Below are 56535 nucleotides of genomic sequence, written 5' to 3'. Positions count from 1 at the left end.
CTGGGTGTGTGCTGGGTGGGTGCTGGGTGTCCGGGCCGACCGGCTCGCGGCCCGGGGTCTGTGGCGGTCAGGCCTGACGGCTCGTGCGCGCCGTCAGGCGCGCAGCCAGACCGCGGTGTCGGGGGCGAGGCGCGTCGGTGGCTCCGACGCGTCCGCCCCGTGCGGGGTGCCGCTGTGGAGGAGGACCTCCGCGTCCGCGGGCAGCGGCACGTCCTCGGTCCCGAGGTTGACGACGCACGTGACCGCGCGGTCGTCGTCGCCGCGGGTGTCCTCGCGGACGAACGCGAGCACGTCGTCTCCGAGCGCGACCCCATCGAGGGAGTCGAGCCAGCGGAACGCCTCGCCGTGCAGCGCGGGCTCCGCGCGCCGCGTCGCGAGCACGCGGCGGTAGAGCGCGAGCATCGACGTCTCGTCGTCGGCCTGCGCCTCGACGGACACCTCGCCCCAGCCCGCGGGCTGGGGCAGCCAGGGCTGCGCGCCGCCGTCGGGCCCGAACCCGTTGCTCGTGCCGCCGCGCGTCCACGGGAGGGGGACGCGGCAGCCGTCGCGACCGGGGTCGACGCCCTCGGAGCGGAAGTGCATGGGGTCCTGGATCGCGTCGAGCGGCAGGTCCTCGACCTCGGGCAGGCCGAGCTCGTCGCCCTGGTAGAGGTAGAGCGACCCCGGCAGCGCCGCCGAGAGCAGCGCCGCGGCGCGGGCCCGACGGCGGCCCGTCTCCAGGTCCGTCGGCGTGCCGAAGCGCTTGGTCGCGAACGCGAACGAGCTGTCCTCGCGCCCGTACCGCGTCACGGGACGCGTCACGTCGTGGTTCGAGAGCACCCACGTCGCGGGCGCCGCGACCGGGGCGTGCGCGTCGAGCGTCGTCTGGACCGACTCGCGCAGCGCCTTCGCGTCCCACGGGCGCGCCATGAAGTCGAAGTTGAACGCCGTGTGCATCTCGTCCGGGCGCAGGTACTGGGCGAACCGGGCACGGTCCGCGAGCCACACCTCGCCCACGAGCACGCGGGGCTCCTCGTAGGAGTCCGCGACGGCGCGCCAGCCGCGGTAGATGTCGTGGAGCTCGTCGCGGTCGACGTGCGGGTGCTCGCCCGGGCCGGGGTGGGCCGGGACCTCGGGCAGCGCCGGGTCCTTGACGAGCTGGGCCGCCGAGTCGATGCGGATGCCCGCGGCGCCGCGGTCGAACCAGAACCGCAGGATGTCCTCGTGCTCCCGACGCACGTCGGGGTGGTTCCAGTTGAGGTCCGGCTGCTCGGGCGCGAACACGTGCAGGTACCACTCGCCGGGCGTGCCGTCGGGGTTCGTCGTGCGCGTCCACGTGCTGCCCTGGAACTCGGAGACCCAGCGCGTCGGGATCTCGGAGCCGTCGTCGCCCTTGCCCGGGTGGAACCAGAAGCGCTCGCGCTCGGGCGACCCGGGGCCGGCCGCGAGGGCCGCCTTGAACCACTCGTGCTCGGACGAGACGTGGTTGGGGACGACGTCGATGATCGTGCGGATCCCGAGCTCGCGGGCCTCCGCGATGAGGCGCTCCGCCTCGGCCAGCGTGCCGAACTGCGGGTCGATCGCGCGGTAGTCCGCGACGTCGTAGCCGCCGTCCGCGAGCGGGGACACGTACCAGGGGGTGAACCAGATCGCGTCGACCCCGAGGTCGCGGAGATAGGTGAGGTGCTGGCGCACGCCCGCGAGGTCGCCCGTGCCGTCGCCGTTGCCGTCCGCGAAGCTGCGCACGTACACCTGGTAGATCACGGCGCTGCGCCACCAGTCGGGCGACGCCGCCGCCGGCTCCCGCACCGCCTGCGCGAGGGTCGCGTCGGGGGTGGGTTCGCCGTCGGCGACTCGGGGGTGATCGTTGCTCACCGCGTCCTCTTCCGTGAGTTCGTGGGCTGCACGTGCCGGGGCCGTGTCTCGCCTGCTGCTGCGCACTGCGTTCGTTCCGACCGGGTGGGGCGCCCGGGACGGCCGTCGTGCACCGGGTGCCGACCGCGCCGTCGTGGAAGACTGTAACTAGACGACAGGATGCGCGCAAGAACCTGACAGCGCCGTTATCGAAACGCTATCTCTCGACGTCGGGAGACCTACGCCACCTTGCGCCCGACGGACCCCGACCGCGCCGAGCCCGGGGATGTCGGCGGGCTCGACCCCCGCCGTGCCGACGACCCCGGGTTCGGCGACCGCGGGAGGGCACGACGACGAGGGCCCCGGTCCGGCGCGCGCGAGCGGCCGGGCCGGGGCCCTGGAGGAGCGGAGTGCGGGCTAGGAGGCGGTGGCCTCGCGCCCGGCGGTGTGCGCCGCCGCGGTCGAGCCGCGCACGACGAGCTCGGGCTCGAACAGGAGCTCGTCGCGCGAGACGTCGGCGCCCGCGATCATGCTCGCGAGCAGGTCGACCGCGGCCCGGCCCATGGGCTCGATGGGCTGGCGGACCGTGGTCAGCGCCGGGTCGGTGGAGTTCATGAGGTTCGAGTCGTCGTAGCCGACGACGGAGACGTCCGTCGGGACGTCGAGACCCGCGCGCCGCACCGCGCGGACGGCGCCCAGGGCGAGCGGGTCGCTCGCGCACACGATCGCCGTCGCGCCGGCCTCGAGCAGCCGGTTCGCGGCGGCCTGCCCGCTCTCGAGCGAGTACTGGCTGTGCACGACGAGCGACGGGTCGAGCACGTGCCCCTGCCGCTCGGCGAACGCCTGCGCCGCGGCGAGCTTGCGCTCGGACGGCACGTGGTCCGCCGGCCCGAGCAGCAGGCCGACCTTCTCGTGGCCGAGCGAGAGCACGTGGCCGAGCGCCTGGTTCATCGCGACGAGGTCGTCGCACGAGACGCGCGGGAAGTCGAGGTCCTCGATCGAGGCGTTCATGAGCACGACCGGCAGCCCGAGCTTCTCGAGGCGGCGGAAGTGCGCGTGGTCGGCCAGGCGCTCGGCGTAGAAGCCGCCCGCGAAGATCACGCCGGACACGTGCTGACCCAGGAGGAGGTCGATGTACTCGGCCTCCGTGACGCCTCCGGCGGTCCGTGTGCACAGCACCGGGGTGAAGCCCTGCTGCGCGAGCGCGCCGCCGATGACCTCGGCGAACGCCGGGAAGATCGGGTTGACGAGCTCGGGGAGCACGAGCCCGACGAGGCGACCGCGCTCGCCGCGCAGCTTGGTGGGCCGCTCGTAGCCGAGCACGTCGAGCGCGGTGAGCACCGCGTCGCGCGTCGCCTGCGACACCCCCGGCTTCCCGTTGAGCACGCGGCTCACCGTGGCCTCGCTGACACCGACCTTGGTGGCGACCTCCGCCAGACGTCTCGACATGCCGCCGACTATACGCCGCGCTGCAAGCCGCTTGCGTGATTCCGAGGCGCCCGAACGCATGCTTGCGTCAAGGAGGATCGCGCATGTCCGCGCCCGCGGCACGGTTCTGCCGAACACGACATGAGGGTCGTTCTGGCGCTCATACCGACCGCCATGTCGTTCTCGGCGCGGGCCGGAGCGGGTTCGAGGCGGGGAGGGGATAGCCCGGCTCGGGTGGGGGTGGGGAGTCGGCGGCGGTAGCGGCTAGGCTCGTTCGGTGTCCTTCCAAAAGGTGCCCGCGCCCCATCCCGCGTCCACGACGGACCCGTTCGGGATCGTCCCTGCTCCTGCGGCGCTGACGCCCGGCGGGGGCACGACCGCCGTCGTCGACGGGGCGCGGGTCGTGGCCGACCCGGCGCTGCGTGCCGCCGCGCGCTGGTGGCGCCGCGTGACCGAGGACGCCTTCGGCCTCGACCTCGTGCCGGCCGGCGCCTCGGAACCCCGCACCACGGTGACGTTCGCGCTCGACGGCGACCTCCCGGCGTCGGGCTACCGCCTCACGGTGGACGCCACCGGCGCCCGCGTGGACGCCGGCGACCTCGACGGCGCGCACGCCGCCGCGCAGACGCTCCGTCAGCTCGCCGGCCCGGCCGCGTTCCGCCGCGCCCCGGCCGACGCCTCCGCCACCCCGACGCTGGTCCTCCCGCACGTCACGATCACGGACCACCCCCGGTTCCCGTGGCGCGGCGTGCTGCTCGACGTCGCGCGCCACTTCCTGCCCACGGCCGACGTGCTGCGCTTCGTCGACCTCGCGGCGGCGCACCGGCTCAACGTGCTGCAGCTCCACCTCACGGACGACCAAGGCTGGCGCATGGAGATCGCGCGCTACCCCCGGCTCACCGAGGTCGGGGCGTGGCGGCGTGAGTCGGGCGTCGGCACGTGGCGCGCCGGAGTCTTCGACGGCCGCCCCCACGGCGGCTTCTACACGCAGGACGACCTGCGCGAGATCGTCGCGTACGCGCGCGAGCGCGGGGTGACGGTCGTGCCGGAGATCGACGCGCCGGGTCACGTCGAGGCCGCCGTGGCGGCGTACCCCGAGCTCGGCACGCGCAAGCAGCCGCACGAGGTGCGTACGACGTGGGGCGTGAGCACCGAGGTGCTCGACCCGTCCGAGGAGTCGCTGACGTTCTTCCGGCACGTGCTCGACGAGGTGCTCGACGTGTTCGACGCGCCGTTCGTGGCGATCGGCGGCGACGAGGTGCCGACGACGCTGTGGCGCGAGAACCCGGCGATCGTGGCGCGCGCGGAGGCGCTCGGGCTCGACGACGTCGGCGGGCTGCACGGCTGGTTCCTCGCCCGGCTCGCGGAGCACGTCGCGTCGCGCGGGCGCCGCGCGGTCGTGTGGGACGAGGCGTTCGGCCCCGCGCTCCCGCGCGACGTGGTCGTGACGTCGTGGCGCGGCTGGGCCGTCGGGGCGGACGCGCTCGCCGCCGGGCACGACGTCGTCATGGCGCCGGAGCAGGTCGTCTACCTCGACCACCGCGGCGGCGACGCCCCGGACGAGCCGGTCCCCGTCGGGTTCCTCAGCACGGTCGACGACGTGTACGCGTTCGAGCCGCTGCCGGCGGGGCTCACGGGCACGGACACCGACCCGGGCACGGGCACGGGCGGGCCCGGTGCGGGCCGCACCGGCGCGCTCCTCGGCGGCCAGGCGGAGCTGTGGTCCGAGCACCTCGACTCCGCGCGCCGCGTCGACTACGCCGCGTTCCCGCGCCTCGCGGCGTTCGCGGAGGTCATGTGGTCGCCCGAGGCCGACCGCTCCCCCGGTTCGCCCGCGTCGCGCGCGTTCCGCGAGCGCCTGGTGACGCACCACCTGCCGCGCCTCGACGCGTACGGGGTCGAGTACCGGCCGCTCGACGGCCCGCACCCCTGGCAGACCCGGCCCGGCGTCGCAGGCTGGCCGCGGGACCGCGCGGCCGAGCTCGCCGCGGGCGGCCTGCGCGGCGTGGGCGGCTGGGTCGAGGGGCGCGACGAGGACGAGGGCGGCCCCGCATGAGCGCGCTCGTGGTCCGTGGCGCCCGGCTCGTCGGGCCCGACGGCGGTGCCTCCTCTCCCGTGGACGTGACGGTCCGCGGGGGCCGGGTCGAGAGCGTCGACCCCGCGGCAGGGACCGGAGCGCTGCCCGACGACGTGGCGTTGGTCGAGGCCGACGGGCGTCTGCTGCTGCCGGGGTTCGTGGACGCGCACGTGCACGGCGAGGCCGCGGTGCTCGACGAGGACGTGCAGCTCGCGATGCTGCGCCAGGGGGTGACGAGCGTCGTCGTCGGGCAGGACGGCGTGTCCTACGCGCCCTCGCCCACCCCGGGTGAGCAGCGCACCGCGGGCGACGAGACGGCGTCGGGCCTGCACGACGCGGCGACCTGGGCGAGCGGGTACTTCGCCGCGATCAACGGCGAGCACCCCACGTTCCGCGGCGGGTCGGTCGCAGACCTGCTCGCGACCTACGACCGCACGACGCGCGTGAACGTCGGCTACCTCGCCCCGCACGGCACGATCCGGTACGCGGTCCTGGGCGCGGCGGCCCGCACCGCGACGCCCGCCGAGACCGACCGCATGCGCGCGCTGCTCACCGCCGCGCTCGACGACGGCGCCCTCGGCATGTCGACCGGCCTGGAGTACGTCCCGGCGACGTACGCCGACGAGGCCGAGCTCGTCGCCCTCACGAGCATCCTCGCGGCGCGCGGGGTCCCCCACGTGTCGCACATGCGCGGCTACGAGGACAAGGCCGGCCCCGCGTTCGCCGAGCTCGTGCGCGTCGCGCGCGCGTCGGGCGTCGCGACGCACGTCTCGCACTACCACGGCCCGGCCGCGGAGCTGCTGGGCTACGTCGACGACGCCCACGCCCAGGGCCTGGACGTCACGTTCGACTCCTACCCGTACCTGCGCGGCTGCTCGATCCTGTCGATGGTGTCCCTTCCGACCTGGCTGCCCATCGCGGACGTCGACGCGACCGTGGCCGCGCTGACCGACCCGGCCGTCCTCGACCGCCTGCACCGCGAGCACTTCCCCACCCTGGCCGACCTGTGGCCCCGGGTGACGATGGCCGCGGTCCCCACCGGGGCATCGGCAGGCGCACCGGCCGGCGAGCCCGCCGACGACCTCTCCTGGGCGGAGGGCATGACCCTGCCCGACGTCGCCGCCCGCCTGACCCTGACGCCCGCCCAGGCCGCGGTGCACCTGCTCGTCGCGACGCGCCTGCGCGCCTCGTGCGTGTTCGCCCAGCCCCCGACCAACTCGCCCGAGTCCGTGCGCGCCCTGCTGCGCCACCGCGCGCACGTCGGCGGGTCCGACGCGATCTACGCGCCCGTCGGAGGTGGTGGCCGGCCGCACCCGCGCGGGTGGGGCGCCTTCGCGCGCTTCCTCGCCGAGCACGTGCGTACGCTCGGGGACTGGACGTGGCACGACGCCGTCACGCACCTGTCGACGCGACCCGCCGCGCGGTTCGCGCTCGCCGGGCGCGGCGTGGTCGCGCCGGGCGCGGTCGCGGACCTCGCGCTCGTCGACCCCGACCGGGTGCGCGACGAGGCGACGTACGAGGACCCGCGCCGCCCGGCGTCCGGCGTCGCCGACGTGCTCGTGGCGGGCGTGCCCGTCCTGCGCGACGGCTCGCTCACCGACGCCTTCCCGGGCCGACCGCTGCGCCCGGGCGCGCCGGCGACGTGAGCCGCGAGCCGTCCAGCACGAGAGCCCCACTCCCGAGGAGGACCACATGACCGGCACGACGGACGACGTCGCGCGTCCCGCACCCGACCGACCCTGGGCGGGCGACGTCGTCGGGCCCCGGACCAAGGGGTTGCGGCTCGGCGCCTCGGCGACCGTCGCGGACGTGCTCGCGGGCTCGCCGCGCCTCACGGACGCCGCGTTCTCCTGGCCGCTGCTCGCGCTCGACGACGCGACGCTCGACCACAACGTCGGCGTCGTGGCGCGCGTGTGCGCGGAGCGCGGCGTCGAGCACGCGCCGCACGTGAAGACCACCATGTCGCGCGCCCTCTACGCGCGGCAGGCTGCCGCGGGCGCGTGGGGCGCGACCGTCGCGACACCGGCGCAGCTCCGGACGGTGCGCGACTGGGGCGTGCCGCGCGTGCTGCTCGCGAACGAGCTGCTCGACCCGCGGGAGATCGCGGGGCTGCGCGACGACCTGTCGAGCGTCGTCGACGGGGCCCCCGACGAGGTGTGGCTGTGCGTGGACTCGCCGCACGGCGTCGACCTGCTCGCGCGCGGTCTCGCCGACGCGCCTGCCGCGGTCCGGGCGCGCCTCGGCGTGCTCGTCGAGCTCGGCGTCCCGGGCGGGCGCACGGGCGTGCGCAGCACCGCCGCGGCGCTCGACCTCGCGCGCGCGGTCCGCGCGTCCGGCCTGCGGCTGCTCGGCGTCACGGGGTACGAGGGCTCGGTCGCGGGCGGCACGACCGACGACGAGCTCGCCGCCGTCGCCGCGTGGTGCGACGGCCTGCGCGACCTCGGCGCCGCGTTCCTCCGCGAGGGCCTCGCGGGCGTCGACGAGCCGCTCGTGCTGTCCGCGGGCGGCAGCTCGTTCCTCGACGTCGTGCTGGCCGAGCTGCCCGGACCCGTCGCGGCCGGCGACGGAGTCGAGGCCGAGGTCCGCGTCGTCGTGCGCTCGGGTGCGTACGTCACGCACGACCACGGCTTCTACTCGCGCACCGACCCGTGGAGCCGCATCCCCGGCGCGGAGCCGCTCCGGGGCGCCGCGACGGTCTGGGGCCAGGTGCTGTCCGTCCCGGAGCCGGGCCTCGCGATCTGCGGCATCGGGCGCCGCGACGTGTCGTTCGACATCGACCTGCCCGTCGCGCTCTGGCTGCGCTCGCAGTCCGACGACGGCTGGCTGCCCGCGCGCGAGCTCGCCGGGACGCGCGTCACCGCGCTCAACGACCAGCACCTCTACCTCGCCCTCGACGCGGGTGCCGGCCAGGTCACCGGTCCCGCGACCGCCCAGGTGCGCCCGGGCGACGTCGTCGGCTTCGGCATCTCCCACCCCTGCACGACGTTCGACCGCTGGCGCGTCGCCGCCGTCGTGCGCGGCGACGAGGTCGTGGACCTCGCGACCATCGATCTCTGACCATCGCCCGTGACCACCTCCACCCCGCGACCCCGTAGAACCGAGAGGACACCATGACCAGCGAGAAGACCGCGATCTCGACCCCCGACGCCCCGGCCCCCGCGCACACGTTCCACCAGGGCGTGCGCAAGGGCCCGTTCGTCCAGGTCTCGGGCCAGGGCCCCGTCGACCCCGCGACGAACGAGTACCTCTACCCGGGTGACGTCGCCGCGCAGACCACGCGCACGCTCGAGAACGTGCGGGCGATCGTCGAGGCGTCCGGCGCGACGTTCGACGACGTCGTCATGCTGCGCGTCTACCTCACCAAGCGCGAGGACTTCCCGATCATGAACGACGCGTACGGCGCGTTCGTCGCGCAGCACACCACGAACGGCGTGCTCCCCAGCCGCACCACGGTGTTCACGGGCCTGCCGCGCGAGGAGATGCTCGTCGAGATCGACGCCTTCGCCATCACCGACTGATCCCGCCCCGCGCTGTGGGCGTGAGACGGGCCCGGTTCTCGGTCGAGAACCGGGCCCGTCTCACGCCCACGGCCGGTCGGCGGGTCAGAGCAGGTGCGCGAGCAGGATGCGCAGGCCGAGCAGCACGAGAACGGCGCCGCCCGCGACCGTCGCCCAGCGGCCCAGGCGCTCGCCCGCACGCGCGCCGAGGCGCACCCCGAGGCCGGACAGCACGAGCGTCACGACGCCCACGAGCGCGACGGCGGGAAGGATCGGGACGCCGAGCACCGCGAACGTGACGCCCGACGCCGCGGCATCGATCGAGGTCGCGATCGCCAGCGGGAGCAGCACTCGGTAGGCCACCCGGGGTCGCCGGGTGGCGGGCGGCGCGAGCGTCGCGACGGCCGCCGGCGCGCCAGACGCACCGCCGTCCGCGGCCGCGGCCTGGTCCCCCGCCGGTCCCTCCACATGCTCGACGGCGTGCTCGGCCTCGTCCTGGAGGCCCTCCTTGACCATGTGCGCGCCCACGAACGCGAGCATCCCGCAGGCGATCCACGGCGCGACGCCGGAGACGGCGTCGGCGAACCACGTGGACAGCGCCCAGCCCGCGAGCGGCATGAGGGCCTGGAAGAGGCCGAAGAGGACCGCGACGCGCGCGGTCTCCCGCCACGTCGGGCGCCGCATCCGGGTGCCCTGCGCGAGCGCCACGGCGAACGCGTCCGCCGCGAGCGCGACGGCGACCACCACGAGCTCGAGAATTCCCACGGGAAAGCAGCCTAGAAAGCGCCGAAGGAATGCGTCCAGGGGCGTCGTGGTGACGCTGGTCTCGGCATTTCCGGACGTGGTTCCCGGCATTCCTGGACACGCTTTCCCGCATTCCTGGATACGGACGTCCGCAACCTCGGGTGCGGGCGTCCGCGGCACCGGCCGCGCCCGCGTGGGAGGCGACGCGTAGCGTGCGCGGCGGAGGTGACGATGCTCGCGACGATCGCCGTGGAGGGGTACCGCTCCCTGCGCAGCCTCGTGCTGCCGCTCGACCGGCTCACGGTCGTGACCGGGGCCAACGGGACCGGGAAGTCGAGCCTGTACCGCGCGCTGCGCCTGCTCGCGGAGTGCGCTCTCGGGGGCGCGGTGGGGGCGGTCGCACGCGAGGGCGGGCTGCGCTCGACCCTGTGGGCCGGGCCGGAGCAGGGCGGCAGCCGCGCGCTGCGCGACGGCGGACCGGTGCAGGGCACCCGGCGGACCGCGCCCGTCGCGCTGCGGCTGGGGTTCGCGGGCGCGGCCCCGGGCGACCTCGGCTACGCCGTCGACCTCGGGCTGCCGCAGCACCCCGGCTCGGCGTTCGGACTCGACCCCGAGATCAAGGTCGAGACGATCTGGTCCGGACCGGCCCCGCGACCCGCGACGCTCCAGGTCGAGCGGCGCGGGCCCGCCGTCCGCGTGCGGGACGACGCCGGGCGCTGGGTCTCCTCCCCCGCCCGGCTCCGGTCGTTCGACAGCGTGCTCACCGAGCTCGTCGACCCGGTGGGCGCGCCGGAGGTCGTCGCGGTGCGGGAGACCCTGCGCTCGTGGCGGTTCTACGACCAGCTCCGCACCGACGCCGGCGCCCCGGCGCGCGCGCCGCAGGTCGGCACCCGCACGCCCGTCCTCGCGCACGACGGCGCGGACCTCGCCGCCGCCCTCGAGACCGTGCGCGACCTCGGCCGCGGCGACGAGCTCGACGACGCCGTCGCGCGCGCGTTCCCCGGCAGCCGCCTCGCGGTCCAGGCCGACGACGGACGGTTCGAGCTCGCCCTCCACCAGCACGGCCTGCTGCGACCGCTCACCGGCGCCGAGCTCAGCGACGGCACGCTGCGGTACCTGTTCCTCGTGGCCGCGCTGCTCTCGCCGCGCCCGCCCGCGCTCCTCGTGCTCAACGAGCCCGAGACGAGCCTGCACCCCGACCTGCTGCCCGCGCTCGGCGCGCTCGTGCACGCCGCGGCCCGGGAGACGCAGGTCGTCGTGGTGACCCACGCGGCGCCGCTCGTCGCAGCGCTGCGGGACGCGACGGCGTCGGGAGCGGCCGACCTGCCGGGTCCCGACGACCTCCTCGAGGTCGAGCTCGTCCGCTCGCCGTTCGGCGAGACGACCGTCGCCGGGCGTGAGGGCCTGCTCGACCAGCCGCCCTGGACCTGGCCCCGGCGGTGACACCGGCGGCGCGGGCGTCCGGGCTCGAGCCCGCCTCGGGGGCGGTCAGCGCCGCGAGGCGACGTGGAGGCTCGTGACCGTCGCGGCGAGGTCGGTCAGCCGGGAAGCAGTCCGGTCGAGGAGCTCGTCGAGCTCGATGGGGCCGGGAGCGATGCTGAACGCGGCGGCGATGCCGGCGTCGCGCGCCTGGTGCGCCGGCAGCAGGACGCGCCCCGCGAGCACGACGACCGGCGGACGGTGCGGCGCCTCGGCGGCGAGCGCGCCCATCGCGTCGGCGACCTTCCCGTTGACCGACTGCGAGTCGAACGACCCCTCGCCCGTGACGACCAGGTCCGCGCGACGGATCGCGTCCGGCAGCCCGACGGCCTCGGCGACGAGGCGTGCGCCGGGCTCCAGCTCGGCTCCGAGGACGCCGACCATCGCCGCGGGCACGCCGCCCGCGGCCCCGGCGCCCGCGAGCTCGGACACGTCGAACCCGGCCTCCTCGGCGAGCACGCCCGCCCAGCGGCGCAGCGCGTCGTCGAGGAACGCCACGTCGGCCTCCTGGGCACCCTTCTGCGGGCCGAACACGTGGGCGGCGCCCCGCTCGCCGTGCAGGGGGTTGGTCACGTCGACCGCGAGGCGCCAGCGCACGTCGCGGGCGCGCGGGTGCAGCCCGGACAGGTCCAGGCGCGCGACGCGCGCGAGCCCCTCCCCGCCGTCGGGCACCTGCGCGCCGGTGGCGTCCAGGAGCCGCGCGCCGAGACCGGTGAGGATCCCCGAGCCGCCGTCGGTCGAGGCCGACCCGCCGAGGCACACGATCACCTCCTCCACGCCCGCGTCGAGCACGGCCGCGGCCGCCGCGCCGGTGCCGAGGGTGTGCGCGTGCAGGGGCTGGAGCGCGACGTCGCTCACCTGCGGCAGACCGCTCGCCTCCGCGAGCTCTACGACGCCCAGGCGCCCGTCGGCCGAGACCCCGTACCGCGCGGTGCGCGGGCGCCCGATCGCGTCGACCGTCGCGACCTCGCGCGCCGGCACGCCCCACACCGCGAGGAGCGCCTCGAGCGTCCCCTCGCCGCCGTCGGCCATGGGGAGCTCGACGACCTCGGCGTCGGGGACGACGCTGCGGATCCCGGCGGCGACGGCGTGCGCGACGTCCGCGGCGCTCAGGCTGCCCTTGAACGAGTCGGGCGCGACGACGACGCGCAGCGGGCCGTCGGGGCGCGGCTGGGCGGGACCGGTCGGGGTGGTGCTCGGCGTTGAGGACACGCTCGCATCCTAGGCAGCCGGACCCGTCCTGGTCCGCCCGGGAACGGACGGACCGGACGTGTTCCCCGCCACAGCGGTCAGGGTCGCCGCCCGTCCGCCCGGGGGTCCACCGCGTCCGGGATCGTGGACTGCGCCGCGCGCAGCCGCTCGAGGAGCGCGCCGAGCGTCGCGAGCTCGTCGTCGTCGAGCGCCCCGCCCACGTAGGTCGCGATGGCCCGGGCGTGCGCGCGGCCGGTCGCTCGCTGGAGGTCCCGACCCGCCGGGGTGAGCCGGACGAGCGTGCCGCGTGCGTCGTCGGGCGCGGACGTCCGCTCGACGAGGCCGCGCGTCGCCAGCCGGTCCACCATGCGGCTCAGCGAGGGCTGGCTGAGCAGGATGTAGACGTTGAGGTCGCGCAGGCGCATGCCCTCGTCGGGGCCCTTGGTGAGCGAGAAGAGCACGTCGTACTCGCGCAGGGTCAGGCCGTCCCAGACGGGGTCCGACTGGAGCCGGCGCATGATGGTCACCTGCGCCCGGAAGAGCGACTCCCACGTCTCGACCGCGAGGCGCGGGCTCGCGTGGCCGGGTGCGGTCACGGGCCCGTCGTCGCGGTAGCCCTGCTCGGCCATGACACCCCCGGACGGCTCGATCGATGCGTTCGCATCGACCTTATCGGCTGAGCGACGGGATCAGCGGCCGAGCCGGCGCTCGCGCTGGGAGTACGCGCGCAGCGCGCGCAGGTAGTCGACGCGCCGGAAGTCGGGCCAGTAGGCCTCGCAGAAGTAGAACTCGGAGTGCGCGCTCTGCCAGAGCAGGAACCCGCCGAGGCGCTGCTCGCCCGACGTGCGGATGACGAGCTCCGGGTCCGGCTGGCCCTTGGTGTACAGGTGCTCCTCGATGTGCTCGACGTCGAGGTTCTCCGCGAGGTCCTGGAGCCGCGCGCCGGCGGCCGCCTGCTCGCGGAGGTAGGACCGCACCGCGTCGGCGATCTCGTGCCGGCCGCCGTACCCGATGGCCACGTTCACCTGGAGCCCGTCCACGGAGGCCGTGCGCTGCTGCGCCTCGCGCAGCGCGGCCGTGAGGCGCTCGGGGAGCAGGTCGAGCCGGCCCATGACCCGCAGGCGCCAGCGGCCCGAGTCGGCGAGGTCGCGCACCGCGTCCTCGATGATGTCGAGCAGCGCGGAGAGCTCCTCCTGCGAGCGCGAGAGGTTGTCGGTCGAGAGCATCCACAGCGTGACGACCTCGACGCCCTGGTCCTCGCTCCAGCCGAGGAACTCCGCGATCTTGTCCGCACCGCGGCGGTGGCCGGTCGCCGTCGACTCACCGAACGAACGCGCCCAGCGCCGGTTGCCGTCGAGGATGACGCCCACGTGGCGCGGCACGCTCTCGTGCGAGAGGGTCGCGGCGAGGCGACGCTCGTAGAGTCCGTAGACAGGGCGGGGCAGGCGCACGACGGTTCCTCGACGGTGGAAGGACGGGGTGTCGCCCGGCGGGCTGGTCCTTTTCGGGACGAGCGGGCCGAACCCGCACACGCTACCGCTCCGCATCGCTCGGACGGCAGGGCGGCGGCGGCCGCCCACGCCCCTGCCCAGGATCTTCACACCGCGGCGCCGTCCGCGGTCATCTACCTACGCTGCCGTAACCTACGATGGCGTAGGTTGACCGGGACGGCACCGCACGCCGGCCCCGTCAGACCGAGCACGACCCTGACCGCGCCCGATCCGGCCCGACCCCGAGGAGACGCCGTGGACCGACCGACCGACCGCGACCGCACCCCGAGCGCACCCGACGCGGGCGCCCTGGAGAGCGTCCGCGAGAGCGTGGGCGACGCCGTCGAGAAGGTCGCCGAGGCGGTCAAGCCCCGCCTGCGCGGGTGGATCCACGCCGGGACGTTCCCCTTCGTCCTCGTCGCGAGCATCGTCCTCGTCGTCGTCGCGCCGCCGGTCGCGGGCAAGGTGTCGTGCGCGATCTTCGGGCTCAGCGCGTGCCTGCTCTTCGGCACGAGCGCGGTCTACCACCGCGGCACGTGGTCGCCGCGCGTCGCCGGGGTCCTCCGCCGCGCCGACCACTCCAACATCTTCCTCATCATCGCCGGCACCTACACGCCCCTCGCGGTGCTCCTGCTCCCCCAGCGGACCGCGACGATCCTCCTCGCGATCGTGTGGGGCGGAGCCGTCCTCGGCCTCCTCGCCCGGATCCTGTGGCTCGACGCCCCGCGCTGGGTCTACGTGCCCATCTACGTAGCGCTCGGCTGGGTCGCCGTCGGCTACATGCCGCAGTTCTGGACCACGACGAACGGGCCGGCGATCGTCTGGCTCGTCGCCGCGGGCGGCCTCGCCTACACGCTCGGCGCCGTCGTCTACGGCATCAAGAAGCCGAACCCCAGCCCCCGCTGGTTCGGCTTCCACGAGATCTTCCACGTGCTCACCGTCGTCGGCTTCACGTGCCACTACGTCGCGATCATGCTGGCGGCGGTCGCGGCGCGCTGAGCGCGCCGCGGGCTCAGTCCCGAGGGACGACGGCGTAGCGGCGGTTGGCGAGCGACGGGTTGCGCTCGCGCACGCTCGCCAGGGCCGCGGGATCGAGGTCGGCGCTGCGCAGCTCGGCGCCCTCGCCGAGCTCGAGACCCACCTGGCCGTCCGGGCCCACGAGGACCGAGCGGCCGGTCACGCCCTTGCCCGCCTGGCCGACCGCGAGCACGACGGCGGTGTTCTCGATCGCCCGCGCCCGGGCGAGGGTGCGCCACTGGTCCGCCTTGAGGTCGCCCGCCGCCCACGCCGCGGGCACGACCAGCACGTCCGCACCGGCGTCGACGAGCCGCCGCGCACTCTCGGGGAACCGCAGGTCGTAGCACGTCATGACGCCGAAGGACAGGTCACCGAGGCGCAGGACCAGCGGGGGCGCCGCCGGGTCGCCGGCGTCGAGCCGGTCCGACTCGCGGTGCCCGAACGCGTCGTAGAGGTGGACCTTGCGGTACGTGCCCACGAGCTCGCCGGACGCGTCGACGGCGACCACGACGTTGACCGCACGTCCGGCTGCGCTGCCGGGCACGAGGGTGCCCGCGATCGCGGCGACCCCGTGCTCGCGCGCGAGCCGGCACAGGGTCGTCACGAACGGCCCGTCGAGCGGCTCGGCGTGCTCGACGCCCGTACCTCGCGGGTCGAATCCGGCCGCGTACTCGGGGAGCACGAGCAGGTCCGCGCGCACGCGCGCCGCCTCCCGGAACGCGGCGCCGACCGTGACGAGGTTGGCCGCGTGGTCGGCCGACACCTCGAGCTGGCCGATGGTGACCCGCGCCCCGGTGGCCACGGTCAGCCCTGCCGCGCGGGACCGCCGCCGGGCGCCCCGCCGGGCGCGCCGCCGTCGGGTGCCCTGTCGTCGCCCGTCGCGCCGCTGGGGGACTCTCCGTCGGAGGTCGCGCCACCGTCGCCGTCGCCCGGCTCCAACGGTCCGTCCGCGCCGATGCCCTGCACCTCGGCGTTGTGCCGCATGCGCCGGAGCTGGCGGGACAGCGCGAAGAAGAGGCCGACGGTCGCGAGGGCCACCGCGAAGATCGCGAGGAAGCCGACGAGGCCCGGCGACACGTCGTTCGGGTCGAGGTCCTCGCGCAGGGGGTCGTCCGAGGGGCTCGGCGTCGCGGTCTCGGCCACGACGTCGGCCGCCCAGCCCGGGCCGCCCGCACCGGTCGCCGCCAGGGAGTCCACGAGGGACGTCGTCGTGGTCACGAGGCCGCCCCCTCGCTCGCGACGAGCTCGCGGACGCCCGCGAAGAGGTCGTCCTCGGGCAGCTGCGTGGGGACGCGCGACTCGGCGAGCTCGAACTCCTCGAACGGCCACACGTCGACCTCGAGGTCGCGCGGGATCGCGAAGAAGAAGCCGTCGGGGTCGATCTGCGAGGCGTGCGCGATGAGCGCCGCGTCGCGCTGCGCGTAGTAGCGCGCGACGTGCACACGCGTCGTGACCTCGCGCTCGGGGATCTCCCGCGCGGACCGCGACTCGACCCAGTCGCCGAACGGCGACTCCAGGCCGGCACCCTGCATCGCCTCGTGCAGCGTGCGGATGCGGTTCATCGAGAAGTCGTGGTTGTAGTACAGCTTGAGCGGCGCCCACGGGGCCGCGCCGCCCTCGCGGCGGTAGCGGTCGGGGTCGCCCGCGGCGTGGAACGCCTCGAACGCGACGCGGTGGCACATGACGTGGTCGGGGTGGGGGTAGCCACCCGACGGGTCGTACGTCGTCACGACGTGGGGCCGGAACTCGCGCACGAGCTCGACGAGCGGCGCGGCCGCCTCCTCGAGCGGGACCAGGCCGAACGAGCCCTCCGGCAGCGGGGGCAGCGGGTCGCCCTCCGGGAGCCCCGAGTCGACGAACCCGAGCCACTGCTGGCGGACCCCGAGCGCGCGCGCCGCGGACGCCATCTCGACACGGCGCAGGGCGCGCATGCCCTCGATGCCGTCGGGCCCCTCGCCGAAGCTCGGGTTGAGGATGTCGCCGCGCTCACCGCCCGTGCACGTCGCGACGAGCACGTCGACGCCCTCGGCCGCGTAGCGGGCGGCCGTCGCGGCGCCCTTGCTCGACTCGTCGTCGGGGTGGGCGTGCACGGCCAGCAGACGGAGCGTCTCCGGCTGCTCGCGGTGGGTGGTCGATCCGGCCGCGGGTTCGGCCACTGGTCCTCCCGGGTACGTCGTACGTCTCCTCGCACGGCCGGACCTGTCGTGGGTGCACGACGAGCGCCCGGGCTCTGCGAAGATGGGTCGAGGACATGATCCCCCACCGCGCCCACACCTGACGAACCGCCGGGACCACCGGCAGGACGCCGGGCCTGCGACCGGACGCGGCGGCACCGACCACGGGACCGCACCATGACGAACGAGACCACCGCCCCGCAACCGAGCCCGGGTGCCCCCCTGCGACCGCCGGCGGGCCGCTACGGTCCCGAGCCGACCGAGCGGCGCCGACGCCTGGCCGTCGTCGGGATCGTGCTCGTCGCGATCGTCGGGCTCGCGATCACGCTCGTCATCGGGCTGCGGTACGCGAACGAGCCGGTGCGGTTCAAGGACTTCGGCTACACCGTCGTGAGCCCGGAGCGCGTCGACGTGACGTTCGAGGTCTACATGGACCCGGGGACGACGGCGACGTGCACGCTCGACGCCCTCGCCGAGAGCTTCGCCCAGGTCGGGACGGTCGACGTGACGGTCGGCCCGGTCGAGGTCACGGAGTCCCGGTACACGGTGAGCGTGGCGACCTCCGAGCTCGCCACGACGGGCATCGTCCAGTCCTGCCGCGTCGCCCCGTGACGGACCCCGGGGTGTCGGCCCCGCGCGCAGACTGACCTGCGGCGTCGCTGTCGGAGCCCTGTGCTTTGCTATCCTGAGGGATTCCCGCACCCGATCGTGTGGAGCCCGAGACTGCGTGCTGGTGACAGGCACGCGTCCTCCGGGCACCCCGGCGACCAGCGGGAGACCAGTCCTACGCGCTGCCACCCGGCCAGCGTCACCGACCCGGGCAGGCAGGCGCACCGCGAACGCACGCGCCCCGGCTGCCCGTACCCGTACGGCCGTGCGACCGACCCGGCCGTCGACCATGGAAAGGAAGGAGCGAACCGTGACCGACACCACCGTCACCTGGCTGACCCAGGAGGCGTACGACAGGCTGCAGGCCGAGCTCGCCCACCTGTCCGGCGAGGGCCGTACCGAGATCGCGGAGCGCATCGCCGCCGCGCGCGACGAGGGCGACCTCAAGGAGAACGGCGGCTACCACGCCGCGCGTGAGGAGCAGGCCAAGAACGAGGCCCGCATCCGCGAGCTCACCGAGAAGCTGCGCAACGTGCAGGTCGGGACCCCGCCGGACGACGGCATGGTCGAGGCCGGCATGGTCGTCACCGCGGTCGTCGCGGGCGACGAGATGACGTTCCTCCTCGGCTCGCGCGAGATCGCCGGCACGACCGACCTCGACGTGTACTCGCCGACGTCGCCGCTCGGTGCCGCGATCGACGGCAAGACCGTCGGTGACGAGACGAGCTACACCGCGCCCAACGGCAACGAGATCGCCGTGAAGATCGTCGCCGCGAAGCCCTTCGAGGGCTGACGCGCCACCCGCGGACGCTCCGACGGCCCGGCCCCTCTGCGGAGGTGCCGGGCCGTCGTCGTCAGAGGCCGGGCGACCCGCCGTCGCTGCGCTCGACGCGGTAGCCCTCGGAGCGCAGGTGCGCGACGAGCTCGTCGCAGTGCTCCGGCCCCTTGGTCTCCACCTGCATGCGCACCCACGCCTCGCCGATCGCGAGGCCCACGTCGGTGCGGTCGTGGTCGATGTGCATGATGTTGCCGCGCTTGGTCGCGATGACCTCGAGCATGCGCGCGAGGGCGCCGGGGCGGTCGTCGAGCAGCACCTGGAGCTGGATGTACCGGCCGGCCGCCGCGAGGCCGTGCCGCACGACCCGCAGCAGCACGAGCGGGTCGATGTTCCCCCCGGACAGGACGACGACGACCGGTCCCTCGACCGGGTCCGCCGCGCCCGCGTCGACCGCGGCCGTCCCGGACAGGAGCGCGGCGACGCCGGTGGCCCCCGCGGGCTCGACGAGCAGCTTGGCGCGCTCGGCGACCATGAGCAGCGACCGGGAGATCTCCTCCTCGGTCACCGTGCGGACCTCGACGCCGTGCTGGGCCAGGATCCCGAACGGCACGTGCCCGGGCGTCCCGACCGCGATGCCGTCGGCCATCGTCGCGGCGAGCCGCGCCGTCGTCGGCTCCCCCGCGGCGAGCGAGCCGGGGTAGGCGGCGGCGCGCTCCGCCTGCACGCCGATCACGCGTACGTGCGGCGCCGTCTGTGCGAACGCCCCGGCGAGTCCCGCGACGAGCCCGCCGCCGCCGAGCGGCGCGATCACGGTCCGGACGTCCGGCACCTGCTCGAGGATCTCCAGCGCGATCGTCGCCTGACCGGCGACGACGTCGGGGTGGTCGAACGGGTGGATGAACACGGCGCCCGTACGGTCGGCCTCGGCGCGGGCGGCGGCGAGGGTCTCGTCCACGTCCGCGCCGACGAGCCGGACCTCGGCGCCGTACTGGCGCGTCGCCGCGACCTTGGGCAGCGCGGCGTCGACCGGCATGTACACGACGGCCCGGATGCCGAGCAGACCGGCCGCGAACGCGACGCCCTGCGCGTGGTTGCCGGCGCTCGCCGCGACGACGCCGCGGGCCTTCTCGTCGTCGCTCAGGCGCGCCATGCGCACGTACGCGCCGCGCACCTTGAACGACCCCGCGCGCTGGAGGTTCTCGCACTTGAGCAGCACCCGGACGCCCGCGGCCTCGCTGATGGCGCGCGTCGTCTGGACCGGGGTGCGGTACGCGACGCCGTCGAGCAGGCGCGCGGCGTCGCGGACGTCGTCGAGCGTGACCGACAGCGGTCCTGACGTCACCGCGTCTCCCCGGGCGCGTCCTCCACGGGGCCGGCGTCCTGCGGGTCGACGACGGCGGAGTCCTCCCCGGCGCCCGCCCGGGACCGACGGCGCGCGCCCACGTCCTCGAGGTCCGCCTCCGCGCGCGCGATGACCGGGGGCTGCGGACTCCCCCGCACCACGACGCGGTCGTCCGTCCCGAGCTCGGGGAACTTGTCGTGCCCGTGCAGGTAGAGGACGACGGTGTTGAGGACCGCGGCGATCGGGACGGCGAACAGCGCGCCGACGATGCCCGCGGCGAAGCTGCCCGCCGCGACGACGAGCAGCACGGCGACCGGGTGCAGCGACACGGCGTGGCCCATGAGGAACGGCTGGAGGATGTGGCCCTCGATCTGCTGGACGAGCAGCACGATGCCGAGCATGACCAGTGCCTGGACCCAGCCCTGCGCGACGAGCACGACGAGCACCGCGATGGACCCGGTGACGATGGCACCGACGATCGGGATGAACGACCCGACGAACACGAGGATGCCCAGCGGCAGCGCGAGCGACGGGACGAAGAACGCGGCACCGATCCCGATGCCGACGGCGTCGACCGCCGCCACGAGGATCTGCGTGCGCGTGTACGCGGCGAGCGTGACGATGCCGCGGCGACCCGCCTGGTGGACGTTGTCGCGGGCACGCAGGGGAAGCAGCCCGACCACCCAGGACCAGATCGTGCGCCCGTCGAGCAGGAAGAAGAACGTGCAGAACAGCGCGATGAGGGCGCCCGCGACCACGTGGCCGATCGTCGTGGCCGCGCCGAGCGCACCGGAGACGATCGAGTCCTGGTTCTCCGAGACCGCGGTCCCGGCCTGGTCGAGCCAGTGCGAGATCGTCGTCGAGTCCAGGCCGAGCGGGCCGTCGGCGAGCCACTGCGTGAACTGCTCGAAGCCCTCGACCGCCTGGTCGCGCAGGTCCTGGAAGCCGCTGACGATCTGCTGCCCCGCGATCGCCACGAGCCCCGCGACGACGACGATGAGCGCGATGAGCGCCGCACCGGACGCGAGGCCGCGGGACATGCGCAGATGACGGCGGAAGAAGCGCTGGACCGGCGTGAGCAGCACGGTGAGCAGGAGCGCCACCGCGATGGGGACGACGATCACCTTGAGCTGCGTGACGAGCCACAGGCCCGCCGCGATCGTCAGGCCGATGAGCAGGAGCCGCCACGACCAGGCGGCGGCCGAGCGCACCGAGTCGGGCACCGCCGCCGCGCCGGGTCGCCCGGGAGGAAGCGGGTCGGGGGTCCTGTGCTGGTCGGCCTGCGCGCTCACAGCGCAACACTAGGCGAGCGGCCCGCCCCGCGCGCCGACGAGCGCCCGCGACGCGCCCGGGTGTGCGCAGGATCTCCCCACGGCGCGGCGAGCGCCCGGGGCTAGGCCAGCGCCTGCGTGAGGTCCGCGACGAGGTCCTCGACGTCCTCGATGCCCACGGAGAGGCGGACGAGGTCGTCGGGGACCTCGAGCGCCGTCCCGGCGACGGAGCCGTGCGTCATGCGGCCCGGGTGCTCGATGAGCGACTCGACTCCGCCGAGCGACTCCGCGAGCGCGAAGACCTGGGTCCGGGCGCACACGTCGAGCGCCTTCGCCTCGCTGCCCGCACGGAACGACACCATGCCGCCGAACCCGCTCATCTGCCGCGCCGCGAGCTCGTGCCCGGGGTGCGAGGCGAGGCCGGGGTAGATCACCTCGGTGACCGCGGGGTGGGCGGCGAGGAAGTCGGCGACGGCCGCGGCGTTCGCCTGGTGGCGGTCCATGCGCACCGCGAGGGTCTTGAGACCGCGCAGCGTGAGCCACGCGTCGAACGGCCCGGCGATGGCGCCCGACGCGTTCTGGTGGAACCCGACCGCGCCGGCGACGTCGGTCCCGCCCGCGGGCGACGCGAGCCCGCCCGGGAGCTGCGCGCCCGACGCCACGACGAGCGCTCCTCCGACGACGTCGCTGTGCCCCCCGACGTACTTGGTCGTCGAGTGCACGACGACGTCCGCGCCCAGCGCGAGCGGCTGCTGGAGGTACGGGGTCGCGAAGGTGTTGTCGACGACGAGCAGCGCGCCGGCGTCGTGCGCGACGCCCGCGAGCGCCGCGATGTCGGAGACCCCGAGCAGCGGGTTGGTCGGTGTCTCGACCCACACGACACGCGTCTCGGGGCGCACCGCGGCCCTGACGGCCTCGACGTCCGTGAGGTCGACGGGCGTGTGCTCCACGCCCCACGGCCCGAACACCCGGGCGATGAGCCGGTACGTGCCGCCGTACGCGTCGTCGGGCACGATCACGTGGTCCCCGGGACGCACGACGGCGCGCAGCAGCGTGTCCTCGGCGGCGAGCCCGGAGGCGAACGCGAACCCGCGCGCGGCGGGCGAGCCGTCCGCCGTCGGGCGCAGGCCGCCGGACTCCGCCGCCGCGAGCGCCTCCTCGAGCGCGGTGCGCGTGGGGTTCGCGGAGCGCGAGTACTCGTAGCCGCCGCGCAGTCCTCCGACGCCGTCCTGCTTGTACGTCGAGACCTGGTGGATCGGCGGCACGACGGCGCCGGTCGTCGCGTCCGGGTCCTGGCCCGCGTGGATCGCACGCGTGGAGAAGCCGGTGGTGGTCCAGTCGGGGTGCTCGCTCGAGGTGGTCACCTGGCCAGCCTACGGCGCACCGCCTGCTCGGCCGCGGTGGCGACGGGCGTCGTCGCGCGGGACGGTGGGTGGGGCGGCGCGCGTCGCCCGGCGCGGAGGGAGCACGCATGGAGATCGACCTCGGCGGGCGCAGGGCGCTCGTCACCGGCTCGGCGCAGGGCATCGGCCTCGCGATCGCCCGCGCCCTCGCGGGGTGCGGGGCGGCGGTCGTCGTCAACGGGCGCTCGGAGGAGACGTCGCAGCGGGCTGCCGACGACGTCCGCGAGCACGTGCCCGGGGCCGACGTGCTCGGTGTGGCGGCCGACCTCGCGACCGACGAGGGCACGGCGGCGGTGCTCGACGCCGTGCCACACGTCGACGTCCTGGTGAACAACCTCGGGATCTTCTCGAGCGAGGACCCGCTCGCGATCGACGACGCCACGTGGCGCCGCTACTTCGAGGTGAACGTCCTCGCGGGCGTGCGGCTCACGCGCGCCTACCTGCCGGGGATGGTCGAGCGCGGCTGGGGCCGGGTGCAGTTCGTCGGGAGCGACTCGGCGGTCGTGATCCCGGCCGAGATGATCCACTACGGCGTGAGCAAGACGGCGCTGCTCGGCGTCTCGCGCGGGTTCGCCAAGGCGGCGGCGGGCACGGGCGTCACGGTGAACAGCGTGCTCGCGGGCCCCACGCACACGGGCGGGGTCGAGGCGTTCGCGCGCGAGCTCGTCGGCGACGACCTGCCGTGGGACGAGGCGCAGCGCGTGTTCATGCGCGAGCACCGCCCGCAGTCGCTGCTCCAGCGCCTCATCGAGCCGGAGGAGATCGCGCACCTGGTCGCCTACCTCGCGTCGCCGCTCGCGTCGGCGACGACGGGTGCGGCCGTGCGCGTCGACGGCGGCTACATCGACTCGATCGTCCCGTGAGAGGCTCGTGCCGTGCGCCCGCCCGGCTCGCGGCGGGCCGGCGTCGGCCCGGAACACCCGCCGCCCCCGCGGCGTTCTACCCCGTGCCAGGACGATGCGTCGTGGGCCAGCGCCCCGGTCGTCCGGGTACTTCAGGAGGTAAGCGATGAACTCGATCTTCGACGCGATCTTCGGCTCGTCCGGCAAGACGACGATGATCGCCCCCGAGGACGCGCTGCCCGGGCGCCAGTCGCCCGTGCTGCAGACCCCGCGTCCCCACACCGTGCTCGGCACGTCGATCACCGGTCCGTGGCCCGAGGGCACGCGCGTGCTCTACCTCGCGATGGGCTGCTTCTGGGGCGCCGAGGAGATCTTCTGGCAGGTCCCCGGGGTGGTGAGCACCGCCGTCGGGTACATGGGCGGCACGACGCCGAACCCCACCTACGAGGAGGCGTGCACCGCGCGCACCGGCCACACCGAGACGGCGCTCGTCGCGTACGACCCCACGAAGGTCTCCGAGGAGGAGCTGCTCAAGATCTTCTGGGAGCGCCACGACCCGACGCAGGGCTACCGCCAGGGCAACGACGTCGGCACCCAGTACCGGTCCGCCGTCTACTGGACGACGCCGGAGCAGGAGCAGGCGGTCCGCGACACCGCGGCGCGCTACTCGGCGGTGCTCGAGGCCAAGGGCTACGACCCCGTGACGACCGAGATGCGCCCCGCGGCCGAGGCCGGCCCGTTCTACTACGCCGAGGACTACCACCAGCAGTACCTCGACAAGAACCCGAACGGCTACCGCTGCCACGCGACCACGGGAGTCCCCTTCCCGAGCGCCGCGTAGCACCTGCCGAGAGAAGAGGAGCGGCCCCCGATCCCCGCGGATCGGGGGCCGCTCCTCGTCCCTCGCCCGCGCGACGGCCCCGGCGCCCCGTCCCGCCGGGGTGCGTGCCGCACCGGGCCCGACGCACCATGGGGCCCATGACGATCCCCACCCTCAGCGCCCAGGACGGCACGACGATCCCCGCGATCGGCTTCGGCACCTACCGCCTCAACGGCGAGGAGGGCGCGGAGACGGTCGCGCGCGCGATCGACGCGGGCTACCGGCTGATCGACTCGGCGTTCAGCTACGAGAACGAGGGTGCCGTGGGTGCGGCCGTCCGCCGTGCGGACGTCCCTCGCGACGACGTGATCGTCACGTCCAAGCTCCCCGGTCGCCACCAGGCCCACGACGACGCGGTCCGCACCGTCGAGGAGTCGCTCCTGCGCACCGGTCTCGACCGCATCGACCTGTACCTGATCCACTGGCCGAACCCGCGCGTCGGGCGGTACGTCGAGGCGTACGAGGCGCTCGTCGAGTGCCGCGAGCGCGGGCTGGTCCGCCACGTGGGCGTCTCGAACTTCCTGCCCGAGCACCTCGACGCGGTGATCGCCGCGACGGGCGTGACCCCGGTCGTGAACCAGGTCGAGCTGCACCCGTACTTCCCGCAGGCGGCGCAACGTGCCGCCGACGCCGAGCGCGGGATCCTCACCGAGGCGTGGAGCCCGATCGGCCGCGCGAGCGACCTCCTGCGCGACCCCGCCGTCACGGCGGTGGCCGCGGCGCACGGCGTCTCCCCCGTCCAGGCGATCCTGCGCTGGCACGTGCAGCTCGGCGTCGTGCCGCTGCCCAAGGCGTCGACGCCCGAGCGCCAGCGCGAGAACCTCGACGTCTTCTCGTTCGAGCTCACGACCCACGAGATGAACGCCCTCACGGGCCTCGGGCGTCCGGACGGACGCACGAACGACCAGGACCCCGCGGTGTACGAGGAGCTCTGACGGGCTCAGGCCCGCATCCCGAGCAGCACCCGGGTGACGCGCGTGCGCCGTACCAGCAGGTCGTAGACCGCGAGCAGCGCGCCGAGCGAGGCCACGACGATCACCACGTACTTCGCCGGGGCGGGAAGCTCCCACCCCACGACCGGGTACGCGACCGCGACCACGACCGGCTGGTGCAGCACGTACAGCGGCAGCACCGCCGCCCCGAGGTAGGCCCAGGCCCGACCCCGCCACGGACGGATCGCGACGGTGGCTCCCCGGGCGGTGCTCGTCGCGCCCAGTGCCACCTCGGCCGCAGGAGCGGCGGCCGCCGTGCGCCGGCGCGCGCCCCACCGGTCCAGGAGCCCGAGCAGCCCGACCACCCAGCACCACCCCGCGACGCCGTAGAGGAACCGGAACACGACCGCACCGGCCTCGCGACCCGTGAACGCGTCGACCTCGCCGGCGGGTCCGAGGAACAGCACCATGCCCACCGCGAACGCGCCCAGCCCGACCAGCCCGGCGAGGGCCGCATCCCGGCGCACCGCCGACCGGAACCGCGCGTCGGACGCCAGCACGAAGCCGCCGAGGAAGAACAGCAGGTACCCCCAGCGGCTCCACGCGGCGAAGCCCTCCTCGAGCTCGTGCGCCGCGCACACGACGCCGACGACCACCGCGGGCGCGAGCACCGCGCCCCGCGCCCCCACCGCCCGGGCGAGCCGCCCGCGCGCCCGGCGCGCGACGTCGTCGGGCACGAGGCGCACGAGCGCGGCGAGCACGAGCGCCCAGGTGAGCAGCAGCACGAGGAACCACAGGTGCCCCGTCTCGAAGTGCTCGCCGTCGAGGACGAACGGGACGTCCCCGGGCTGGAACCGCACGTCGAAGAACCGCAGCCAGAACGCGAGGTACGAGCCGGTCCACGTGCCCTCGGCGCGGGCGCGCAGGAACTGCGGGACGGGTAGGAGCAGGACGAGGGCGACGAGCAGCGGGACGCCGATGCGGAGCAGCCGCTCCCGGACGAACCCGCCGGGTCCGCGCGACCGGAGCGAGTGCCACGCGCCGATCCCTGCGATCGCGAACAGCAGCGGCATCGCGCACACCACGACGGGCGCGACGACGAACGTCGTCAGCTCGGTCGTCTCGGCGTTCTTCACGTAGAAGTCGTCGCGCGCGTCGAACACGAGCGCGGCGTGGAACAGCACGAGCCCCACGACGACGAGGGCGCGCACCGCGTCGAGCTCGCCGCGCCGGTCCGGCTGCCGCTCAGGCCCTCGCTCCACGCCTCGCATCATGGCACCGTGGGCGGGTGACGTCACCGGCCCTCGCTCCCCTGCCCGACGCCGCCCGACCGCCCTGGGCGGTCGGCTCGCCGCTGCGGCTGCTCGCCGCGGTGCTCGTCTCCGGCTCGGCGGTGCTCCTGTTCGCGGTGCACGTGCGCCCGCTCGGGTACGTGCCGCTCGTGCTCGGCGTGGCGCTGGGGCTCGCCGTGGACCGCCGCCTCGGGCGCGACCTCGCGCTCGTCGCGACCGGCATGGTGATCATCTCGACGATCTCGCTCGAGGCGGACCTGTCGGACGCCGGGATGGTGCGCTTCGCCGTCGTGCTGTCCCTCGCCGTGCTCGTGCCGTGGGCCCTCTCGCGGTTCGTCTTCCGCGAGGACGTCATCCGGTTCCCCGTCGCCACCGGGCGGCGCTGGACCCGGGGACAGGTCGTGTACCTCGTCGTGGTCGTCGTCGCGGGGTACCTGATCCTGCCGTTCTACTTCATCGGGTCGGGCGCGTACCTCAACTGGCCGGAGATCACGGGCGGACAGGAGATCGCGCGCCTGTTCGTGGGCGTCAACGCGGTGGGCATCTGGGACGAGCTGTTCTTCGTGTGCGTCGTGTTCGCGCTGTACCGCGAGCACTTCGGGCTGTGGACGGCGAACCTGCTCCAGGCGGCGGTGTTCGTGTCGTTCCTGTGGGAGCTCGGGTACCGCGAGTGGGGGCCGCTCCTCACCGTCCCGTTCGCCCTGGTCCAGGGCTGGATCTTCTCGTGGAGCAAGTCGCTCACGTACGTCGTCGCGGTGCACCTGCTGTTCGACGTCGTGGTGTTCGCCGTGCTCGTGCACGCCCACCACCCGGAGCTGTTCGACGTCTTCGTCACCGCGCCGCGCTGACCACCCCCCGGGGGGCCGTGCCGGTACGGTGCCCGCATGACCGGACGAAGAACCGGCCCCCGCCCCGGCCTCGTTCCCCTGGTGCTCGCGGTCGCGTGCCTGCTGGGCGTGGTGTGGCTGTGGGTGCTCCCGGGCTTCCGTGTCCAGGCCGCGACGCCGTTCGGAGAGACGGCCCGCGTCGAGCTCGACGCGGGCGACCACACCGTCTACGCCGACACGGGCGCCGCCTGGAGCGAGGTCCCGTGCGAGGGCACCGGACCCGACGGGGAGGACGTCGGGCTCCGCGTCTCGATGTCGCAGCAGGACCTCCTCGTCCCCCGGCACTGGCGCGCGCAGTCCTCGTTCACGAGCGACGCGGGCACGGTCACCCTCACGTGCCGGTCGGAGGGCACGGCGGCGGGCGGCACGTTCGCCGTCGGGCCGTCGGTCGACCTGCTGCAGGCCGCGCTCGGCACCGTGCTGCTCGCCGCCGCGGTGATCCTGGGGATCGTGGGGATCGCCCGCGCCCGACGCCGTCGCTGAGGCCCGTCAGGCGGGCCGCGCCAGCAGGACGCGGCGGACGCCGTCCACGCGGCACGCCGCGGTGACCGCGACCGTCGCCGGTCCGGCGAGGACCGTCACCGCCGCGACGACCACGGCGACGCCGACCGCCGCGCCCGCGACGACGTCGTGCGGGAAGTGCACGCCCTCGGCGACCCGCGCCGTGGCGACCGCGACGGCGAGCGCCACGGGCAGCACGACCCACACCGCGATCTCGCGCAGCGGCGACCGGTAGGCGTGCCGGGCGGGCACCGCCCCGGGGACGCGCACGGCGGGCGCCCCGGCCAGGACGACCGCCGTCGCGAGGGCGAAGGCGATGGCGGTGTGGTTGCTGGGGAACGACCAGTCCCCGGCAGCGGGGCAGTGCGCGACCTCGACGAGCTCCCAGCACCCCCGCGGCTGGCGGACCAGGGACTTCACGGCCTCGCTCGCCGCGTAGGCCGCGACGGCGCCCACCCCGGCGACCAACGTCGTCGCGACGGCAGACGCGCCCGCGCGCCGCGACCGCCACGCGACGACCGCGCACAACCCGAGGAGCACGAGCACCCCGCCCTCCGCGACGAGCCCGGACCCCGGGAGCTCGGCGGTCCGCGCCGTGATCGCGAGGTAGAGCGCCTCGCTCGGACCGCGCAGCAGGCGTGCGACCAGCACGACGAGCGCCGCCCCGACCAGCCACGACACCGCGACGAGCACCTGGCCCGCGGCCTGGGACGACGCGCCCGCGGGCTCCTCCGGCAGCGGGCGCGGGGCCGCGCCGGGCATCGCGCCGGGCGAGGTGCCGAGGGACGCGTCGGAGCGGTCGAGCAGGGTCGAGGGACGGGACGAATCGGGCGGAGTCATCGCACGAGGGTAAGGCGGGTGAACGGCAGGTGAACATCCGCCCCACGGGGGATGTCCGCCGCCGGGCCTCCCCCCGGGGCCGGACCTACCGCGCGTCGGGGGTGTCGTCGGCCGGGACGTAGAACGCGGTCGTGGCGGCGACGCGTGCGGCGACGTCGTCCGCGCCCAAGCCGTCCGCCTCCGCGAGCGCCGCTCCCCACGCCTCGCTGCTCGCGACGTTGAACGCGCGCAGCTCGGGGCTCGCGAGGACCTCCTCGGGGTCGAGCGGCCCGGCGCCGCCGAGGTGCAGCCCGAGGCCCAGCAGCGCTCCGTCCCAGCCGACGCCGACGGCGCCCGGGCCGTACACGTCCCACATCTCCGGCGGCACGACGGCGGTGTGCTCGAGCGTGAGGGTCGTGCCGCCGTCGGGCGCGGGCGCGAGGCGGAGCTCGACGACCGACGAGTCCTCCGGCGTCGGCGGGCCCATGACCCAGGTGAGCCGGAGGAGGGTCGGCGCGTCGCACGCGCGGATCTCGCCGCCCGCGTTCCCCTCGACCTGGTACGTGCCGCCGACCCGGAACTCGCCCGTGACCGGGAGGAACCAGCGCGGGATGCGCTCGGGGTCGGTGACGGCGTCCCACACGTCCTCGACGTCGGCAGGGTAGGTCCGCTCGATGGTGAGCACGCGGGCCTCGCCCGCGGGGAGCACCCCCGTCCCGACGGAGCGCCGCGCGGCCTCGAGCTCGGCGATGAAGTCCTTCATGCTGTCCTCCTGGTGGTGTCGGTCGGGCGTCCGGCGCCCTCGTCGGCGGCCGCGGCACGGCGCCGCTCGCGGGCGCCGCGAGCGAGCTCGGTGCCGAGCGCGTCGAGCCGCTGCTCCCAGAACCGGCGCAGGCCCGCCGCCCAGTCCTCGACCTCGTCGAGCGCCGCGGGGTCGAGCGCGTAGACGCGCCGGGTCCCCTCGGGCCGCACGGTCGCGAAGCCGCTCGTCCGCAGCACCTTGAGGTGCTGGGACACGGCCGGCTGGCTGATCCCGAACTCCTCGCCCACGAGCGCGGCGAGCTCCCCCGCCGGACGCTCGCCCCGGGCGAGATGCTCGAGGATCCGCCGCCGCACCGGGTCGCCGAGGACGTCGAACGCTTCCATGACCACCATGTTTCACGTATCGCTTATATAAGTCAAGACCTATCGAGAGGCCTCGCCAGGACGCGCTGCGGGCCGGCGCCCCCGCCGAGGTAGGCGCCACGGTCCGTCAGGCCCGCGCGCGCGTAGGCGCGGCGTCCCGCGGCGTTGCGCTCGTTGACCGTGAGGACCAGCGCGGCGTACGGGGCGGCCCGACGGCGCACGCGCGCCAGCTCCACGACCGCTCCCGGGAGCAGCGACGTCACGCGCGTGCCGACCCCTGCACCCTGCGACGCGACGTCGACGAGGAAGCCGCGGAAGAGCACCACGTCGTCCGCTCCGACGCCGCCGAGCAACGCCACGACCTCCGCGGGCGCGCCGCCCGGGTGCAGCACCCCGAGCGCGACGACGTCGCCCGACGCCCCGCGCGCGACCAGGAGGTGCCGGTCGGGGTCGGCCCGGGCCGCGTCCACCACGTCGGTGGCGGGCGGGACGAACGCGTCCTGGCCGGGGCCGAGCCGCAGCGCGAGCGCCGCCGCGAGGAGGACGTCGCGCTCGTCGGCGGGCACGGCGTCGAGCAGCAAGAGCTCGAGCGAGCCGTCACCTCTGGGCCGCGACGGCAGCCGGTCCGTCGTCGCGCGAGCCCCGGACCGGGCCGTCACCGCCGCTTCCCGCCGCGCCCGCGGGAGCCGCGGCCCTTCTGGACCCCGCCACGCCCCTGCTTCGCTCCGCCGGAGCGCCCACCGGCTGCTCCCCCGCGCCCGGACCCGCCGCGTCCACCCTGTCCTCCGGCGCCGCCGCGCCCGCTCTGCGCGCGGGGCGTCGCGGCCTCCTCGGGCACGGACCCGGCGCGTCGGCCGCGCGAGCTGTTGACCGTGCGGCCCCGCACGATGCCGACCATCTCCTCGACCAGCTCGTCGTCGCGGTCGGTCACCCACGCGAGCGCCACCGGGGCGGTCGGCGCGTCGTCGAGGCGCCGGTACGTCACGTCCTTGCGGTGGTGCAGGCGCGCGAGCGACTGCGGCACGACCGCCACCCCGACGTTCGCCGCGACGAGCACGACGGCGTCGCCCGTCGTCGCCGGACGCTCGACGGCCGGCCGGCCCGGGGGCTCCGGGGCGTCGTCCGCGGCGCCGGGCTCGCCCGCCCACGGCACGACGTCGTCGAGCGGCCGCAGCAGCACGTCGTCGGCGAGGTCCGCGCCCGCGACCGGCTCCTCGGGCTCGAGCGCGGCGAGCAGGTGGTCGCGGGAGACGAGCACGACCGGCGCCTCCTCGTAGAGCCGGATCGCGCTGAGCACGTCGCGGTCGACCGGCAGGCGGAGGATCGCGGCGTCCGCCTCGTCGTCGCGCAGGGCACGCTCGGCGTCGTCCGCCGCGACGGCCACGAGGTCGAGCGGCACGTCGGCGAGGCGCTCGCGCCACGTGCGCACCCACTTCGCCGGTGTCGCGCCCGGCACGTACGCGAGCCGGAACCGCCGCACCCCGCCGTCGTCGGGGGTCGCGCCGTTCGTCACCTCGGGGGCCGTGCCCGCGTCGTCGTCCACCCGACCAGCCTAGGCGCGCCGCCGGAGGCCGACCGGCCGACTACCCTGGAGCCCATGACCCCCAAGCAGTCCGCGCAGACCATGAAGCCCGCCACCGCGGCGAAGAAGCTCGGGGTGTACCTGCCCGCCACGCCGCCGGAGTTCCAGGAGGGCACGATCACGCGGGCCCAGCTCGAGGAGCTCGAGAAGAACCCGCCGGAGTGGCTCGCGGACCTGCGCCGCAACGGCCCCCACCCGCGCCCCGTCGTCGCGGGTCGCCTGGGCGTCTCGATCTCCGGCCTCACCCGCGGCGGCCTCACCGAGCCGCTCACGACGGAGGAGATCGACGCGCTGCGCCAGGACCCGCCCGCGTGGCTCGCGACCGAGCGCGAGGTGCAGAAGAAGGTCCGCGCCGAGGAGGAGCGGCTCGCCGCCGCGCGCGCCAAGAAGGGCTGAGTCTCAGCCCTCGGGCGGCGCCTCGCCGCCGGCCCCTGACCGGGCGGCGGCCCGGTCGGTGTGCCCGAGCGCCAGGTCCGGGGCGACGGCGTCGCGCACGCGCCGCTTGAGGTCCGGGATCTCGGGGAACCCGCCGTCGGTCTTGCGGTCCCACAGGAGCACGGGCCCGTCGCCGGCGTCGAGCGTGACGCGGAAGACGCCGTCCGTCCCCGGCACCAGGGCGACCTCGCCGAGCCGCGTGCGGAACGTCTGGAGCAGCTCCTGGGCGACCCACGCCCCTCGCAGGAGCCACCGGCACTGCGTGCAGTACTCGACCGCCACGCGCGCCGTCCCGCGCGGCGGGTCGGAGGGCGCGGGGGTCTCGGGGCCGGGCAGCCCGGCGTCGTCCGTCATGGCGCTCAGCCTACGGTCGGGCACGTCGTCTCAGGTGCCCCGCTCCGCGGGCAGCCGCCCGCTCGCGACGGCCGCCTCGAGCGCGGCGAAGTCCTGCTCGACGACGTCCGCGTACGCGCACGACCAGCGCGCGATCGCGTCGTCGAACGCATCGGAGCGGCCGAGGTACCCGTGGGCCACGCGGGTGCCGGGCGACTGGCTGTGCGCGCGCGCGAGCACGCGCCCGCAGAGCTCGCCGTACCGCACGAACTGCGCCGCGGAGAGCCGGTCGAGCTCGACCGACCCCTTCATGTCGCGGAACTGCCGCCAGAAGAAGTCGACGCGGGGCCTCCCCGTGCGGTCCGGAGCCTCGACCGTGGTCCAGCCGAGGAACGGGTCCGACTGCGCCTGGAGGATCCGCTGGGCGGCGACGACTCGTCGTCCCTGGGCGGGCACGCTCCCGACCGGCACCAGACCCGAGGGGAGCGCGTCGACCATCCCGCCGTAGGTCGCCAGCACGGACCTCGTCGCCTCCTTCACCTGGAGCACGAGCGGTTCCCCCGCGGGCCCCTCGAGCAGCACGATGTAGCAGCGGGTGCCCACGCTGCCGACACCCACCACGCGCAGCACGAAGTCGACGACCGTGAACTGGCTCAGCAGCAGCCGCGCGTCCGCGCGCAGCGGCTCGCGGTACGCCTCGAACAGGGTCGTGAGCTCGTCCAGGCTCGCCGTGTCCACGTGCTGCGTGACGGGCGGCTGGTCGACGATCCGGGTCCGCCCGTCGGCGGACAGCGCCGTGATCTTCTGGACCACCTGCTCCGACGTGCGACGGCGGGCCTTCTTCAGGGTGCGCTTCAGCTCCAGCCGCCCCTCCTTGAGCAGGAGCGGCTCGATGAGCTCCGCGTCGACCTGGAAGGCGTACCGGTCCAACGCGCTGCGGTCGTACGCGGCGCCGAGCGCCTCCCGGTAGCCCCGCGCCGCGCTGCGCGCGGCCTCACGGCACTGCTCCTCCGACATGCCCTTGTCCCGTCCCCCCACGTACATGCTCGCGGCGAGGCGCTTGACGTCCCACTCCCACGGCGCGTCGGACGCCTCGTCGAAGTCGTTGAGGTCGAACAGGACCCGGCGCTCGGGCGACGCGAAGAGGCCGAAGTTGGAGACGTGGGCGTCCCCGCACGCCACGACGTGCACGCCGGTGCGCGGACCGTCGCGCAGGTCGTGCGCCATCGTGGCCGCCGTGCCGCGGTAGAACGCGAACGGCGACTCGAGCATCCGGCCGACCCGCAGCGGGACGAGGTCCTGGAGCCGGTCGCGGTTCTGCTCCTCGATGATGGCGACCGGGTCGCGCTCCGGGAGCAGCAGCGCCCCCTGGGTGCGGCGCGGCACCCGGTCGCGCAGGGCGCGCCCCGCCGCGCGGGACTCGGCCAGGGTTCGCGGGACGTCCACGGGTGCCTCCTCGCTGTCCGGGAACCGCACAGTAGCGCCCGCGGCGGCTCACGGCACGGCGACGCCGGGTGAGGTTCGGTGGAGCGACGTCGCCGGGGTGACCGGGCGGGGAGCGGCGTGCCGTCGGGGAGACTGGACCGGTGACGACCTCCCCGCCCGACCTCGCCGCGCTGCTCGCGCGCCTGCGCACCGACCACACCGGCCCGGACCGCGAGGACGCCCCGGTCGCCGTGGACCCCGTCGACCGGCTGCTGCTCGACCTCCTGCTCGACGAGGCGGCACCGAGGCTCGCGGGTACCGGGCCGGAGGCCGTGGCGGTCGTCGACGACCGGTACGGGGCTCTCACGCTCGGCAGCGCGCTGCTCACCGCCACGGAGTCGACCGAGGACGGGCCGGCATCGGGAGACAGTCCTGCTGCGAGGGTGCGCGTCCACCAGGACGCGTGCACCGCGGAGGCCGCGCTCGACGCGAACGCGGCGGCGCTCGGGCTGGCCGGCGCGTACGCGCGCCACGGTCTGGGGACGGGGCTGCTCGCCGGGACGCGTGCTGTGCTGCTCCGCCTGCCCCGCAGCCTCGCGGCGCTGCGCGACGTCGCGGAGCACGTCGCGCGCGAGGCCGACCCGGGCGTCGTGCTGCTGGCAGGCGGGCGCGTCAAGCACATGACGCGTGCCATGAACGACGTCCTCGGCGAGTCGTTCGCCGACGTGCGCGCGAGCCTCGCGCGCGGCAAGTCGCGCGTGCTCGTCGCGTCGTCGCCGCGCCCCGCACGCGGCGGGTTCACCTACCCCGTGACGGCCGACCTGCCCGACGTCGGGCTGCGGGTCGCGGCGTTCGGGGCGGCCTTCGCGGGGGCGGGTCTGGACCTCGGGACGCGGTTCCTGCTCGAGCAGCTCGGCGCCGCGGGCCCGGACGGGCCGGCGCCCGGCGGGTCGGGCGCGGGCCCGCTCGACGTCGTCGACCTCGGTTGCGGGACGGGCCTGCTCGCCACGTGGGCGGCCCGGCGCTGGCCGGAGGCGAAGGTCGTCGCGACGGACCGCTCCGACGCGGCGGTGCGGTCGGCGGCGCTCACGGCGCGGGAGAACGAGGTGGGCGACCGCGTGCGCACCGTGCGCGACGACGCGGGCGCGACGCTGGCCGACGCGAGCGCCGACGTCGTGCTGCTCAACCCGCCGTTCCACGACGGCGCGGCCCTGCGCACCGACGCGGCGCACCGCATGTTCGCGACGGCGGGGCGGGTGCTGCGCCCGGGCGGGGAGCTGTGGTGCGTGTGGAACTCGCACCTGCGCTACCGGCCGGCGCTGGAGCGGGCGGTCGGGCCGACGACCCAGGTCGCGCGCGGCCCGCGGTTCACCGTCACCCGCTCCACGCGCCGCTGAGCGCTGAGTGCTCGTCGCCAGGACGGCTCGGCGGCGACGGCTACCCAGCACTCAGCGGGGAGCGTCACTGGACGTCGACGACGTCCACGACGAAGACGAGCGTGTCCGTGCCCGCGATGCCGGCCTGCGGCACGCCGCGCTGGCCGTAGCCGTGCTCCGGCGGGATCGAGAGCAGCACGCGCGAGCCGACGTTCTGGCCGACGAGGCCCTTGTCCCAGCCGCCGATCACGGCGCCGACGCCGATGGGGAAGGCGATGGTGTCGCCGCGGTCGTAGGAGTTGTCGAACACGTGGCCGCCCCACGTCTGCCCGAGGTAGTGCACGACGATGTTGCGCCCCGACGTGACGGCCGGGCCGTCGCCCTCGCTGAGCACGACGACCTGGAGGCCGCTGGGCGCGTCCGTCTCCGGGAAGGTGAGCGTCGGCTTGTCGCCGAAGGATCCGGATGCGGTCGGAAGGGTGGGCTGGTCGGTCACGAGGTTGCCTCTCGTCGGGTGCAGGAATGCCCGCGCGGACGCGGGTCTCCCTACCCTACGCGGGTCGCTCCGGGCCGGCCGGGGCGTCCTGCACCCGACCTCTTGCGCGCTGTGGCTAATGGCATTAGCCTCGTGGCTATGAACACGAGACAGCAGTCCACCGTGCACCACCTCGCCCGGGCCGAGGGGCGCCTCGCCTACACCGACGAGGGCACCGGCCCCCTCCTCGTCGCCTCGCCCGGCATGGGCGACCTGCGCTCGACCTACGACGACGTCGCCCCGCACCTCGTGGCCGCCGGCTACCGCGTGGTCGTCGTGGACCTGCGCGGCCACGGCGACAGCGACACCACGTTCTCGACCCACGGCGACGAGGCGACGGCGTCCGACTACGTCGCGCTCGTCGAGCACCTGGACGCGGGCCCCGCCGTCCTGCTCGGGAGCTCCATGGCGGCGTCGGCCGCCGTGATCGCCGCGGCCGAGCGTCCCGACCTCGTGCGCGGGCTCGTCCTCCTCGACGGGTTCCTCCGCGAGCCGTCGTCGCCCGCGAAGCTCCGTGCGATGCGCGTGCTGTACCGCCTCGCGCTCGCCCGGCCCTGGGGCGCCGCGTTCTGGTCCTCGTTCTACGGCTCGCTGAACAAGGGCCGCACACCCGCGCGCCTCGCCGCGCACCAGGCCGCGATCCGCGCCAAGCTCTCCGAGCCGGGGCGCCTGCGCTCCTTCCGGGACCTCACCCTCCAGCTCGACCACCGCGTCGTCGAGCCGCGCGTCGCGCACGTCGAGGCGCCCGCGCTCGCGGTCTTCGGCGCGCTCGACCCCGACTACGCCGACCCCGCGGCCGAGGCCGCGTGGGCGCAGGAGTCGCTCGGCGCGACGACCCTCGTGCTGCCCGAGGTGGGCCACTACCCCCCAGCTCCAGGCGCCGGAGGAGGTCGTGGCCGCGACGCTCGCGTTCCTCGCCGACCTGCCGGACGACGCCGCGCGCCCGGCCCGCGCGCGCCGCGCGGGGTCGGAGGGCACCCGTGGCTAGGGCGGGGCTCTCGCACGCCGCCGTCGTGCGGATCGCCGTCGACCTCGTCGACGCGGGCGGGCCGACCGGCTTCGCCGACCTCACGCTCGCGAAGGTCGCCGCACAGGCGGGCGTCGCGACGCCGAGCCTGTACAAGCACGTCGGGTCGCTCGCGGCCCTGCGGCGCGAGGTCGCGGTCGTGTCGGTCGAGGACTACACGCGGGCCCTCACCGACGCGACGGTCGGGCTCGCCGGACCCGACGCCGTCGCCGCCCTCGCGCACGCGACCCGGCGCTACGCGCGCGCACACCCCGGGCGGTACGCGGCCGTCCAGGTGGCGCCCGACCCCGACGACCCCGCCGACGCCACGCTCTCCGCGGCGGCGAGCCGCAGCGTCCAGGTCGTCGCCGCGGTGCTGCGCGGCTTCGACCTCCCCGAGGACCGCACGATCGACGCGATCCGGTCCGTGCGCGCGAGCCTGCACGGATTCGTCGCGCTCGAGCTCGGTGGCGGCTACCGGCTGCCTGACGACCTCGACCGCAGCTTCGAGACCCACGCGTCGGCCGTCCTCGCAGGACTGGCCGCGCTGGGCGCGCCGCGGGGCGAACGGCTGGAGGGCGGCGCTCCAGCGTCTTGACCACGCGGCCGCCACCCGCGACGATGCGCCGGTGATCGAGCTCTTCGCGCGCGACATCGACGTCCACTACGGGTTCGTCCACCTCCGGGAGGAGGACGGCGACTGGCCCGAGCTCAGCAGGGAGGGCCGGGAGAACGGCCTGCTCGAGCACGGGCCTGCCGACGCGCTCGCGATGACGACCGGGCTCCACACCGGCGCGGTCCCCTTGCGCGTGGAGTGGCACCCGGTGGAGCCGCCGTTCGACGACGCCTGGCAGGACGTGGTCGAGGCGTCGGTCGAGCTCACCACCCCGCACCTGCTGATCGCGTCGTTCGACGACGGGGAGCCCGTGTCGGCACCGCACCTCGGGTGGCACCGCGCCCGCTACGTGGCGAGCGAGATGGACGCCGGCAGGGCCATGGACTGCCCGGTCGACGGCGAGTCCGCGCCCGACTCCTACCTCCTCCAGCTCTGGCCTGCGCCGCCTGGTCGGGACCGGGTCGTCAGGGTGACGAGCGAGGTGGCCGCCTACTGGCACGCGGTCGCCCGCGGCGAGCGCAGGTGACGGGCGCCGGCGCTCGACCGACGCCCGTCCCGCGGTCGCCGCTCACCGCGCGGCGACGAACCCCAGGAGGTCGTGCCGCGTGAGGACGCCGACCGGGTCGCCGTCCTCGACGACGAGCAGCGCGTCGGCGTCGTGCAGCGCGGCGCGCACCGCCTCGACGCCCTCGCCCGCGCCGATGAGCGGGAAGCGGGGCTCCATGTGCTGGTCCACCCGGTCGGCGAGGGACGCGCGGCCGGAGAACACGGCGTCGAGCAGCTCGCGCTCGCTCACCGACCCCGCCACCTCGCCACTCTTCACCGGCGGCTCCGCGCCGACGACAGGCATCTGGGAGACGCCGTACTCGCGCAGGATCTCGATCGCGTCGCGCACGGTCTCGCTCGGGTGCGTGTGCACGAGGTCGGGCAGGCGACCGTCCTTGGCGCGCAGCACGTCGCCCGCGGTGACGCCTTCCTCGTCGGGCAGGAACCCGTACGACCGCATCCAGGCGTCGTTGAAGATCTTCGACAGGTAGCCGCGCCCGCTGTCGGGCAGCAGGACCACGATCACGGCCCGTGCCGCGGCCTCCGGGTCCTCCTCCTCGAGCCGCCGCGCGAGCCGCAGCGTCGCCTCGACCGCCATGCCGCACGACCCGCCGACGAGCAGGCCCTCCTCGCGCGCGAGGCGCCGCGTCATCGCGAACGAGTCCGCGTCCGACACGGCGATGACCTCGTCGGGGACCGAGGGGTCGTACGCGGCGGGCCAGAAGTCCTCGCCCACGCCCTCGACGAGGTACGGGCGCCCGTCGCCCCCGGAGTACACCGAGCCCGCCGGGTCGGCGCCGACGACGCGCACGCGCCCGCCGTCCGACGCGGGGCGGTCCGCCGAGACCTCCTTGAGGTAGCGGCCGGTACCGGTGATCGTGCCGCCCGTCCCGACGCCGGCGACGAAGTGCGTCACGCGCCCGTCGGTGTCGTCCCAGACCTCCGGCCCGGTGGACTCGTAGTGCGACGCCGGGCCGTTCGGGTTGGCGTACTGGTTGGGCTTCCACGCTCCGGGGATCTCGCGGACGAGGCGGTCCGACACCGAGTAGTAGGAGTCCGGGTGGTCCGGCGCGACGGCGGTCGGCGTCACGACGACGCGCGCGCCGTACGCGCGCAGCACGTCGCGCTTGTCCTGGCTCACCTTGTCCGGGCAGACGAACACGCAGTCGTACCCCTTGCGCTGCGCGACGAGCGCGAGGCCGACGCCGGTGTTGCCGGACGTGGGCTCGACGATCGTGCCGCCCGGCGCCAGCTCTCCTGACGCCTCCGCGGCCTCGACCATCTTCAGCGCGATGCGGTCCTTCACCGAGCCGCCGGGGTTCACGTACTCGACCTTGGCGAGGATCGTCGCGCTGAGGCCTTCGGTGACACGGGACAGCCGGACGAGCGGGGTACCGCCGACGAGCTCCGAGACGTGCTCTGCGTATCTCATGCCCCGATCATCCCCGATCCGCGCGGGTGCGCGTGCGTCGTCGGCGGCCCCGCGAGGCGAGGGCGGGAATTTCCGTACGGTGTAGAACGTTGAGTCCCGCGACCGCCCCGACCGAGAGGTGACCCGTGCCCGAGACGACCACCGCCGCCCCGCACCCGACCGGCCCCGCGACGACCGTCCCCGACCTGCCCGACGTCTCCGCCCAGGCCGAGCGCCTCGTCGCGCTCGGCGTCCACGAGCTCGCCGGCCTGGCGCCCGACGCGCTCCGTGCCGCCGCGACCGGGCTCGCGGCCACAGCACCCGCCGGGTCGCTGCTCGTCGTCGACCCCCGGCTCGCGCCGCCGTCGGCCCTCGCTCCCCTGCTGCGGCTCCCGGCGCGCGACGGCGAGAAGGAGGGCTTCGTCGTCGTCGACATGACGGACGTCGACCGCTTCGCGCCGATCGAGGGCGTCGAGGTGCCCGACGGACCGCTCTACGTCGTCGCGGGCCCGGACCGTGGCGACGACCTGGCGAACTGGTCGCCGGACGAGGCGCTGCCCGAGCTCACCGCCCGGGACCGGACGCCGATGCTGCTGCACGAGGGCATCCACTGGGCGCTCCAGGCGCCGAACGTCCTCACGCGCAACCTCTGCTACATGACCATCGGGTCGCGCCTGCGCAAGCCCGACGGCCGTCTCGACGCCCGCACCCCGGCGCTGTGGATCTCGAACGGCACGGGCCGCGACGGTCGCGAGCGCCGCGGCGCCCCGAAGGTCGGCTGGTGCTGGGCGGGCAACCGCCACACGTGGCTCGGCTTCGCCTCGACGACGGGCCGCCTCCCGGCCTGACCCCACCCGCTGAGTGCATGAAACAGTCGCGGCCGGAGGTCTCCGCCGCGACTATTTCATGCACTCACGGGATTGGCGGGGTGGGGCGGTCAGCCGAAGAGGCCCCGGAGCGCGACGAGGACCACGACGACGCCGAGCACGACGACGAGGAGCGGGCGGTCGGAGGCCTCGCGCGCGGCGAGCCGACCGAGCCCCGCACCGACCGCCGCGGTGACACCGACGACGGCGGCCGCGCCCGCGATCAGCGCTCCCCCGCCGCTCGCACCGGCGTCGGCGAGCTGCCGCGCGAGGCCGCCGGCGAGCAGCGACCCCCACAGCGCACCCGCGACGAGGCCGAGCGCGGCGAAGACCAGCGCGGCCCGGCGCTCGGACGCGTCGCGCGTGATCCGGGTGCCGAGCCAGGCCACCGCGGCGCCCGCGGTCGGCACGCTGAGCAGGATGAGGAGCGCCGCGAACGCGAGCCACGCGGGCGGCGCGCCCGAGACGACCATGTAGAGGACCTGGACGCCGAGCATCGCCGCCGCGGCGACGACCAGACCGGCGAGAAAGACCGGCACCCGCGGCGGAAGGTCCGCCGCGGGTGCCGGTTCACGGGTGCTGCGCGCCACCGTCAGTCGCTGCTCTGCAGGATCGCGAAGAGGCGCAGGAACTCGAGATAGAGCCAGATCAGCGTGACGAGCAGACCGAACGCCGCGGACCACGCGAACTTGGCGGGCACGCCGCCCTCGACGCCGCGCTTGATCGAGTCGAAGTCGACGATGAGCGACGCGGCGGCCAGGCCGACCCCGATGAGGCTGGCGATGATGCCCCAACCGCTGTACAGGCCCCAGCCGCCCAGGACGCCGGTCATGACGAGGACGACGTTCACCAGCGAGAAGACCAGGTAGCCGACCATCGCGATGAGCAGCCAGCGCATGAACTTCGGCGTGACGCGCACGCGGCCGGACTTGAACAGGAAGAGCGCGGCGGCGAACGTCGCGACCGTGGCCACGACGGCCGACGGCACGACACCGTTCCACGCCGTCTCGTAGACGCGGCTGATGCCGCCGAGGAACAGACCCTGCGCCACGGTGTACAGCACGATGAGCGCCGGGCTCGGGTTGCGCTTGAACGAGTTCACCAGGCCGAGCACGAGGCCGACGACCGCACCGATGATCCAGACGGCCGGCATCTGCGGCGCGACCATCCACGATCCCGCACCGACGACCACGAGCAGGGCGAGCAGGCCGCCCGTCTTCATGATGACGTCGTCGTAGGTCAGGCGCTTGGTGTCCGCGGTCGTCGCCGACGGTGCGTTGTACATCGCGTCGAGCTGCGCCGCGTCGGCGGTCTGGGCGCCGTAGACACCCCACTGCGCGCCCTGCTGGGGCGGGGTCCCGTACGCGGGGCCCTGCCCCTGCGGCGGCGGGCTCCCGTAGGCGGGGCCGGCCTGCGTGGCCGCCCCACCGCGCTGGTTCTTCGGATCACCGAAGACCGCGCTGTTGTTGAAGACGGGGTTGCTCATGAGCTCCTCCTGGTCGCGGCGTCCACTACCTCTCAGCGGGCCTCGTCATCGGCGTCTCGCCTCGAGTCGGGTGTCGCTGGCCTGTGTTCATCCTAGGGAACGTGCGAGCCGTGGCCACTGTTCCCGCGGCTTTTTCGCCTCTCGGGGCCGAAGTCCCGACCAGCGGACCACCCGACGACGCGCCACGTACGCCGCGCGGTGTACGTCGCCCGGCCCATGCCCCGGGCAAGATACGTCGCACGGGGGCTGTCCGACGTCGTGCACGTCCCTAGGCTCGAGACGTACCTCGCGGAGAGGGCCCCGGCCAGACCGGCGCGACCCCGCCCGCGAGCACCAGAACCATCCCGGACGAACGACCCTCGGAGGGGCGAAGTCATGATCGAAGCACGCGGCCTGACCAAGCGGTACGGGCCCAAGACCGCGGTGGACGGCATCTCGTTCACCGTGCGTCCCGGGACCGTCACCGGCTTCCTCGGCCCCAACGGCGCCGGCAAGTCCACGACCATGCGCATGATCATGGGTCTGGACCGCCCGACCGCGGGGACCGTCACCGTCAACGGGCGCCCGTACGCGCAGCACCGCTCCCCCCTCACCGAGGTGGGCGCGCTGCTCGACGCGAAGGCCGTCCACACCGGGCGCACCGCCTACAACCACCTCCTCGCGATGGCCACGACGCACGGCATCCCGACCAAGCGCGTCGACGAGGTCATCGAGATGACCGGCCTCCAGTCGGTCGCGAAGAAGCGCGTCGGCGGCTTCTCGCTCGGCATGGGCCAGCGCCTGGGCATCGCGTCCGCGCTGCTGGGCGACCCCAGGACGCTCATCCTCGACGAGCCGGTCAACGGCCTCGACCCCGAGGGCGTCCTCTGGGTGCGCAACCTCGCCCGCTACCTCGCGTCCGAGGGCCGCACGGTCTTCCTCTCGAGCCACCTCATGAGCGAGGTCGCCCTCACCGCCGACCACATCATCGTCATCGGCAAGGGCCGCATCATCGCGGACGCCCCGGTGAGCGACATCGTCAACGGCTCCCAGCAGCGCACGGTCCGCGTCCGCACGCCGCACGCGACGCAGCTCGCCGAGATCCTCACGAGCGACGGCGCGACCGTCACGAGCGACGAGCCGAGCCTGCTCGTGGTCACCGGCGCGGACGCGCCCGGGATCGGCGAGCTCGCCGCCGCGAAGGGCTTCGTCCTGCACGAGCTCACGCCCGTCACGTCGACGCTCGAGGACGCCTACATGGCCCTCACGGCCGACTCCGTCGAGTACCAGACCGAGTCCGCGCAGATCCACATCGGCCACGGCGCGGCGGGTGCGCCCGCCGGTGCGCCGGCCCCCACCGACTCCCTCGAAGGAGCGCAGCGATGAGCGCCACGACCCTCGCCCCGGGCGCCACCAGCCCGACGGCGTCCCGCACCTCCCCCTACCGCCTCACCTTCGGCCACGTGCTCCGCTCGGAGTGGATCAAGTTCCGCTCGCTGCGCTCCACGTGGTGGACGCTCGGCATCACCATCGCGGTCATGGTGGGCTTCTCCCTCATGTTCGCGGCCGTCGTGTCCTCGATGGACTCGGCGGGCGTCTCGGCCGAGGAGGCCGGGATGGGAGCGTCCGACGGCGTCGGCGTCATGGTCATCACGGTCGGCTACTCGTTCGCGCAGCTCGCCGTCGCGGTGCTCGGCGCGCTCACCGTCACCGGTGAGTACTCGACCGGCATGATCCGCTCCACGCTCTCCGCCGTCCCGCGCCGCACGCCCGCGCTCGCGGCCAAGATGATCGTCGTCGGCGTCGTGACGGCCGTCTCGACCGTCGTCGCCGTCGGGCTGTCCTACCTCGTGACCTACCCGATCCTCTCGGGCAAGGGCATGACGGTCGACTTCTCGTCCGCCGACGACCAGCGCGCCCTGATCGGCGTGGTGCTGTACCTCACGGCCGTCGCGCTGTTCTCCGTCGCGGTCGGCGTCCTGCTCCGCAGCTCCGCCGGTGCGATCTTCACCCTCGTCGCCGTGTTCTTCGTCCTGTCGATGGTCCTCAACATCGTCATGGGTGTCACGGGGGCGGACTGGGTCCAGACGCTCATGAACTCGCTGCCCGCGTCGGCAGGCGAGCAGGTCGTGCTCGGCGGCGGGATGTCGTCCCCCGACGCGATCGGCCCGTGGCCCGGCTTCGCGGTGCTCGCCGGCTGGACCGCGGCGCTCACCGCCGCCGCGGCGATCGTGCTCAAGCGCCGGGACGCGTGACCTCCCGGCCCACCACCCCGCCGACGCCGGACGAGCAGCCCGCTCGTCCGGCGTCGGCCGTGGCGCGCCCGGGAGCCGCCGCTCCGGGCGCGCCCGCGCCGCTGGCGATGCGGCCCGCGCCCGAGCCGTTCACCGAGCTCGACGCCCGGCGCCTCGGCCCGGTGCGTCGGTACTTCGCCCGGCACCCCGTCGTCATGGACTGGGTCATCGTCGCGATCTTCGTGGTGCCGGGGGTCCTCTACTCGCTCTTCGCGGAGCAGCCCCACGGCTCCTCGCCGTGGTCGCTCGTGTTCTTCCTCCTCGGCGGGGCGCTCCTGTACTGGCGCCGCCGGCGACCCGTCACCGTCGCGCTCGGGCTCACCGCCCTCGGCGTCCTGGCGATCGCGGTCACCGGCGACACCGCCGGGTTCGAGGTCGCGGCCATGTTCGCGGTGTACGCCGTCGCGGCCTCGCGCCCGTCGCGGATCGCCTGGCCCGTGCTCGCGATCGTCGTCCTGGCCCTGTCCGCCGCGACCCTCCTCTGGTACGACGTCATCACCACCGCGGACGGCGAGGTCCTGCGCCAGAGCGTCGAGCCCGGTCGCGCGACCGTCGACCGCATCGTCGGCATCCTCGTCACGACCGTCCTGTGCCTGATCGCCCTCGCGATCGGCACGAACGTGCGCGCCCGCCGGCAGCACGTGTCCGACCTCGTCGAGCGGGCCAACTCCATCGCGCGCGACCGCGACCAGCAGGCACAGCTCGCCGCCGCCGCCGAGCGCACGCGCATCGCGCGCGAGATGCACGACGTCGTCGCGCACTCCCTCACGGTCATGGTCGCCCTCGCGGACGGTGCCAAGGCGTCGGGCGCCAAGAACCCCGAGCTCGCGGGCCACGCGCTCGACGAGCTCACCGCGACCGGGCGCGCGGCGCTCGCCGACATGCGCCGCGTGCTCGGCGTCCTGCGCGAGCCCGGCGGCGAGCAGACCGTGCCGCTCGCGCCCGCGCACGAGACGCCCGAGCTCGAGGAGATCGTCGAGCGCTTCCGCACCGCGGGCCTGCCCGTGCGCCTCGTGCGCTCGGGCCCGCAGCCGACGCCCGGGCCGGCGCTGCGCCAGACCGCGCACCGCATCGTCCAGGAGTCCCTGACGAACGTGCTGCGCTACGCGCCCCTGTCCCCCATGGTCCTCGTCGAGGTCTCGCGCCGCGCCGAGCCCGGCGCGGACTGGCTCGAGCTACGGGTCGTCAACCAGGCCGGGCGCCGCCCGGGCGAGGGAGCGAGCGTCGACGAGCGCGGCCTGCCGCCGTCGGTCGCGGAGCAGCACCCGCCCGGCGTCCCGGTCGGGACGGGCCGCGGCATCATCGGGATGCGCGAGAGGGCGGCCGTCTACGGCGGTACGGTGTCGGCGGGGCCGAGCGGCACCGGCTGGGAGGTGCGGGCGAGCCTGCGCCTCGACCTCGACCCCGGCCGGGAGACCGGCGGACGCGACGACGGACGGGAACGCTCATGACGGACAGCGGCGCACCGACCCGGGTGCTGCTCGTCGACGACCAGGCCCTGCTGCGCATGGGCTTCCGCATGATCCTCGCCGCCGAGGACGACATCGAGGTCGTCGGCGAGGCCGGCGACGGCGAGACCGGGATCGCGCAGGCCGCCGCGCTGCGGCCCGACGTCGTGCTCATGGACGTCCGCATGCCCGGGACCAACGGCATCGAGGCGACCGAGCGCATCGTCGCCGCGCAGCCGGAGTCGCGCGTCATCATCCTCACCACGTTCGACCTCGACGAGTACGCGTTCGCGGCGCTGCGCGCCGGTGCGAGCGGGTTCCTGCTCAAGGACGCCAAGCCGGGCGAGCTCGTCGGGGCGATCCGCGCCGTCGCGAGCGGCGACGCCGCCGTCTCCCCGCGGATCACACGCCGCATGCTCGAGATGTTCTCCGGGCAGCTCCCCCAGGACGGCACCGTCGCCCCCGCCCCGAGCCAGACCGGCCTGCACGACCCGCGGCTCGCCGAGCTCACGGCACGCGAGCTCGAGGTCTTCGAGGCCCTCGGCGAAGGGCTGACGAACGCCGAGATCGCCGAACGCTTCGTCCTGTCCGAGGCGACCGTCAAGACCCACGTCGGCCGCGTCCTCGGCAAGCTCGGCCTCCGCGACCGCGTCCAGGCCGTCGTCCTCGCCTACGAGACGGGCGTCGCCCGCCCCTCCTGAGCCCTTCCCGGCGCCGAGCAGGTGGTTCCGGCGCGTCCGGACGTCGTGACGCGCCAGGACCACCTGCTCGGCCCGCCGGGACCGCCTGGTCGGCGGCTCCCGGCGGGCCGGCCGGTCGGGTGGCTCAGGCGCTCGCCGTCGCCTCCTCGGCGGCAGCCTTCTCGGCCTCGGCCTGGGCCGCGGCCTCCTCCTTGGCGGCCCTCTTCGCCGCGCGCTTCTCGCCGCGGCGCTCGGCGAGCGTGTACAGCACCGGCACGACGACCAGGGTCAGCAGCGTCGAGCTGAGCAGGCCGCCGATGACGACGAGCGCGAGCGGCTGGGAGATGAACGCCCCTCCGCCGGTGATGCCGATCGCCATCGGGGTGAGCGCGAAGATCGTCGCCGCGGCCGTCATGACGATGGGGCGCAGACGCTTGCGCGACCCTTCCATGACGGCGTCGTCGAGCGACCGGCCGCGCTCGCGGTACTGGTTGATGAGGTCGATGAGCACGATCGCGTTCGACACCACGATCCCGACGAGCATGAGCAGGCCGATGAGGGCCGGCACGCCGAGCGGCGTCGCGGTGGCGAGCAGCAGGAGCAGCGCGCCGGTCGCGGCGAACGGGATCGACGCGAGCAGGATGAACGGCTGCAGGAGGCTGCGGAACGTCGCGACCATGACGAGGTAGACGATGAGGATCGCGACGAGCAGCGCGAGCCCGAGGTCGGCGAACGCGTCGGCCTGGTCGGACGCGACGCCGCCGATCTCGACCGTCGCGCCGCCCTGGAGCTCGAGGCCGTCGATCGCGGTCGTGAGCTCGGTCGTGAGCGCGCCGAGGTCCTGGCCCGCGGGCGTGACGGAGATGGTCGCGCTGCGCTCGCCGTCGACGCGCGTGATCGAGGTGGGGACCTCGACCTCGGCGACCTCGGCGACCTGCGTGAGCGGGACCGGACCGGCCGCGGTGGGCAGCACGACCTGCTCGAGCTCCGCGACGGTCGCCGGGGCCTCGCCCGCGAGGACGCGGACCTGGACCGGGCCGTCGCCGAGGTTCACGGTGCCGACCGGCGCGGGCGACATCGTCCCCGCGACCGTCCCGGCCACCTGCGTCTCGGTGAGCCCGACGGCGGCCGCGGCGTCGCGGTCGACGGTCACCTGGACCGTGGACTGCGCCGAGGCGAGGTTGTTGGTGACCTGCGCCGCGCCGTCGGCGTCCTCGGCGAGCTCCTGCACGTCCGCGGCCGCGGCCGCGAGGGTGTCGGTGTCGGGGGCGCGCACGACGAGGTCGACCGTCGAGCTGCCGAACGCGGCGTCCGCGCCGGCGACCTCGATGCCCTCGCTCGACTCCCCGCCCAGCCCGGAGACGGCGTCGCGCACGTCCTCCTGGGCCGCGACGGCGTCGGCGTCCGGGTCGAGCGTGACGGCGAACGTCGCCGTCGGGGACCCGCCGCCGCCGAAGAACGCGGCCTCCGGCCCGCCCGCCGTGCCGACGGTCGTCTGCACGGTCGCGACGCCGTCGACGTCGAGGAGGGCCTGCTCGACGTCGCGCGCCGCCGCGTCCTGCGCCTCGAGCGACGTGCCGGGCGCGAACGACTCGGTGACGGTGAGCGTGTCCTGGCCCGTGTCGCCGAGGAAGTTGGTCTCCAGGCGCGGCACGAGCGCGAGCGTCCCGGCAAGGATCGCGACGGACACGCCGAGCGTGATCGCCGGGTGGCGCAGCGCCGCGCGCAGCGTCGGGACGTACCCGCGCTGCCACAGCCCACGGCGCTCCTTGGCCTCCGCCGCGGCGCGGGCGCGCTCGCCCGCGAGGCGCGCGGCCTCGGGGTCGGCGGGGACCGGCGGGGACTTGATGAACCAGTAGGCGAGGACCGGGACGATCGTCAGCGCGACGAAAAGCGACGCGAGCATCGCGATCGCCACGGTGAGCGCGAAGGGCCGGAAGAGCTCGCCGACCATGCCGCCCACGAGGGCGATCGGCAGGAAGACGGCGACGGTCGCGACGGTCGACGCGGTGATCGCGCCCGCGACCTCCTTGACGGCGCCGATGATGGCGCCCACCTTCTCCTCGCCGTACGACAGGTGCCGCTTGATGTTCTCGATGACGACGATCGAGTCGTCGACCACGCGTCCGATCGCGACCGTCATGGCACCGAGCGTGAGGATGTTCAGCGTGTAGCCCGTGGCGTTCATGACGATGAACGTCACGAACAGCGACAGCGGGATGGACACGGCCGAGACGAGCGTCGAGCGCAGCGACGCGAGGAACAGCAGGATCACGACGACCGCGAAGAGGAGGCCGAGGAGCCCCTCGGTCGCGAGGCCCTCGATGGACTCCTCGATGAACGGCGCCTGGTCGAACACGACCTCGACGCGCACGTCCTGCGCCTCGAGCACGCCGGAGAGGTCGTCGACCGCGTCCTGGACGGCGTGCGACACCTCGACCGTGTTGCCCGCGGGCGTCTTGGTGATCGCCACCGCGAGCGCGTTCTCGCCGTCGAGGCGCGAGTACGACGTCGCGGGCTCGGGGCCCGCGGTCACGGTCGCGACGTCGCCGAGCGCCACGGGCGCGGTGCCGGGCGCGGCGGTCGGGGACACGAGCGGCAGCGCGGCGAGGTCGTCGACGGTCGTGACGGCCGTGCCGACCTGCACGCTGAGGGTCCGGTCGCCGTCGGACACGGTCCCCGCCGGGATCACGACGCCGTTGTCCTGGAGGATCGTGGAGACCTGCGCGGGGCTGAGCCCGGCGGCGGCGAGCGCGGCCGGGTCGAGGTCGATCGTGACCTGCTGGTCGGCGATGCCGCTCACCGCGACGCTGCGCACGCCCTCGACGTCCTCGAGCGCCGGGACGACGCTCGACGTGACGGTGTCGGCGAGCGCCGCGTCGTCGGAGCCGCCGGACACGGCGAGCTGGATCACGGGCAGGTCGTCGACGGAGCCCGTCACGACCTGCGGCTCGACGTCCTCGGGGAGCTGGGACTGCAGCCGCGTGATCGCGGTCTGGAGCTGGGAGGCCGCGGCGTCCATGTCGGTGCCGTACGCGAACTGCACGGTCGTCACGGACATGCCCGTCGACGACGTCGACGTGACGTCTTCGACACCCTTGACGGCGCGCGCGGCCGTCTCGACGGGGACGGTCACCTGCTGCTCGACGATCGCCGGGGCCGAGCCCGGGTAGACGCCGACGACGGCGGCGGTCGGGATCTGGAGGCTCGGGATGAGCTCCTGCTTGAGCGACCCCATGCTGATGACGCCGAAGATCGCGATCGCGACCGTGGCGAGCGCGACGAGCGCGCGGTTGGCCAGCGACAGCCGGGCGAGACGGGACACGGAGCCTCCAGGGGTTCCAGGTCGGGTGGGAGACGACGTCGGCGTCGCGATTTCGTTAGCGTAACGCGAAGCATCTCGGGATGGTTCCCGCTCCCCCGATAGAGTCTGCGCCGTGACCCACCCCGCCGACGACGAGCGCGCGGCGCTCGCGCGGCGCCTCGAGGACGCGCAGCGCCGCCTCGCCGACCTGCTCCTGGCGCAGCGCCTCGAGCCCTTGCTCCGGACGACCCTCACGGTCCCCCAGCTGCGCGCGCTCGCGGTCCTCCAGCTCGACGGCGAGACGAGCTCGCACCGACTGGCCGAGGTGCTCGGGATCTCCCCCGCGACGCTCTCCGGCATCGTGGACCGGCTGGAGGCGGCGGGGATGGCCGCGCGCCGCCCCGACCCGCAGGACGGTCGCGTGCGGCTGGTCGCCGCGACGCCGCGCGGCGCCGCGGCCGTGCGCCGGATCGCGGCCCAGGAGGACGAGCCCCTCACGGACCTGCTCGACCGGCTCGACGTCGCGGACCTGCGCGCGCTCACGGTCGGGATCGAGGCGCTCACCCAGGTCGCGGAGGCGTCCACCACGGACACCCCGACCGACACCCCGACCGCCCCGGAGGGCTGAGAGGCCCGAGCCGCAGGCCCGGGACCTCCGCGTCGCCGTCGTCGGTGGCTCAGACCTCGCCGAGCGCCTCCTCGGGCGTCCCCTCGACGGCGCGCGCCCGGCGGTTCCAGCGCGACCACAGCACACGCTCGCCGAGCTCGCCCGCCATGCGGTGCCCGAACGCCACGAAGACGACGACGCCGAGCACGAGGACCCCCGCCCCCAGCCAGAACGGGGCCGTCGCGGAGACCGGGTGCAGCAGGCCCGCGATGACCGGCGCGGGAGCGGCGAAGCCCCAGCGCACGAGGTTGAACGCGCCCGTCGTCACGCGCCGGTCCGGGTCGCCGAGCGCGAGCGACAGGTCGGTGAGGTTCGCGTTCGCGATGCCCATGAAGACGCCGGCACCCACGAGCACGACGACGGACCACGCCGTCCCGAGGTCGAGCGCCAGCAGGACCAGCGCGACCAGGACGCCCACGATCGCGACGCCGAGCGTCTGGACGGCGCCCACGCGGTGGGCGAGCCGGTGCCCGACGACGAGGATCCCGACCGCGAGCCCCACGCCCCAGGCGGTGAAGACGAGGCCGAGCGGCACGACGTCGAGCCCGAGGAAGACGGGCGTGTACCCGAGCACGATGAAGAAGCAGAAGTTGTACGCGGCCGTCACCGCGGCGAGCGCGAGGAATCCGGGCTTGCGGAAGAGGCGGAACACCTGGCCGAGCCGCAGGGGCGCCGGCTTCTCGGCCGGGTCCTTGAGGCGGGTCACGGACACGAGCAGCGCGACGAGCATGAACACGCCGCAGACGAAGAACGGGACGCGCCACGAGATGCCGCCCAGCAGACCGCCGAGCAGGGGCCCGACGGCGAAGCCGAGACCGACGCACGTCTCGAAGAGCTCGACGACCCACTCGCGGTCGTTCGCGAGCGAGACGAGCAGGACCATCGCGGTCGCGAAGAACATCGCGTTGCCGAGGCCCCACAGCCCGCGCAGCGCGGCGAGCTGACCGATGCTCGTGCTCAGGGCCGCGAGCACCGCCGCGACGGCGACAAGGCTCACGCCGGTCGCGAGGATCTTCTTGTAGCCGAACCGCCCGGTCGCCATGACGGCGGGGATCATGCCGAGCGCCATGACGGCGATGTACGCCGTGAAGAGCAGCTCGATCTGCCACGTCGAGGCCCCGATCTCCTCGCCGATGACGGGCAGGATCGGGTCGACGACGGCGATGCCGGCGATCGCGAAGAACGCCGTGAGGGCGGTCGCGTAGATGGCGGTGCGGTTCGGTTCGTTGCGCGTGGAGGCCACTGCGTTCGTACTTCCTGGTCGGCGGGAGAGGGCCGCACGGGCCGGAGCGGGCTCGGCGGCAGCATTTATCTGTATCTGACAGGTAAGTATCTGTAGAATACACCTATGACGGTTGCCGAGGGAAACGATCGAGCGCCCCGACCGACGCCCGACGGCGCGCACGCGCGCGACGACGCGGTCGCGCACGACACGCTCGGTGCGATCGAGCTGGAGGTCGCGCAGCTCCTGCGCCGCGCCGAGCGCACGCGCGCCTCCGGGGCGGCGGGCACGTCGCGCCGCGGCGGGACGCTCGACCGCTCCGGCTACCTCCTGCTCCACACGCTCGGGACGCACGGTCCGCTCCACGTCAACGCGCTCGCGGAGCGGCTCGGCCTCGATGCGTCGACGGTCACCCGCCAAGTCGTCGCGCTCGAACGGGCCGGGCACGTCCGCCGCGCCCGCGACCCCCACGACGGCCGCGCGGTCGTCGTCGAGCCGACGGCGGAGGGCCTCGACGAGCTCGCCACGCACCGCGTCGCACGGACCGAGCTCTACGCCGACGTGCTGGGCGACTGGTCCCGGCTCGACCGCGCGCTGCTCGCCGAGCTGCTGGGTCGCCTCAACGGCGACCTCGACGCGTACCGGAGGCGGCGCGACACTCCATGACCACCACCCGAGTGCCCGCGCGGGAACGCGGGTTCACGGCGAGGGGAGCGCCCACCGGATCAGGCGGGTGACCGCGGCTCCCGCGGGCCGCGCCCACCGCACCGGCAGGCCGCGCACCCGCGGCATCCCGGCGCGAGCCCACGACGGCAGCGACTCCCGTGCCGCCAAGGCCAGCCCAGCGTACGCCGGACGCACGGGCCACGGGAGCGGGGGCTCGGTCAGCAGGAACCGCGCGGCGTCGAGCGCGGCCGGCGTGAGCGAGAGCGCCGGCCGGTAGTCGTCGACCGCGGCGTCCAGCTCCTGGCGGGTCAGGGGCGCGTCCACGACCCCCAGCGCGCGCCCGACGACGGCGGCCTGGGCGACGTACTCGTCGCACCCCTGCGCGTCGAGCGGGTCCCGGCCGAACGACTGGTGCGCGACGAGAAAGCTCTGGGTCTCGGCGACGTGGACCCAGCGCAGCAGCTCCGGATCGCTCGCGCGGTACGGGCGCCCGTCGGCCGCGCGGCCGCGGACGCGCTCGTGGACCGCGCGGACCGCCGCGACCGCCCGTTCCGCGTCGTCGGACGTGCCGAAGGTCGTGACGGCGATGAAGGTCGACGTGCGCTGGAGCCGACCCCACGGGTCCCCCCGGTAGCCCGAGTGCGCGGCGACGCCCGCCATCGCCAGCGGGTGCAGGCTCTGGAGCAGCAACGCCCGCAGCCCTCCGACGAACATCGACGCGTCCCCGTGCACCCGTTGGACCGGAGACCCGCGCTCGAACCAGCGCGGCCCCGGCGTCTGGTGGATGCGCGCCCTCGTGGCGGTCGCGTCCGGACCGGCGACCTTGAGGAAGATCGCGCGCTCCGCCGCGCCACGTGCCCGCTCCACGACGTGCGTCATGGCGTCGATGCTCGCACCCCGTCCCCCACCTCGCGCGGTCGTCACAGACGGCGCACCTCAGTCCAAAGACTTTGTTGCAAAGAAACTCTTGCAAAGATGTCTTTGGATCGCTAGTCTCCTGGCATGAGCACCGACGGCGACACCCCACCCCCGAGCGCCGAGCGCCACCCTGCGCTCGGTCCGGCCCAGCTCAAGGCGCTCGCGCACCCGCTCCGGGTGCAGATCCTCGACCTGCTCTCCACCCACGGCGCCCTGACGGCGAGCCGTCTCGCCGACCTCGTCGGCGAGTCCAGCGGCTCGACGAGCTACCACCTGCGCCAGCTCGCCCGGCACGGCTTCGTCCGCGAGGTCGCCGACCGCGGGACGGCCCGGGAGCGGTGGTGGGAGCGGCCGCCGGGCGGGTTCACCGTGAGCATGCCCGACGACGAGGCCGAGGACACCGCGGCCACGCTCGCCGGCGCGATGGTGAGCCGAGAGTTCGAGAACGCCCGCGCCCGCAAGATCCAGGCGTTCCTGGAGCGTTCCTCCGAGCTGCCGACGCGGTGGCTCGACGGCGCGCGCCTCACCACCGCCAGCATGTGGCTCACCGCCGAGCAGATGGTCGAGGTCGCGGACGCCTGGGACGCGCTCGACGCGACGCTGCACCGGTTCGAGGGCCAGGAGCAGACGCCCGGCGCGCGGCCCGTGCAGATCCACTTCAACGTCTTCCCCACGATCGACGGCAAGGAGAACCCCTCATGAGCGCGTACTCCCCCACCCTCCCCCGCACCGCGGAGCCGCGCGGCGCCGACCGACTGCTCGTCGTCGTCGGCTCGGCGCTGACCGAGCTGGGCCGGCGTCGCGCCGCGGCCCACGCGCAGGCGCGACGCGACCGGACCGCCGTCGCCCACGGGACGGCGTCGGCACCTCCGGCCGACCGGCTCCATGCGGCTGCTGAGCTCACCCTCGACCGCGCCGCGATGTCGCGAGCATCCCTTCTGCCCTGATCATCCGGAGATTCCACCCACGTGGGGACTCCTCCCCATGTCGAGAGCCGGGTCCGCTCGGTTACCCTCGACGGGGCGTTCTGTGGGCACAGACGCGCGTCTCCCCCTCTCTCGCCGTCCGGCTCGACAGGATGACGCGGTCCGGTGTGCCCCGACCAGGAACTTAGGGAGCATTGGTGGGCCTTCTCTCGAGCATCCGCGAGCATCGTCGTACCGTCGCGTCGGTGAGCACCGTGTCGGTGTTCTCGACGGCGCTGGTGGGGATGGCGCTGTTCTACGAGGGCGAGGCCACGGCGGACGTGGACCTGAACGACTCGGGCGTGTGGGTGACGAAGACGTCGGCCGGGTTGCTGGGTCGGTTCAACTACGAGTCGCAGGCGCTGGACGGGACGTTGAACGCGGGCAGCGCGTCGTTCGACGTGCAGCAGGACGCGGGGCGGGTGCTGCTGGACGACGCCGGGACGAGCACCGCGTCGCCGGTGAGCGTGGCGCACCTGAAGCTGGACGGGCAGCTCCGTCTCCCTCCGGGCGCGCAGGTGGTGACCGGGGGCGCGACGACGGCGATCCTCGACGGCGAGGAGGGGCTGCTCTGGGTGCTGCCGTTCGACGGGGCGACGTCGTTCGACGCGGAGAAGCTCGACCCCGTGGTCGAGGTCGGCGGCGAGGGCGCGCTGACCGTGTCGCAGGACGGCACGGTGTTCGCGGCGATCCCCTCGACGGGGACGTTGTGGACGGTCGCGACGACGTCCAAGGGCACGGCGGACGGCGAGGCGTCGTCCACCGCGCTCCCGGTGAGCAAGGGTGCCGAGGTCGAGGTGACCGCGGTGGGCGACAAGCCCGTGGTGCTCGACCGGTCCGCGTCGCACCTGATCCTGCCGGGCGGGGAGAGCGTGGCGATCGAGGGTGGTGGTGACGCCCGCCTGCAGCAGCCGTCGCAGTCCTCCGACGTCGTCGCGGTCGCGACGACGGACGCCCTCGTCGCGCAGCCGCTGAAGGGTGGTGACGCGCAGCGCCGTGCCGCGCAGGGCGTGCCGGCGGCGCCCGTCCAGCTCGGCACCTGCACGTACGGGGCGTGGGCCTCGACCGGCCAGGTGATCCGCGACTGCGACGGGACGGGACGGGACGTCGACGAGCGCCTCGAGGGTCTGGACCCCCAGACCCGCCTGGAGTACCGGGTGAACCGGCACGTGATCGTGCTGAACGACCTGTCGGCGGGGACGTTGTGGATGGCGGCGGACGAGTACCAGAAGGTCGACGACTGGGACGTCCAGATGCCGGAGGAGGCCGAGGGCGAGGAGTCCGACGCGGAGCTGACGAACCCGGAGCAGGTGGACCAGTTCATCGCGGACCGGTCCCAGCCGAACAAGCCGCCGCAGCCCAAGGACGACTCGTTCGGGGTGCGTCCGGGGCGTACGACGATCCTGCCGGTGCTGGGCAACGACGTGGACCCGGACGGGGACGTGATGACGGCGTCGTTGGTGGGGGACTCCCCGGCCAACGCGACGGTGCAGGCGATCATGGGCGGTGCGGCGTTGCAGGCCGTGGTGCCCGAGGACGCCGAGGGCACGAGCACGTTCCGGTACTCGGTGGCCGACGGGCGCGGGGGCGTGGCCGAGGCCGGCGTCACGGTGAAGGTGTCGCCGTGGGGGGAGAACGCGGCGCCGGAGCAGAAGGGTGACCCGGTGCTGCGGGTCGGGCAGGGCGGTCGGGCCACGATCAAGGTGCTGCCGTACTTCCAGGACCCCGACGGCGACGACCTGTACCTCGCCTCCGCGGCCGCGACCGTGGCCGGTGACGACGTGCGCTCGCGCCCCGACGGCACGGTCGAGTTCCGTGACGGCGGCGGCTCCACCGGCCGCAAGATCGTGACCCTGCTCGTCTCCGACGGCGAGCTGTCCTTCGAGGGCAAGCTCCTGGTCGACGTGGTGCCCGGGCCGCAGCCGCCGGTCGCGGTGAACGACCACGTGGTGGTGCCGGCGGGTCAGCCGGTGACGGTCGAGCCGTTGCGCAACGACTCCGACCCGAACGACGACGAGCTGCGTCTGGCGTCGGTGTCGGAGTCCGCGCCGGCGGAGATCACGCCGAACTATGACGCGGGCACGTTCACGTTCGTGTCGATGGAGCCGCGCTCCTACGACCTGACGTACCAGGTGACGGACGGGCCGAACGCGACCACGGGTCTGGTGCGGGTGGACGTGCTGCCCCCGTCGGAGGCCGAGGGCGCCCCGATCGTGGTGACCGACACCGCGCTGCTGCCGGCGGGCGGGTCGACCCTGGTCGACGTTCTGGCCAACGACACCGACCCCGCCGGCGGCGTCCTCGTCGTCCAGTCCGTGCGCGTCCCGGCCGACGCCGGCGTGTCGGTCGCGATCCTGGCGCACCAGATGCTCCGGGTGACCGAGATCCGAGGCCTGAACGGTCCGGTGACGGTGGAGTACACGGCCTCCAACGGGACCGAGACCGCGACGGGTCAGGTGCGGGTCATCCCGGTGCCGGCGCCGACGCGGTTGCAGCCGCCGCAGGCGGCGGCGGACGAGGTCACGGTGCACGCCGGGGACGTGGTGACGGTCCCGGTGCTGAAGAACGACACCCACCCCGACGGGCTGGAGCTGTTCTTGCAGCCCGAGCTCGAGCAGGACGTGGACCCCGCGCTGGGGGAGGCGTTCGTCTCGGAGGACACGCTGCGGTTCAAGGCCGGTCCCGAGGCCGGGACCGCGTACGCGATCTACCGGGTGCGGGACGTCAACGGGCAGGAGGACTCCGCCCAGGTCACGATCCGCATCCGTGACGGCGAGGACAACGCACCCCCGCAACCGCGCGAGATCGAGGCCCGGGTGCTGTCCGGGTCCAGCGTGCGCATCGCGGTCCCCCTCGACGGGATCGACCCCGACGGCGACTCCGTCCAGGTCACCGGCATCGCGACCCCCGCCGCCCAGGGCACCGCCCGCGTCGTGGACGGCCAGATCGAGTACGCGGCGTCCAAGAACGCCGCCGGGCACGACACGTTCACCTACTCCGTGCTCGACGCCCGCGGCGCCACCGCCGTCGGCACGGTCCAGGTCGGCATCGCCCGGCCCGCCGAGACCAACCAGGCCCCCGTCGCGGTGGACGACGAGATCACGGTCCGTCCCGGGCGCACGGTCTCGGTCGCGGCCCTGGCCAACGACACCGACCCCGACGGC

54 protein-coding genes and 1 pseudogene are annotated in these 56535 nt (G+C 74.8%); 28 read left to right on the top strand and 27 right to left on the bottom strand.

What is annotated here, in order from left to right:
* Positions 1-93: 93 nt before the first annotated feature.
* Both FB00_RS06415 and FB00_RS06410 read right to left on the bottom strand, forming a co-directional pair.
* On the bottom strand, positions 94-1788 hold the full coding sequence (locus tag FB00_RS06415) for a glycoside hydrolase family 13 protein (protein WP_172820010.1): 1695 nt from the start codon (positions 1786-1788) through the stop codon (positions 94-96).
* Positions 1789-2250: 462 nt separating this feature from the next.
* Complete coding sequence (locus tag FB00_RS06410) at positions 2251-3282, bottom strand: LacI family DNA-binding transcriptional regulator (RefSeq protein ID WP_047232076.1); 1032 nt, start codon at positions 3280-3282, stop codon at positions 2251-2253.
* A 256-nt stretch (positions 3283-3538) separates the two neighbouring features.
* On the opposite strand from FB00_RS06410, the gene FB00_RS06405 reads away from it, so the two are divergent.
* Genes FB00_RS06405 through FB00_RS06390 form a run of 4 tightly spaced genes read left to right on the top strand, consistent with a single transcriptional unit; the run spans position 3539 to position 8856 of the window.
* Positions 3539-5317 carry a beta-N-acetylhexosaminidase gene (locus tag FB00_RS06405; protein WP_231581742.1) on the top strand — a complete coding sequence of 593 codons (1779 nt, stop codon included), beginning with the start codon at positions 3539-3541 and terminating at the stop codon, positions 5315-5317.
* Positions 5314-6984: an N-acyl-D-amino-acid deacylase family protein gene (locus tag FB00_RS06400; protein WP_047232075.1), complete on the top strand. Its 1671-nt coding sequence runs from the start codon at positions 5314-5316 to the stop codon at positions 6982-6984. Before FB00_RS06405 ends, FB00_RS06400 begins: the two co-directional genes overlap by 4 nt.
* A gap of 46 nt (positions 6985-7030) precedes the next feature.
* Entirely contained in the window at positions 7031-8395 is a 1365-nt protein-coding gene (locus tag FB00_RS06395) for an alanine racemase (protein ID WP_047232074.1), read from the top strand.
* Positions 8396-8448: 53 nt separating this feature from the next.
* The gene (locus FB00_RS06390) at positions 8449-8856 is read left to right on the top strand and encodes a RidA family protein (RefSeq protein ID WP_047232073.1); all 408 of its coding nucleotides are present in this window, start codon (positions 8449-8451) and stop codon (positions 8854-8856) included.
* An 84-nt stretch (positions 8857-8940) separates the two neighbouring features.
* Here FB00_RS06390 and FB00_RS06385 read toward each other — a convergent pair whose 3' ends face one another.
* Positions 8941-9600 (bottom strand): manganese efflux pump MntP family protein, encoded by a 660-nt coding sequence (locus FB00_RS06385; protein WP_047232072.1) that lies wholly within the window; start codon positions 9598-9600, stop codon positions 8941-8943.
* Positions 9601-9810: 210 nt separating this feature from the next.
* On the opposite strand from FB00_RS06385, the gene FB00_RS06380 reads away from it, so the two are divergent.
* The gene (locus FB00_RS06380; protein WP_047232071.1) at positions 9811-11022 is read left to right on the top strand and encodes an AAA family ATPase; all 1212 of its coding nucleotides are present in this window, start codon (positions 9811-9813) and stop codon (positions 11020-11022) included.
* A gap of 45 nt (positions 11023-11067) precedes the next feature.
* On the opposite strand, the gene FB00_RS06375 is transcribed toward FB00_RS06380, so the two are convergent.
* The 3 genes from FB00_RS06375 to FB00_RS06365 all read right to left on the bottom strand — a co-directional run bounded on the left by FB00_RS06375 (position 11068) and on the right by FB00_RS06365 (position 13700).
* Positions 11068-12270 (bottom strand): glycerate kinase, encoded by a 1203-nt coding sequence (locus FB00_RS06375; protein ID WP_082141059.1) that lies wholly within the window; start codon positions 12268-12270, stop codon positions 11068-11070.
* Positions 12271-12347: 77 nt separating this feature from the next.
* The gene (locus FB00_RS06370) at positions 12348-12878 is read right to left on the bottom strand and encodes a MarR family winged helix-turn-helix transcriptional regulator (RefSeq protein ID WP_052877496.1); all 531 of its coding nucleotides are present in this window, start codon (positions 12876-12878) and stop codon (positions 12348-12350) included.
* Positions 12879-12938: 60 nt separating this feature from the next.
* Positions 12939-13700, bottom strand: coding sequence for an isoprenyl transferase (locus tag FB00_RS06365; RefSeq protein ID WP_047232070.1), 762 nt, complete (start codon positions 13698-13700; stop codon positions 12939-12941).
* Between the two features lie 294 nt (positions 13701-13994).
* Between FB00_RS06365 and trhA the strand changes: the two genes are divergently transcribed.
* Positions 13995-14738, top strand: coding sequence for a PAQR family membrane homeostasis protein TrhA (trhA, locus tag FB00_RS06360; protein WP_047232069.1), 744 nt, complete (start codon positions 13995-13997; stop codon positions 14736-14738).
* A 13-nt stretch (positions 14739-14751) separates the two neighbouring features.
* Here trhA and FB00_RS06355 read toward each other — a convergent pair whose 3' ends face one another.
* From FB00_RS06355 to mca, 3 genes are read right to left on the bottom strand one after another with little or no spacing between them, the layout of a single operon-like run.
* On the bottom strand, positions 14752-15558 hold the full coding sequence (locus FB00_RS06355; RefSeq protein ID WP_082141058.1) for a carbon-nitrogen hydrolase family protein: 807 nt from the start codon (positions 15556-15558) through the stop codon (positions 14752-14754).
* Between the two features lie 2 nt (positions 15559-15560).
* Complete coding sequence (locus tag FB00_RS22280; RefSeq protein ID WP_047232068.1) at positions 15561-15974, bottom strand: hypothetical protein; 414 nt, start codon at positions 15972-15974, stop codon at positions 15561-15563.
* A complete protein-coding gene (mca, locus tag FB00_RS06345; RefSeq protein WP_047232067.1) occupies positions 15971-16912 on the bottom strand; it encodes a mycothiol conjugate amidase Mca in 942 nt (313 codons plus the stop codon). Before mca ends, FB00_RS22280 begins: the two co-directional genes overlap by 4 nt.
* Before the next feature lie 195 nt (positions 16913-17107).
* On the opposite strand from mca, the gene FB00_RS06340 reads away from it, so the two are divergent.
* Both FB00_RS06340 and greA read left to right on the top strand, forming a co-directional pair.
* Positions 17108-17542 carry a DUF4307 domain-containing protein gene (locus FB00_RS06340; protein WP_047232066.1) on the top strand — a complete coding sequence of 145 codons (435 nt, stop codon included), beginning with the start codon at positions 17108-17110 and terminating at the stop codon, positions 17540-17542.
* Positions 17543-17849: 307 nt separating this feature from the next.
* Positions 17850-18332 carry a transcription elongation factor GreA gene (gene greA, locus FB00_RS06335; RefSeq protein WP_047232065.1) on the top strand — a complete coding sequence of 161 codons (483 nt, stop codon included), beginning with the start codon at positions 17850-17852 and terminating at the stop codon, positions 18330-18332.
* Positions 18333-18393: 61 nt separating this feature from the next.
* Here the strand turns inward: greA and ilvA are convergent, their stop codons facing one another.
* The 3 genes from ilvA to FB00_RS06320 form a co-directional block, all read right to left on the bottom strand.
* Positions 18394-19659 (bottom strand): threonine ammonia-lyase, encoded by a 1266-nt coding sequence (gene ilvA / locus FB00_RS06330; RefSeq protein WP_047232064.1) that lies wholly within the window; start codon positions 19657-19659, stop codon positions 18394-18396.
* A complete protein-coding gene (locus FB00_RS06325; RefSeq protein WP_052877495.1) occupies positions 19656-20951 on the bottom strand; it encodes an AI-2E family transporter in 1296 nt (431 codons plus the stop codon). Before FB00_RS06325 ends, ilvA begins: the two co-directional genes overlap by 4 nt.
* Before the next feature lie 101 nt (positions 20952-21052).
* Positions 21053-22294, bottom strand: a complete 1242-nt coding sequence (locus tag FB00_RS06320; RefSeq protein WP_047232062.1) for a cystathionine gamma-synthase — start codon at positions 22292-22294, stop codon at positions 21053-21055.
* A 107-nt stretch (positions 22295-22401) separates the two neighbouring features.
* On the opposite strand from FB00_RS06320, the gene FB00_RS06315 reads away from it, so the two are divergent.
* From FB00_RS06315 to FB00_RS06305, 3 genes are all read left to right on the top strand, one after another.
* Positions 22402-23196, top strand: a complete 795-nt coding sequence (locus FB00_RS06315; protein ID WP_047232061.1) for an SDR family NAD(P)-dependent oxidoreductase — start codon at positions 22402-22404, stop codon at positions 23194-23196.
* Between the two features lie 145 nt (positions 23197-23341).
* On the top strand, positions 23342-24016 hold the full coding sequence (msrA, locus tag FB00_RS06310) for a peptide-methionine (S)-S-oxide reductase MsrA (protein WP_047232060.1): 675 nt from the start codon (positions 23342-23344) through the stop codon (positions 24014-24016).
* Positions 24017-24153: 137 nt separating this feature from the next.
* A complete protein-coding gene (locus FB00_RS06305; RefSeq protein WP_047232059.1) occupies positions 24154-24990 on the top strand; it encodes an aldo/keto reductase in 837 nt (278 codons plus the stop codon).
* Positions 24991-24995: 5 nt separating this feature from the next.
* On the opposite strand, the gene FB00_RS06300 is transcribed toward FB00_RS06305, so the two are convergent.
* A complete protein-coding gene (locus tag FB00_RS06300) occupies positions 24996-26249 on the bottom strand; it encodes an acyltransferase family protein (RefSeq protein ID WP_197088763.1) in 1254 nt (417 codons plus the stop codon).
* A gap of 50 nt (positions 26250-26299) precedes the next feature.
* On the opposite strand from FB00_RS06300, the gene FB00_RS06295 reads away from it, so the two are divergent.
* Positions 26300-27127, top strand: coding sequence for a CPBP family intramembrane glutamic endopeptidase (locus FB00_RS06295; RefSeq protein WP_047232174.1), 828 nt, complete (start codon positions 26300-26302; stop codon positions 27125-27127).
* A 36-nt stretch (positions 27128-27163) separates the two neighbouring features.
* Complete coding sequence (locus FB00_RS06290; protein WP_156186318.1) at positions 27164-27649, top strand: hypothetical protein; 486 nt, start codon at positions 27164-27166, stop codon at positions 27647-27649.
* Between the two features lie 6 nt (positions 27650-27655).
* Here FB00_RS06290 and FB00_RS06285 read toward each other — a convergent pair whose 3' ends face one another.
* The 5 genes from FB00_RS06285 to FB00_RS06265 all read right to left on the bottom strand — a co-directional run bounded on the left by FB00_RS06285 (position 27656) and on the right by FB00_RS06265 (position 31154).
* Positions 27656-28507, bottom strand: coding sequence for a phosphatase PAP2 family protein (locus FB00_RS06285; RefSeq protein ID WP_052877494.1), 852 nt, complete (start codon positions 28505-28507; stop codon positions 27656-27658).
* An 85-nt stretch (positions 28508-28592) separates the two neighbouring features.
* A complete protein-coding gene (locus tag FB00_RS06280) occupies positions 28593-29249 on the bottom strand; it encodes an SRPBCC family protein (RefSeq protein ID WP_047232056.1) in 657 nt (218 codons plus the stop codon).
* Positions 29246-29632, bottom strand: coding sequence for an ArsR/SmtB family transcription factor (locus FB00_RS06275; RefSeq protein WP_047232172.1), 387 nt, complete (start codon positions 29630-29632; stop codon positions 29246-29248). The genes FB00_RS06280 and FB00_RS06275 overlap by 4 nt, the downstream gene beginning before the upstream one ends.
* Before the next feature lie 32 nt (positions 29633-29664).
* A complete protein-coding gene (locus tag FB00_RS06270; protein WP_197088762.1) occupies positions 29665-30192 on the bottom strand; it encodes a GNAT family N-acetyltransferase in 528 nt (175 codons plus the stop codon).
* A 74-nt stretch (positions 30193-30266) separates the two neighbouring features.
* Positions 30267-31154: a LysR substrate-binding domain-containing protein gene (locus tag FB00_RS06265; RefSeq protein WP_231581741.1), complete on the bottom strand. Its 888-nt coding sequence runs from the start codon at positions 31152-31154 to the stop codon at positions 30267-30269.
* Between the two features lie 54 nt (positions 31155-31208).
* Here FB00_RS06265 and FB00_RS06260 point away from each other — a divergent pair, with 54 nt between their 5' ends.
* The gene (locus tag FB00_RS06260) at positions 31209-31589 is read left to right on the top strand and encodes a DUF5997 family protein (RefSeq protein WP_047232055.1); all 381 of its coding nucleotides are present in this window, start codon (positions 31209-31211) and stop codon (positions 31587-31589) included.
* 3 nt (positions 31590-31592) lie between these two features.
* On the opposite strand, the gene FB00_RS06255 is transcribed toward FB00_RS06260, so the two are convergent.
* Positions 31593-31982 (bottom strand): SelT/SelW/SelH family protein, encoded by a 390-nt coding sequence (locus FB00_RS06255; protein ID WP_082141057.1) that lies wholly within the window; start codon positions 31980-31982, stop codon positions 31593-31595.
* Between the two features lie 30 nt (positions 31983-32012).
* Positions 32013-33407, bottom strand: coding sequence for a DUF2252 domain-containing protein (locus FB00_RS06250; RefSeq protein WP_052877492.1), 1395 nt, complete (start codon positions 33405-33407; stop codon positions 32013-32015).
* 140 nt (positions 33408-33547) lie between these two features.
* Here FB00_RS06250 and FB00_RS06245 point away from each other — a divergent pair, with 140 nt between their 5' ends.
* Positions 33548-34783: a class I SAM-dependent methyltransferase gene (locus FB00_RS06245; RefSeq protein WP_047232053.1), complete on the top strand. Its 1236-nt coding sequence runs from the start codon at positions 33548-33550 to the stop codon at positions 34781-34783.
* Between the two features lie 64 nt (positions 34784-34847).
* Here the strand turns inward: FB00_RS06245 and FB00_RS06240 are convergent, their stop codons facing one another.
* Positions 34848-35258, bottom strand: coding sequence for an FKBP-type peptidyl-prolyl cis-trans isomerase (locus FB00_RS06240; RefSeq protein WP_047232052.1), 411 nt, complete (start codon positions 35256-35258; stop codon positions 34848-34850).
* A 138-nt stretch (positions 35259-35396) separates the two neighbouring features.
* Here FB00_RS06240 and FB00_RS21560 point away from each other — a divergent pair.
* From FB00_RS21560 to FB00_RS06230, 3 genes and pseudogenes are all read left to right on the top strand, one after another.
* Positions 35397-36104, top strand: a pseudogene (locus FB00_RS21560) (alpha/beta fold hydrolase); the annotation flags it as partial.
* Between the two features lie 173 nt (positions 36105-36277).
* Complete coding sequence (locus FB00_RS06235; protein WP_047232051.1) at positions 36278-36901, top strand: TetR/AcrR family transcriptional regulator; 624 nt, start codon at positions 36278-36280, stop codon at positions 36899-36901.
* Positions 36902-36932: 31 nt separating this feature from the next.
* Positions 36933-37445: a hypothetical protein gene (locus FB00_RS06230; protein WP_052877491.1), complete on the top strand. Its 513-nt coding sequence runs from the start codon at positions 36933-36935 to the stop codon at positions 37443-37445.
* Between the two features lie 42 nt (positions 37446-37487).
* Here FB00_RS06230 and FB00_RS06225 read toward each other — a convergent pair whose 3' ends face one another.
* Positions 37488-38897 (bottom strand): cystathionine beta-synthase, encoded by a 1410-nt coding sequence (locus FB00_RS06225; protein WP_047232050.1) that lies wholly within the window; start codon positions 38895-38897, stop codon positions 37488-37490.
* A gap of 125 nt (positions 38898-39022) precedes the next feature.
* Here FB00_RS06225 and FB00_RS06220 point away from each other — a divergent pair, with 125 nt between their 5' ends.
* Entirely contained in the window at positions 39023-39724 is a 702-nt protein-coding gene (locus FB00_RS06220) for a DUF5701 family protein (RefSeq protein ID WP_047232049.1), read from the top strand.
* A gap of 89 nt (positions 39725-39813) precedes the next feature.
* Here the strand turns inward: FB00_RS06220 and FB00_RS06215 are convergent, their stop codons facing one another.
* Positions 39814-40281 (bottom strand): hypothetical protein, encoded by a 468-nt coding sequence (locus FB00_RS06215; protein ID WP_047232048.1) that lies wholly within the window; start codon positions 40279-40281, stop codon positions 39814-39816.
* Positions 40282-40334: 53 nt separating this feature from the next.
* Positions 40335-41228, bottom strand: a complete 894-nt coding sequence (locus tag FB00_RS06210; RefSeq protein ID WP_047232047.1) for a Bax inhibitor-1/YccA family membrane protein — start codon at positions 41226-41228, stop codon at positions 40335-40337.
* A 375-nt stretch (positions 41229-41603) separates the two neighbouring features.
* On the opposite strand from FB00_RS06210, the gene FB00_RS06205 reads away from it, so the two are divergent.
* Genes FB00_RS06205 through FB00_RS06190 form a run of 4 tightly spaced genes read left to right on the top strand, consistent with a single transcriptional unit; the run spans position 41604 to position 45650 of the window.
* Positions 41604-42593, top strand: a complete 990-nt coding sequence (locus tag FB00_RS06205; RefSeq protein ID WP_047232046.1) for an ABC transporter ATP-binding protein — start codon at positions 41604-41606, stop codon at positions 42591-42593.
* A complete protein-coding gene (locus tag FB00_RS06200) occupies positions 42590-43462 on the top strand; it encodes an ABC transporter permease subunit (RefSeq protein ID WP_047232045.1) in 873 nt (290 codons plus the stop codon). Before FB00_RS06205 ends, FB00_RS06200 begins: the two co-directional genes overlap by 4 nt.
* Positions 43459-44952: a histidine kinase gene (locus FB00_RS06195; protein WP_156186317.1), complete on the top strand. Its 1494-nt coding sequence runs from the start codon at positions 43459-43461 to the stop codon at positions 44950-44952. Before FB00_RS06200 ends, FB00_RS06195 begins: the two co-directional genes overlap by 4 nt.
* Complete coding sequence (locus FB00_RS06190) at positions 44949-45650, top strand: response regulator (RefSeq protein WP_047232044.1); 702 nt, start codon at positions 44949-44951, stop codon at positions 45648-45650. The genes FB00_RS06195 and FB00_RS06190 overlap by 4 nt, the downstream gene beginning before the upstream one ends.
* A 124-nt stretch (positions 45651-45774) precedes the next feature.
* Here the strand turns inward: FB00_RS06190 and FB00_RS06185 are convergent, their stop codons facing one another.
* Positions 45775-48954 (bottom strand): efflux RND transporter permease subunit, encoded by a 3180-nt coding sequence (locus FB00_RS06185; protein WP_047232043.1) that lies wholly within the window; start codon positions 48952-48954, stop codon positions 45775-45777.
* Between the two features lie 112 nt (positions 48955-49066).
* Between FB00_RS06185 and FB00_RS06180 the strand changes: the two genes are divergently transcribed.
* Positions 49067-49561 carry a MarR family winged helix-turn-helix transcriptional regulator gene (locus tag FB00_RS06180; protein WP_047232042.1) on the top strand — a complete coding sequence of 165 codons (495 nt, stop codon included), beginning with the start codon at positions 49067-49069 and terminating at the stop codon, positions 49559-49561.
* A gap of 49 nt (positions 49562-49610) precedes the next feature.
* On the opposite strand, the gene FB00_RS06175 is transcribed toward FB00_RS06180, so the two are convergent.
* On the bottom strand, positions 49611-50843 hold the full coding sequence (locus FB00_RS06175; RefSeq protein WP_052877489.1) for an MFS transporter: 1233 nt from the start codon (positions 50841-50843) through the stop codon (positions 49611-49613).
* Between the two features lie 105 nt (positions 50844-50948).
* On the opposite strand from FB00_RS06175, the gene FB00_RS06170 reads away from it, so the two are divergent.
* Complete coding sequence (locus FB00_RS06170) at positions 50949-51488, top strand: MarR family winged helix-turn-helix transcriptional regulator (RefSeq protein WP_082141056.1); 540 nt, start codon at positions 50949-50951, stop codon at positions 51486-51488.
* A 33-nt stretch (positions 51489-51521) separates the two neighbouring features.
* On the opposite strand, the gene FB00_RS06165 is transcribed toward FB00_RS06170, so the two are convergent.
* Positions 51522-52367 carry an oxygenase MpaB family protein gene (locus tag FB00_RS06165; RefSeq protein WP_047232041.1) on the bottom strand — a complete coding sequence of 282 codons (846 nt, stop codon included), beginning with the start codon at positions 52365-52367 and terminating at the stop codon, positions 51522-51524.
* Positions 52368-52490: 123 nt separating this feature from the next.
* Here FB00_RS06165 and FB00_RS06155 point away from each other — a divergent pair, with 123 nt between their 5' ends.
* The 3 genes from FB00_RS06155 to FB00_RS06145 all read left to right on the top strand — a co-directional run.
* Positions 52491-53108 (top strand): ArsR/SmtB family transcription factor, encoded by a 618-nt coding sequence (locus tag FB00_RS06155; protein ID WP_047232040.1) that lies wholly within the window; start codon positions 52491-52493, stop codon positions 53106-53108.
* Positions 53105-53353, top strand: coding sequence for a hypothetical protein (locus tag FB00_RS06150; RefSeq protein WP_047232039.1), 249 nt, complete (start codon positions 53105-53107; stop codon positions 53351-53353). The genes FB00_RS06155 and FB00_RS06150 overlap by 4 nt, the downstream gene beginning before the upstream one ends.
* Before the next feature lie 224 nt (positions 53354-53577).
* Positions 53578-56535: Ig-like domain-containing protein (locus FB00_RS06145; RefSeq protein ID WP_231581740.1), on the top strand; the 2958-nt coding region annotated here is incomplete at its 3' end.

This window comes from Cellulosimicrobium funkei (assembly GCF_001019615.1).
Taxonomy (GTDB): Bacteria; Actinomycetota; Actinomycetes; order Actinomycetales; family Cellulomonadaceae; genus Cellulosimicrobium; species Cellulosimicrobium cellulans_E.
This window is presented reverse-complemented; position numbering and strand designations above follow the sequence as displayed.

Coding starts and splice junctions, on each gene's coding strand:
- FB00_RS06410 (WP_047232076.1), bottom strand. CDS start 3,282: ATGTCGAGACGTCTGGCGGAGGTCGCCACCAAGGTCGGTGTCAGCGAG.
- FB00_RS06400 (WP_047232075.1), top strand. CDS start 5,314: ATGAGCGCGCTCGTGGTCCGTGGCGCCCGGCTCGTCGGGCCCGACGGC.
- FB00_RS06395 (WP_047232074.1), top strand. CDS start 7,031: ATGACCGGCACGACGGACGACGTCGCGCGTCCCGCACCCGACCGACCC.
- FB00_RS06390 (WP_047232073.1), top strand. CDS start 8,449: ATGACCAGCGAGAAGACCGCGATCTCGACCCCCGACGCCCCGGCCCCC.
- FB00_RS06380 (WP_047232071.1), top strand. CDS start 9,811: ATGCTCGCGACGATCGCCGTGGAGGGGTACCGCTCCCTGCGCAGCCTC.
- FB00_RS06370 (WP_052877496.1), bottom strand. CDS start 12,878: ATGGCCGAGCAGGGCTACCGCGACGACGGGCCCGTGACCGCACCCGGC.
- FB00_RS06340 (WP_047232066.1), top strand. CDS start 17,108: ATGACGAACGAGACCACCGCCCCGCAACCGAGCCCGGGTGCCCCCCTG.
- FB00_RS06315 (WP_047232061.1), top strand. CDS start 22,402: ATGGAGATCGACCTCGGCGGGCGCAGGGCGCTCGTCACCGGCTCGGCG.
- msrA (WP_047232060.1), top strand. CDS start 23,342: ATGAACTCGATCTTCGACGCGATCTTCGGCTCGTCCGGCAAGACGACG.
- FB00_RS06305 (WP_047232059.1), top strand. CDS start 24,154: ATGACGATCCCCACCCTCAGCGCCCAGGACGGCACGACGATCCCCGCG.
- FB00_RS06290 (WP_156186318.1), top strand. CDS start 27,164: ATGACCGGACGAAGAACCGGCCCCCGCCCCGGCCTCGTTCCCCTGGTG.
- FB00_RS06285 (WP_052877494.1), bottom strand. CDS start 28,507: ATGACTCCGCCCGATTCGTCCCGTCCCTCGACCCTGCTCGACCGCTCC.
- FB00_RS06280 (WP_047232056.1), bottom strand. CDS start 29,249: ATGAAGGACTTCATCGCCGAGCTCGAGGCCGCGCGGCGCTCCGTCGGG.
- FB00_RS06275 (WP_047232172.1), bottom strand. CDS start 29,632: ATGGAAGCGTTCGACGTCCTCGGCGACCCGGTGCGGCGGCGGATCCTC.
- FB00_RS06260 (WP_047232055.1), top strand. CDS start 31,209: ATGACCCCCAAGCAGTCCGCGCAGACCATGAAGCCCGCCACCGCGGCG.
- FB00_RS06255 (WP_082141057.1), bottom strand. CDS start 31,982: ATGACGGACGACGCCGGGCTGCCCGGCCCCGAGACCCCCGCGCCCTCC.
- FB00_RS06225 (WP_047232050.1), bottom strand. CDS start 38,897: ATGAGATACGCAGAGCACGTCTCGGAGCTCGTCGGCGGTACCCCGCTC.
- FB00_RS06210 (WP_047232047.1), bottom strand. CDS start 41,228: ATGAGCAACCCCGTCTTCAACAACAGCGCGGTCTTCGGTGATCCGAAG.
- FB00_RS06205 (WP_047232046.1), top strand. CDS start 41,604: ATGATCGAAGCACGCGGCCTGACCAAGCGGTACGGGCCCAAGACCGCG.
- FB00_RS06200 (WP_047232045.1), top strand. CDS start 42,590: ATGAGCGCCACGACCCTCGCCCCGGGCGCCACCAGCCCGACGGCGTCC.
- FB00_RS06190 (WP_047232044.1), top strand. CDS start 44,949: ATGACGGACAGCGGCGCACCGACCCGGGTGCTGCTCGTCGACGACCAG.
- FB00_RS06170 (WP_082141056.1), top strand. CDS start 50,949: ATGACGGTTGCCGAGGGAAACGATCGAGCGCCCCGACCGACGCCCGAC.
- FB00_RS06165 (WP_047232041.1), bottom strand. CDS start 52,367: ATGACGCACGTCGTGGAGCGGGCACGTGGCGCGGCGGAGCGCGCGATC.
- FB00_RS06155 (WP_047232040.1), top strand. CDS start 52,491: ATGAGCACCGACGGCGACACCCCACCCCCGAGCGCCGAGCGCCACCCT.
- FB00_RS06150 (WP_047232039.1), top strand. CDS start 53,105: ATGAGCGCGTACTCCCCCACCCTCCCCCGCACCGCGGAGCCGCGCGGC.